Annotated in this window: 60 protein-coding genes (1 of these 60 only partly in view); 33 read left to right on the top strand and 27 right to left on the bottom strand. The window is 29.8% G+C overall.

Annotation, left to right across the window (positions count from 1 at the left end; translation table 11 throughout):
- Together GQS58_RS05645 and GQS58_RS05640 are read right to left on the bottom strand one after the other, a co-directional pair.
- Positions 1-740, bottom strand: partial view of a sugar kinase gene (locus GQS58_RS05645; RefSeq protein ID WP_166383736.1) — the 5' portion only. It extends 265 nt beyond the left edge of the window; 740 of the gene's 1,005 nt are visible here — the first part of the coding sequence; it begins with the start codon at positions 738-740; its stop codon lies off the left edge, out of view.
- A 79-nt stretch (positions 741-819) separates the two neighbouring features.
- Entirely contained in the window at positions 820-1,599 is a 780-nt protein-coding gene (locus tag GQS58_RS05640; protein ID WP_166383734.1) for an alpha/beta fold hydrolase, read from the bottom strand.
- A gap of 169 nt (positions 1,600-1,768) precedes the next feature.
- On the opposite strand from GQS58_RS05640, the gene ppk2 reads away from it, so the two are divergent.
- Positions 1,769-2,569, top strand: a complete 801-nt coding sequence (gene ppk2, locus GQS58_RS05635; RefSeq protein ID WP_166383732.1) for a polyphosphate kinase 2 — start codon at positions 1,769-1,771, stop codon at positions 2,567-2,569.
- Positions 2,570-2,632: 63 nt separating this feature from the next.
- Here ppk2 and GQS58_RS05630 read toward each other — a convergent pair whose 3' ends face one another.
- From GQS58_RS05630 to GQS58_RS05610, 5 genes are all read right to left on the bottom strand, one after another.
- Positions 2,633-3,007 (bottom strand): plastocyanin/azurin family copper-binding protein, encoded by a 375-nt coding sequence (locus GQS58_RS05630; RefSeq protein ID WP_166383730.1) that lies wholly within the window; start codon positions 3,005-3,007, stop codon positions 2,633-2,635.
- A 56-nt stretch (positions 3,008-3,063) separates the two neighbouring features.
- On the bottom strand, positions 3,064-3,597 hold the full coding sequence (locus GQS58_RS05625) for a carboxymuconolactone decarboxylase family protein (protein WP_166383728.1): 534 nt from the start codon (positions 3,595-3,597) through the stop codon (positions 3,064-3,066).
- Between the two features lie 329 nt (positions 3,598-3,926).
- Positions 3,927-4,241: a thioredoxin gene (gene trxA, locus GQS58_RS05620; protein WP_166383726.1), complete on the bottom strand. Its 315-nt coding sequence runs from the start codon at positions 4,239-4,241 to the stop codon at positions 3,927-3,929.
- A gap of 431 nt (positions 4,242-4,672) precedes the next feature.
- Positions 4,673-5,626, bottom strand: coding sequence for a Fic family protein (locus GQS58_RS05615; protein WP_166383724.1), 954 nt, complete (start codon positions 5,624-5,626; stop codon positions 4,673-4,675).
- A gap of 355 nt (positions 5,627-5,981) precedes the next feature.
- Positions 5,982-6,821 (bottom strand): helix-turn-helix domain-containing protein, encoded by an 840-nt coding sequence (locus GQS58_RS05610; protein WP_166383722.1) that lies wholly within the window; start codon positions 6,819-6,821, stop codon positions 5,982-5,984.
- A gap of 172 nt (positions 6,822-6,993) precedes the next feature.
- On the opposite strand from GQS58_RS05610, the gene ribB reads away from it, so the two are divergent.
- From ribB to GQS58_RS05595, 3 genes are read left to right on the top strand one after another with little or no spacing between them, the layout of a single operon-like run.
- Positions 6,994-7,656, top strand: coding sequence for a 3,4-dihydroxy-2-butanone-4-phosphate synthase (gene ribB, locus GQS58_RS05605; protein ID WP_166383720.1), 663 nt, complete (start codon positions 6,994-6,996; stop codon positions 7,654-7,656).
- Complete coding sequence (locus GQS58_RS05600) at positions 7,657-8,232, top strand: Crp/Fnr family transcriptional regulator (RefSeq protein WP_166383718.1); 576 nt, start codon at positions 7,657-7,659, stop codon at positions 8,230-8,232.
- A gap of 23 nt (positions 8,233-8,255) precedes the next feature.
- Positions 8,256-8,660: a hypothetical protein gene (locus GQS58_RS05595; RefSeq protein ID WP_166383717.1), complete on the top strand. Its 405-nt coding sequence runs from the start codon at positions 8,256-8,258 to the stop codon at positions 8,658-8,660.
- Positions 8,661-8,792: 132 nt separating this feature from the next.
- Here GQS58_RS05595 and brnQ read toward each other — a convergent pair whose 3' ends face one another.
- Both brnQ and GQS58_RS05585 read right to left on the bottom strand, forming a co-directional pair.
- Entirely contained in the window at positions 8,793-10,070 is a 1,278-nt protein-coding gene (gene brnQ, locus GQS58_RS05590; protein WP_166383715.1) for a branched-chain amino acid transport system II carrier protein, read from the bottom strand.
- Position 10,071: 1 nt separating this feature from the next.
- Positions 10,072-11,628, bottom strand: a complete 1,557-nt coding sequence (locus GQS58_RS05585) for a serine hydrolase (protein WP_166383714.1) — start codon at positions 11,626-11,628, stop codon at positions 10,072-10,074.
- A 292-nt stretch (positions 11,629-11,920) separates the two neighbouring features.
- Between GQS58_RS05585 and GQS58_RS05580 the strand changes: the two genes are divergently transcribed.
- The 4 genes from GQS58_RS05580 (at position 11,921) to GQS58_RS05565 (ending at position 14,025) form a co-directional block, all read left to right on the top strand.
- Complete coding sequence (locus GQS58_RS05580; protein WP_166383712.1) at positions 11,921-12,202, top strand: hypothetical protein; 282 nt, start codon at positions 11,921-11,923, stop codon at positions 12,200-12,202.
- Positions 12,203-12,268: 66 nt separating this feature from the next.
- On the top strand, positions 12,269-13,048 hold the full coding sequence (locus GQS58_RS05575) for an alpha/beta fold hydrolase (protein ID WP_166383710.1): 780 nt from the start codon (positions 12,269-12,271) through the stop codon (positions 13,046-13,048).
- Between the two features lie 71 nt (positions 13,049-13,119).
- The gene (locus GQS58_RS05570) at positions 13,120-13,575 is read left to right on the top strand and encodes a YHS domain-containing (seleno)protein (RefSeq protein WP_166383708.1); all 456 of its coding nucleotides are present in this window, start codon (positions 13,120-13,122) and stop codon (positions 13,573-13,575) included.
- A 3-nt stretch (positions 13,576-13,578) separates the two neighbouring features.
- Complete coding sequence (locus GQS58_RS05565) at positions 13,579-14,025, top strand: YHS domain-containing (seleno)protein (RefSeq protein WP_166383706.1); 447 nt, start codon at positions 13,579-13,581, stop codon at positions 14,023-14,025.
- 161 nt (positions 14,026-14,186) lie between these two features.
- Here GQS58_RS05565 and tyrS read toward each other — a convergent pair whose 3' ends face one another.
- Entirely contained in the window at positions 14,187-15,479 is a 1,293-nt protein-coding gene (gene tyrS / locus GQS58_RS05560; protein ID WP_166383704.1) for a tyrosine--tRNA ligase, read from the bottom strand.
- A gap of 185 nt (positions 15,480-15,664) precedes the next feature.
- Here tyrS and GQS58_RS05555 point away from each other — a divergent pair, with 185 nt between their 5' ends.
- Positions 15,665-16,687, top strand: coding sequence for an NAD-dependent epimerase/dehydratase family protein (locus GQS58_RS05555; RefSeq protein ID WP_166383702.1), 1,023 nt, complete (start codon positions 15,665-15,667; stop codon positions 16,685-16,687).
- Here GQS58_RS05555 and GQS58_RS05550 read toward each other — a convergent pair.
- The 4 genes from GQS58_RS05550 to GQS58_RS05535 form a co-directional block, all read right to left on the bottom strand.
- Positions 16,659-17,123: a DUF4296 domain-containing protein gene (locus tag GQS58_RS05550; protein WP_166383700.1), complete on the bottom strand. Its 465-nt coding sequence runs from the start codon at positions 17,121-17,123 to the stop codon at positions 16,659-16,661. The two genes, GQS58_RS05555 and GQS58_RS05550, sit on opposite strands and share 29 nt — an antisense overlap.
- A gap of 1 nt (position 17,124) precedes the next feature.
- Positions 17,125-18,465: a dihydroorotase gene (locus GQS58_RS05545; RefSeq protein WP_166383698.1), complete on the bottom strand. Its 1,341-nt coding sequence runs from the start codon at positions 18,463-18,465 to the stop codon at positions 17,125-17,127.
- A gap of 89 nt (positions 18,466-18,554) precedes the next feature.
- On the bottom strand, positions 18,555-19,016 hold the full coding sequence (locus tag GQS58_RS05540; RefSeq protein ID WP_166383696.1) for a GNAT family N-acetyltransferase: 462 nt from the start codon (positions 19,014-19,016) through the stop codon (positions 18,555-18,557).
- Positions 19,009-19,740, bottom strand: a complete 732-nt coding sequence (locus GQS58_RS05535; RefSeq protein WP_166383694.1) for a polyprenol monophosphomannose synthase — start codon at positions 19,738-19,740, stop codon at positions 19,009-19,011. The genes GQS58_RS05540 and GQS58_RS05535 overlap by 8 nt, the downstream gene beginning before the upstream one ends.
- 82 nt (positions 19,741-19,822) lie before the next feature.
- Between GQS58_RS05535 and GQS58_RS17375 the strand changes: the two genes are divergently transcribed.
- Entirely contained in the window at positions 19,823-20,464 is a 642-nt protein-coding gene (locus GQS58_RS17375) for a DUF4271 domain-containing protein (protein WP_166383692.1), read from the top strand.
- 17 nt (positions 20,465-20,481) lie between these two features.
- On the top strand, positions 20,482-21,228 hold the full coding sequence (locus tag GQS58_RS05525; RefSeq protein ID WP_166383690.1) for a uroporphyrinogen-III synthase: 747 nt from the start codon (positions 20,482-20,484) through the stop codon (positions 21,226-21,228).
- 86 nt (positions 21,229-21,314) lie between these two features.
- Here GQS58_RS05525 and GQS58_RS05520 read toward each other — a convergent pair whose 3' ends face one another.
- The 5 genes from GQS58_RS05520 to panC all read right to left on the bottom strand — a co-directional run bounded on the left by GQS58_RS05520 (position 21,315) and on the right by panC (position 26,536).
- Positions 21,315-22,103: a hypothetical protein gene (locus GQS58_RS05520; RefSeq protein ID WP_166383688.1), complete on the bottom strand. Its 789-nt coding sequence runs from the start codon at positions 22,101-22,103 to the stop codon at positions 21,315-21,317.
- A gap of 476 nt (positions 22,104-22,579) precedes the next feature.
- Positions 22,580-23,941 (bottom strand): DNA repair protein RadA, encoded by a 1,362-nt coding sequence (radA, locus tag GQS58_RS05515; protein WP_166383686.1) that lies wholly within the window; start codon positions 23,939-23,941, stop codon positions 22,580-22,582.
- Between the two features lie 421 nt (positions 23,942-24,362).
- On the bottom strand, positions 24,363-25,307 hold the full coding sequence (locus tag GQS58_RS05510; RefSeq protein ID WP_166383684.1) for a YbhN family protein: 945 nt from the start codon (positions 25,305-25,307) through the stop codon (positions 24,363-24,365).
- A 2-nt stretch (positions 25,308-25,309) separates the two neighbouring features.
- Entirely contained in the window at positions 25,310-25,660 is a 351-nt protein-coding gene (panD, locus tag GQS58_RS05505; protein ID WP_036825265.1) for an aspartate 1-decarboxylase, read from the bottom strand.
- A gap of 27 nt (positions 25,661-25,687) precedes the next feature.
- Positions 25,688-26,536, bottom strand: a complete 849-nt coding sequence (panC, locus tag GQS58_RS05500) for a pantoate--beta-alanine ligase (RefSeq protein ID WP_166383682.1) — start codon at positions 26,534-26,536, stop codon at positions 25,688-25,690.
- A 97-nt stretch (positions 26,537-26,633) separates the two neighbouring features.
- On the opposite strand from panC, the gene GQS58_RS05495 reads away from it, so the two are divergent.
- The 6 genes from GQS58_RS05495 to GQS58_RS05470 all read left to right on the top strand — a co-directional run bounded on the left by GQS58_RS05495 (position 26,634) and on the right by GQS58_RS05470 (position 38,815).
- A complete protein-coding gene (locus tag GQS58_RS05495; protein ID WP_166383680.1) occupies positions 26,634-27,443 on the top strand; it encodes a glycogen/starch synthase in 810 nt (269 codons plus the stop codon).
- 45 nt (positions 27,444-27,488) lie between these two features.
- Positions 27,489-29,129, top strand: a complete 1,641-nt coding sequence (locus tag GQS58_RS05490) for a DUF4270 family protein (protein WP_254712911.1) — start codon at positions 27,489-27,491, stop codon at positions 29,127-29,129.
- A gap of 29 nt (positions 29,130-29,158) precedes the next feature.
- The gene (gene glmS, locus GQS58_RS05485) at positions 29,159-31,015 is read left to right on the top strand and encodes a glutamine--fructose-6-phosphate transaminase (isomerizing) (RefSeq protein ID WP_166383676.1); all 1,857 of its coding nucleotides are present in this window, start codon (positions 29,159-29,161) and stop codon (positions 31,013-31,015) included.
- 223 nt (positions 31,016-31,238) lie between these two features.
- Positions 31,239-37,688, top strand: a complete 6,450-nt coding sequence (locus GQS58_RS05480; protein ID WP_166383674.1) for a PAS domain-containing protein — start codon at positions 31,239-31,241, stop codon at positions 37,686-37,688.
- Positions 37,685-38,338 (top strand): response regulator, encoded by a 654-nt coding sequence (locus GQS58_RS05475; RefSeq protein WP_205860392.1) that lies wholly within the window; start codon positions 37,685-37,687, stop codon positions 38,336-38,338. Before GQS58_RS05480 ends, GQS58_RS05475 begins: the two co-directional genes overlap by 4 nt.
- A gap of 114 nt (positions 38,339-38,452) precedes the next feature.
- Positions 38,453-38,815: a response regulator gene (locus GQS58_RS05470; RefSeq protein ID WP_166383673.1), complete on the top strand. Its 363-nt coding sequence runs from the start codon at positions 38,453-38,455 to the stop codon at positions 38,813-38,815.
- A gap of 434 nt (positions 38,816-39,249) precedes the next feature.
- Here the strand turns inward: GQS58_RS05470 and GQS58_RS05465 are convergent, their stop codons facing one another.
- The 3 genes from GQS58_RS05465 to GQS58_RS05455 all read right to left on the bottom strand — a co-directional run bounded on the left by GQS58_RS05465 (position 39,250) and on the right by GQS58_RS05455 (position 41,310).
- Positions 39,250-39,984 (bottom strand): energy transducer TonB, encoded by a 735-nt coding sequence (locus GQS58_RS05465; protein ID WP_166383671.1) that lies wholly within the window; start codon positions 39,982-39,984, stop codon positions 39,250-39,252.
- A gap of 132 nt (positions 39,985-40,116) precedes the next feature.
- On the bottom strand, positions 40,117-40,722 hold the full coding sequence (locus GQS58_RS05460; protein ID WP_166383669.1) for an NAD(P)/FAD-dependent oxidoreductase: 606 nt from the start codon (positions 40,720-40,722) through the stop codon (positions 40,117-40,119).
- Positions 40,723-41,310: a MarC family protein gene (locus GQS58_RS05455; protein WP_166383667.1), complete on the bottom strand. Its 588-nt coding sequence runs from the start codon at positions 41,308-41,310 to the stop codon at positions 40,723-40,725.
- 85 nt (positions 41,311-41,395) lie between these two features.
- Between GQS58_RS05455 and GQS58_RS05450 the strand changes: the two genes are divergently transcribed.
- The 15 genes from GQS58_RS05450 (at position 41,396) to tsaB (ending at position 54,104) form a co-directional block, all read left to right on the top strand.
- Entirely contained in the window at positions 41,396-41,971 is a 576-nt protein-coding gene (locus tag GQS58_RS05450) for a DUF3109 family protein (RefSeq protein ID WP_166383665.1), read from the top strand.
- A gap of 111 nt (positions 41,972-42,082) precedes the next feature.
- A complete protein-coding gene (locus GQS58_RS05445; RefSeq protein ID WP_166383663.1) occupies positions 42,083-42,820 on the top strand; it encodes an energy transducer TonB in 738 nt (245 codons plus the stop codon).
- Between the two features lie 176 nt (positions 42,821-42,996).
- A complete protein-coding gene (gene deoC / locus GQS58_RS05440) occupies positions 42,997-43,743 on the top strand; it encodes a deoxyribose-phosphate aldolase (protein WP_166383661.1) in 747 nt (248 codons plus the stop codon).
- Between the two features lie 2 nt (positions 43,744-43,745).
- Positions 43,746-44,318 carry an acyltransferase gene (locus tag GQS58_RS05435; protein ID WP_205860391.1) on the top strand — a complete coding sequence of 191 codons (573 nt, stop codon included), beginning with the start codon at positions 43,746-43,748 and terminating at the stop codon, positions 44,316-44,318.
- Position 44,319: 1 nt separating this feature from the next.
- Positions 44,320-46,386 carry a gliding motility protein RemB gene (locus tag GQS58_RS05430; RefSeq protein WP_166383659.1) on the top strand — a complete coding sequence of 689 codons (2,067 nt, stop codon included), beginning with the start codon at positions 44,320-44,322 and terminating at the stop codon, positions 46,384-46,386.
- 200 nt (positions 46,387-46,586) lie between these two features.
- On the top strand, positions 46,587-47,489 hold the full coding sequence (gene cyoE, locus GQS58_RS05425) for a heme o synthase (RefSeq protein ID WP_166383657.1): 903 nt from the start codon (positions 46,587-46,589) through the stop codon (positions 47,487-47,489).
- Between the two features lie 2 nt (positions 47,490-47,491).
- A complete protein-coding gene (locus GQS58_RS05420; RefSeq protein WP_205860390.1) occupies positions 47,492-48,079 on the top strand; it encodes a heme-copper oxidase subunit III in 588 nt (195 codons plus the stop codon).
- A 56-nt stretch (positions 48,080-48,135) separates the two neighbouring features.
- Positions 48,136-49,149, top strand: coding sequence for a cytochrome c oxidase subunit 3 (locus GQS58_RS05415; protein ID WP_166383655.1), 1,014 nt, complete (start codon positions 48,136-48,138; stop codon positions 49,147-49,149).
- Between the two features lie 86 nt (positions 49,150-49,235).
- Complete coding sequence (locus tag GQS58_RS05410) at positions 49,236-49,577, top strand: cytochrome C oxidase subunit IV family protein (RefSeq protein ID WP_166383653.1); 342 nt, start codon at positions 49,236-49,238, stop codon at positions 49,575-49,577.
- 191 nt (positions 49,578-49,768) lie between these two features.
- Positions 49,769-50,434: a hypothetical protein gene (locus tag GQS58_RS05405; protein ID WP_166383651.1), complete on the top strand. Its 666-nt coding sequence runs from the start codon at positions 49,769-49,771 to the stop codon at positions 50,432-50,434.
- A complete protein-coding gene (locus tag GQS58_RS05400) occupies positions 50,431-51,132 on the top strand; it encodes an SCO family protein (protein ID WP_166383649.1) in 702 nt (233 codons plus the stop codon). Before GQS58_RS05405 ends, GQS58_RS05400 begins: the two co-directional genes overlap by 4 nt.
- Complete coding sequence (locus GQS58_RS05395) at positions 51,125-51,664, top strand: DUF420 domain-containing protein (RefSeq protein ID WP_166383647.1); 540 nt, start codon at positions 51,125-51,127, stop codon at positions 51,662-51,664. The genes GQS58_RS05400 and GQS58_RS05395 overlap by 8 nt, the downstream gene beginning before the upstream one ends.
- Complete coding sequence (locus tag GQS58_RS05390; RefSeq protein WP_166383645.1) at positions 51,657-51,878, top strand: hypothetical protein; 222 nt, start codon at positions 51,657-51,659, stop codon at positions 51,876-51,878. Before GQS58_RS05395 ends, GQS58_RS05390 begins: the two co-directional genes overlap by 8 nt.
- A gap of 122 nt (positions 51,879-52,000) precedes the next feature.
- Entirely contained in the window at positions 52,001-53,332 is a 1,332-nt protein-coding gene (locus GQS58_RS05385; RefSeq protein WP_166383643.1) for a TolC family protein, read from the top strand.
- A gap of 85 nt (positions 53,333-53,417) precedes the next feature.
- The gene (gene tsaB / locus GQS58_RS05380; protein WP_166383641.1) at positions 53,418-54,104 is read left to right on the top strand and encodes a tRNA (adenosine(37)-N6)-threonylcarbamoyltransferase complex dimerization subunit type 1 TsaB; all 687 of its coding nucleotides are present in this window, start codon (positions 53,418-53,420) and stop codon (positions 54,102-54,104) included.
- 5 nt (positions 54,105-54,109) lie between these two features.
- Here tsaB and GQS58_RS05375 read toward each other — a convergent pair whose 3' ends face one another.
- The 3 genes from GQS58_RS05375 to GQS58_RS05365 all read right to left on the bottom strand — a co-directional run bounded on the left by GQS58_RS05375 (position 54,110) and on the right by GQS58_RS05365 (position 55,582).
- Positions 54,110-54,916: a mechanosensitive ion channel family protein gene (locus GQS58_RS05375; protein WP_166383639.1), complete on the bottom strand. Its 807-nt coding sequence runs from the start codon at positions 54,914-54,916 to the stop codon at positions 54,110-54,112.
- Between the two features lie 66 nt (positions 54,917-54,982).
- Positions 54,983-55,339 (bottom strand): DUF1304 domain-containing protein, encoded by a 357-nt coding sequence (locus tag GQS58_RS05370; protein WP_166383637.1) that lies wholly within the window; start codon positions 55,337-55,339, stop codon positions 54,983-54,985.
- A gap of 42 nt (positions 55,340-55,381) precedes the next feature.
- Complete coding sequence (locus GQS58_RS05365; protein ID WP_166383635.1) at positions 55,382-55,582, bottom strand: dodecin family protein; 201 nt, start codon at positions 55,580-55,582, stop codon at positions 55,382-55,384.
- Between the two features lie 140 nt (positions 55,583-55,722).
- Here GQS58_RS05365 and GQS58_RS05360 point away from each other — a divergent pair, with 140 nt between their 5' ends.
- The gene (locus tag GQS58_RS05360) at positions 55,723-56,073 is read left to right on the top strand and encodes a nicotinic acid mononucleotide adenyltransferase (RefSeq protein ID WP_166383633.1); all 351 of its coding nucleotides are present in this window, start codon (positions 55,723-55,725) and stop codon (positions 56,071-56,073) included.
- A gap of 195 nt (positions 56,074-56,268) precedes the next feature.
- Here GQS58_RS05360 and GQS58_RS05355 read toward each other — a convergent pair whose 3' ends face one another.
- Both GQS58_RS05355 and GQS58_RS17125 read right to left on the bottom strand, forming a co-directional pair.
- Entirely contained in the window at positions 56,269-57,144 is an 876-nt protein-coding gene (locus tag GQS58_RS05355; RefSeq protein WP_166383631.1) for an alpha/beta hydrolase family protein, read from the bottom strand.
- A 119-nt stretch (positions 57,145-57,263) separates the two neighbouring features.
- A partial coding sequence (locus GQS58_RS17125; RefSeq protein WP_240914560.1) for an energy transducer TonB occupies positions 57,264-57,671 on the bottom strand: 408 nt, incomplete at its 5' end.

The following is a 57,671-nucleotide window of genomic DNA, read 5'->3' as shown; positions in this document are numbered from 1 at the left end:
ATTTTATGCCAAGAAGAATTGATAGAAGTTCTAATTTTATCAAATACTTTTTCTATGGTAGGATATGTTTCCATTAACTGTTTACTAGCCTCAATAAAATCGTCGTTAGAGTAAGAGTAATTGGTTTCTAGAAGTTCATTTATTTCATTTACACCACCAATAAAAACGGTGGAATAATTTACTAATTCTGATAAAATTTCTTTTGGAGTACCTCCCCATTTCCATAAACCACTTCTGTATGTAGGATCTGCAGAAATTCCCATACCTTTTTTTTGGGCAAGAATTAATCCTTCTTTTAAAGTTTCATAACCACCTTTACAAAGCGCAGGTGTGATACCGGTCCAATGAAACCATTTTCCTTGCTTTAAAGATTTTTCCCAATTTACCATTTCTGGTTGAATTTCAGAAAAAGAAGAGTGAGATCTATTATAAGAAATAGAGCTCGGTCTCATAACAGCACCAACTTCTAAAAAATAAACACCTAAAGGTCTGTTAGAACGAACAATTGCTGAAGTGCTTACGTCAAATTTTCTTAGAAAAGAAATTGCAGTATCACCTATAAAATCATCAGAAACACATGAAATATGTTTTACATCTTGTCCAAAATTGGCTACAGAAATACCAACATTTAATTCGGTACCACCAAAATAAAACTCTACTTGGTTAGATTGAATAAATTTTTTGTTTCCTGAAGGTGAAATTCGCATTAAAACCTCTCCAAATGTAATTATTTGATTCATAATAAATGTGTTTAAAAGGTAAATATACCGTATAATAATCTATTAATGATCTATTTTATATTAAATTAAGTTTGTGGAATTATAAAGATGTAATAAAACGAATTGTCTGGTTGTTAAACATTTCTGGCTGTTCTACGTTTACCACATGACCACAATTTTCAATTACAAATAGTGATGCAGTAACATGTTTAGAAACAATGTTTTTTATGGAAGGTAAAAACAAATGATCTTCGGCACCCATAACGTACAATGTAGGAATTTGAATGTCTTTTGTTCTAAAAAAACGAAGTAAAGGATTGATTTCTGATGTTAATTTAAACCAGCGTAAAAATTCTTTTTGATATAATTTCTTCGCTTCGTTTACAAACAGCAATCTAGATTTTTTATGATTTTTCTTTGGCATAATAATAAATGCAAAGAGTTTGTATAGCATCATATATGGCACTACAGATTTAAAGATATTACCAACTTTCATTAAAACCTGAGAGCGGAAATTCATTTTTATAATGGCACCTCCCATAATCATGCTTTTTACCATTTCTGGTCTTTTTTCGGCAAGATTTCTTATTAAGATGGTACCTAAAGAAATACCAATAAAATGAGATTTTTCAATTTTTAAGTGATCAATTACTTCTACAATATCGGCCGTAATAGAATCAAAAGTATATTTTGCTTTAAAAGTATCTTTTAGTGTAGGTTTGCTATCTCCATGACCACGCAAGTCTAAAATTAAAACATTAAACTGTTTTCTAAAATCTCGTACTTGTTTAAACCAAATAGAACTACTGCCTCCTGCTCCATGAACAAAAGTAACCCATTCTTTAGAGGTTGTATGTGGATATGAATAGTAGTTTAGCAAATATTTATTTTTGATAGCTATTAAAATGGAAGTGCTAAAATAAGACTTTTAATTTTGATGAAGTTTTTAGTTGTTTTTTTAACCCTTTTATTATTTATAATAAATTTAAAATAGCCTTTCTTAAAAGAAATTTGTTTCCTGTTTTTTCTATTTTTTGTAATTTGCCTAAATGGAAAAAGAAACAACTTCAAACAGAAAAAAAAATAAACTTAATTATGACCAAGAATTAAAAATATTGCACACAGAATTGGTGCACATGCAAGAGTGGGTTAAAAACCAAGGATTAAAAGTAGTTATCCTTTTTGAAGGAAGAGATGCATCTGGAAAAGGTGGAACTATAAAACGTTTTACAGAGCCTTTAAACCCTAGAATTTGCAAAGTGGTAGCTTTAGGTGTTCCTACCGAAAAAGAAAAATCTCAATGGTATTTTCAACGTTACGTGCAATATTTACCTGCCGCAGGAGAAATTGTGTTGTTTGATAGAAGTTGGTACAACAGAGCAGGCGTAGAAAAAGTAATGGGCTTTTGTACAGAAGAAGAATATGATGAGTTTTTACGTTCTTGCCCAGAGTTTGAACGTATGTTGGTAAGATCTGGCATTATTGTTTTAAAATATTGGTTTTCTGTTAGTGATGAAGAGCAAGAAAGACGTTTTAAAAACCGTATTTCTAATCCTTTAAAACGTTGGAAATTTAGTCCGATGGATTTACAATCTCGCTCACGTTGGTTAGAATATTCTAAAGCAAAAGATCAAATGTTTGCACATACAGACACCAAACAAGTGCCGTGGTTTGTAGTAAATTCAGAAAATAAAAAGAAGGCGAGGTTAAATTGCATTAGCCACATGTTAAGTAAAATTCCTTATAAACAGATGGATATTAAACCAATTGAGCTTCCGCCATTACCAGATGGTAAAGCGTATGTAAGACCACCAATGGATTACCAAACCTTTGTGCCAGAAAAGTTTTAGTTTCTAAAAATAAAAAAAGGCGAACATTTCTGTTCGCCTTCTTAATTTCCCCAATTTTAAAAATTATTCTACTATTAAAGTATATTGTGGTGTTGGGTTTAAAGGACAGAAATAAACATATTCTCCTTTTTTAAGAACTACCTCTTTAGAATTCCCTTTAGTATTGTTTTCTACTTGTGCAGTAACATACGCGTTTTTAATGTGCGCTTTTACATCTGCTTTTGGTGCTAAAACAAAACCTACATTGTGCCCTACGTTGTTGTTTGCTATTTCAAAAATATAAGTTCCTTCAGATAAAGTAATTTGTTTCTGAGTAAACTCACCATTTGTTTGTTCTAAAGACACTGTTTTTACAGGTGTTTTTATCATTTTGTCTTGTGCATTTGTATTAAATGCGAAACCTAAAACTACTACTAAAATTGCAATTACTTTTTTCATGATTGTTGTGTATTACTAATTATTAAAAATTGATTATTATTCTTATTTACTTTTATTTATAATGCTTGTGCTACAGGAAAATCTACTGCAACATCTGTTGTTTTGTGAAAATAGTTGGTAATTGTAATTTCTCCTATTAAGATAATTGCATCTGCCAAGTTTCCTTTTGTATACCCTGCTGCATATAAGTTTTCTACAGATTCTGCTGTTGCAGCACCTCTGTTTTCTGCTACACTTTTAGAAAAATTAGCTAAAGCATTTAACTTTGCATCAAAAGAAGCTTTACCTGCTCTTAATTCTAAGATTTGCGCTTCTGTAAAACCATTCATTTTACCAATTGCAGTGTGTGCAGATAAACAATAAACACATTGGTTTACTTGACTTACAGCTAAGTTAATTACTTCTTTTTCTTTAGCAGAAAAACTTGTTTTTCCTTGTCCTATTGCTAAAAAGTTACCTAATGCTGTTTCACTGTGTGCAAATGCAGCGTATAAGTTAGGTACAAAACCTAATCCTTTTTCTAATTGACCAAAAATTGCTTTGTTATTTTCTGATACTTCGTTTTTTGTTGGTACGTTAAATGTGCTCATAATTTTATTTTTTATATTATTAATGTTTTGTTCTTCTTTTATATTATGCTTTGCATTTGCAAAGTTGTTGTGCTGTGTTTTGATCGTCGTATGTTTGGTAACCCCAACAGTTAGGACATTGTGCGTTTTCTATTGTTTTCATATTATTGTTGTTAGTTTCCCATTTTCATGGGAATGACACTTTTTTGTTTTTTTGAAATGCTTTTAAAAAGCGTTTCTAATAGTTGGCTCTGCAAAGATGCAACCGATAAGGACTTCAAAAATTGGACAAAAGTTCCTTTGATTAGGACTCCTTAAAAAGTTGCCTTTTTTTTAAATGATTGCAGCGTTTATTTTAGTTTGTCTATTTTAGCTCTTAAGTTACTCTCTGTAATTAAACCTGTATGTCTGTCTGCAGGTGCTCCGTTTTTAAAGAAAATTAAGGTTGGTATATTTCTTACATTAAATTGTGCTGCAAATTCTGGATATTCATCAACATTTACTTTTTTAATGGTTACATCGTCCTTTAATTCGTCTGCTAATTTGTTTATAGTTGGTAATAATGTCTGACAAGGTCCACACCAATCTGCATAAAAATCTAATAATACGTTACTGTTATTTTCTATAACATTCGTAAAGTTTGTTTGTTCTAATTGAATTTCCATTTTTTCTTATTTTTAGTTGCTGCTAACGCAGGATAAATTATTTGTTGTTGTGTTGTTATTGTTACACACTGCAAAGATGCAACCCAAATGAAGGTTTAAAAATGGACAGAAGTTCTTACTGTTAGGACAGCGTAAAATAGTTGGCAAAAATGCACGCGTGAAGGATAGAGCAATTTGTTTGAGCTCTTTTTAAGTTTGATAAAACTTTAAAAAGCGAGTTGCGAAAGCCTGACCTGATAAGGGCACTCCCAAAAAAATAAACCACAAACTTGTCTTTTCGACTTTTGGAGAAGTCTCATGGTTGTTGTGTATTGAAAGTTTCGTTTTAAGTGTACGGCTATTTTTCTAAGGAAAATTGTAGTTCACAAAAATGCAACTACTTTTTATTAAGGACTAATATAGCAATTTTTAATACACGGTGTTGTGCCCTGTTATTTTATTCTATAGATTGTTTTATTTTTTTCTCCTATTTTTTCAAATAAATTTAACTCTGTACCTTTTTTTAAATCTCGACTTGCGGTTGCAGAAGAAATGTCTTTAAATATATCCATATAATTTTTTCTAGTAAACTGAATTTTATTTAAAGAAACAAAATATTCTAATCTGTCTTTTTCGTTTAATGTTCGATTATTAAAATTTAATAATTCACTTATTGAAATATCAATTACTCCTAACATATATTCAATAAACTTTGTTGATTTTCCAGATTTATCACTTTCAGCTAAAGCTTTATAATATTTTTCTTGATCGTTACTAATTAAAGTTTCAAAAGGCAAAAACTCAAATATTGGATATTTTTCCATTAATATTAGCGTTTGCCATAATCTTCCCATTCTTCCATTACCATCTAAAAATGGATGTATGAATTCCATTTCATAATGAAAAACACAACTTTTAATTAATTCAATTTCGTCTGACTTTTTCAAATATTCAAAAAGGTCTTTCATTAAATAAGGAAGGTTTTTAAAAGGAGGAGCTACATGTTCTACTTTAGAACCTTTTACAATACCAACACTTTGTTTCCTATATTTCCCTGCATCTTCAATAAGGTCTTTCATTAAGTTTTTATGCGCTTTTAAAAAAGATTTTTCATTAGATGGTTTATAAATATCTAAATTTTCGTAGATTTCTATGGCATTTAAAACTTCAAGTACATCTTTTTTTGGACCAATAACTCTTTTGTTTTCAAGAAGCGCTGTTATTTGTTCTTCGGTAAGTGTATTACCTTCAATTCTTAAAGAAGAATGAATAGTTTTAATTCTATTTTGTTTCCTTAATTTTGGAGAAGGTTTATTTAACAAGTTGGCATTTACTTCACCTATTTTTTCTGAAATAGAAGTTATTAATTTTAAAATAGAAGAAGTTATTTCGTAAGGTGGTTTCATAGTGATACTATCATTTGATAGTATCAAATATACAATCATTTAACTATACTTATTGGATGAAACGGAATTTTTTAATTGAGCAAAACATAGTGATAACACAACACCAACAAAGCTTTATTGGATTTCTCCCAAAAGTTAGAAACGACAAAACTGAACGAAAAAAAACACAAACCACAAACTTGTCATTTCGACAATAGGAGAAATCTCATAACAGTGATAACATAACAACCAAAATTTATGCGATTTCTCTCAAAAGGTTCGAAATGACAAAACTGAATGAAAAAAAACTAAATGAACACTGTTAATTAGTCTTTAAAAAGAATTTTATAATACTGCTGAGGTAAAATATAAACAACTAATACTCTTTTTTAAATTGAAGCGGCGATTTTTCGATACCCTTGGTAAAGAAACGTGTAAAATATGCAGGATCGTTAAAACCAAGTTCGAAAGCAATTTCTTTTACCGTTTTGTCGGTATAGACTAACAACCGTTTTGCTTCTAACAAAATACGGTTTTTAATAAAGTCTGATGGCGTTTTTGCTCCCAATTTCTGAAAGTGTTTGGTTATCGATTTTGGCGAAAGTCCTAATCTGTTTGCGTACTCGGTTACCGAGTGCATGGTTTTAAAATTCTGCTCTACCAACAAGCTAAAATCTTTAAAAAGACGCGTTTCTACGTCTTCTTTAATAACATGGTTTTCTTTTTTTACACGAACTGCAGAAATAATAAATTGTTTTAAATAAGACTGCAGCATATCGTATTGTGCAGTTTCGTTTTGTTGAAATTCTTCTATTAAACTTTCTAAAATAAAGTTGAGTTTTGCCGTGTCTTTTTCGCAAGGTTTTACAAACGGTGTTTCATAGATATTGTTGAATAGAATTCCGTTACAGGCCACTTCTTGATCGTGGGTTTGTATGCAGTAAAAATCTCTAACAAAAGTAAGTTTGTAAGCGGTTTTTATTTGCTCGGAATCTACCGTAAAAACTTGCCCTGGAGACAAGAAGAACAGCACATTATCATCAAAAGTATATTGTTCAAAATCGATATTATAGGTTCCACTACCTTCTTGAATCCAATAAATAGAATACGCATTTACTTGCTCATTATGATCTATTGTACAGGCTTTTTCAAAAGCAACTGTACTTAAAGAAAAAGTATTCTGAAAAGAGTATTTTGTAATATCTTGAATTGCCAAATTTGAGTTTGTTTTGTTTGTTGGTCGTAAAAATAGTTATAAACTTTACGTTTTATTTCTAAATATAAACTTTATTCAATTTTTAAAAATAAATAAATTTATTGACTTACATCAAATAATTTCACTTGAGACAATAGTAGTTTTGCTATCGCAAAATTAAATAGAATATAAAATGGTACTTACGGAATTAGATGCATTAAAAATGTTTGGTAATGACAGTAAAGAACGATTAGAAAAAGCTTTTATACATCTTCAGCAAGGAAATGGAATTATCTTAATGGATGATGAGGATAGAGAAAATGAAGGAGATTTAATATTTTCTGCACATAATATGACCAATGATCAAATGGCACTTATGGTTAGAAAATGTAGTGGTATTGTTTGTCTTTGTTTGCCCAATAAAAAAGCAGATGCACTGGAATTACCGTATATGGTAAAAGAAAATACAAGTAGCTACCAAACACCTTTTACAATTACAATTGAAGCCAAAGAAGGTGTTACTACTGGAGTTTCTGCTAAAGACAGATTAACAACCATAAAAGCTGCTTGCAAAGAAAATGCGAGTAGTGCCAATTTAGCAAAACCAGGTCATGTTTTTCCTTTAAGAGCTAAAGATAATGGCGTTTTAGAAAGAAAAGGACATACAGAAGGTAGCGTAGATTTAATGAAATTAGCAGGTTTAAAACCAGAAGCTGTACTGTGTGAATTAATGAACGATGATGGAACAATGGCAAAAACTGACACCATTTTAGAGTTTGCAAATGAGCATAATTTGATCGTAGTATCTATACAAGATATTATTCATTATCGTACATTTGTAAGAGATTACAAATAGATGGCAGACAATATAGAACTCACTAATTTCATAAAAAAAAATATAAATATTGATGATGAAGATTTAAAAATCGTGTTGTCTTATTTTAAAACAATAAAAAAAAAGAAAAATGAAATTTTACTTTCCAATGGAAAAAATAGTCAGCTTAGTTATTTTGTAAAAAAAGGTAGCTTAAGACTATTTTATATCAATGAGGAAGGAAAAGACGTAACACGTTATATTGCATTTGAAAATCAGTTTGCTACAGAACTGGTTAGTTTTATTACCAATGAACCTGCGCAAGAAACGATTCAAGTTATTGAAAACAGTGAACTTCTATATATTACCCACGATGATTTTAGACATCTTATGACTATTGTGCCTAAATGGAAAGACTTTTATAGCATCTATTTAGAAAAAGCATATGTAAATAATTCTAAGAGATTAATATCATTTACTACACTAGATGCATCTGAAAGATACAAGCAACTATTTAAAATAAACCCAAACATTGTAAAACGCTTACCAAACAAAATTGTAGCTTCGTATATTAATATTTCACAAGAAACTTTGAGTAGAATAAAATCTAAAATTTAATACTAAACTAAAAATTATAAAACATGAAAAAAGCATTATTACTAGGATTATTCTTATTGCAATTTACTGGTTATTCACAGTCTACTGATGTAAAAACCAGTTCTGAAAAAACTAGTGACAAGTTGCTATTAACTATTTTTCTTAAACACGATCAAAGCATGACTTTACATGAGATTGAAAAGATAAGAACAGATCAAGGTTTTTATGAAAGCTTTCCTCCAGAAGGTACTTCTGTAGTTGATTGGTATGTGGTTATGGGACTTGGTCAAATGGTAGTACTAGAACTTCCTGCTTCAAAATTAGCTGCTGTAAATTTAGCAATTGAAAGAACTGCTTGGAAAGCTTTTAAGACGGAAATTTATCCAACTTATAATCTATTTCCTATTGTAAAGGACAAGTTAAAAAACAACGCAAAAGTAAATTACTAGACTCTTTATTGTAAATTGTCTAACAAAAAAGGAAACCCTATCTAAAATGTATTTTAGATAGGGTTTTATTTTTTGTTTAATTAAGAATCAGTATTTTAAGTTTTCAGTTTCTTCAAGAGAAACGATGTTTAATCAGTTTTTTTTTGTCGTATAAGTTTTTAGGTTTAACAATACAAAAACCAACAAAGCAGGCAACACCCAACCCAAACTATGTGCTGCTAAAGGAATAAAACTTTTAATACCCGTTAAGTTTTCTCTAGGAATGATAAACCCTAAGAAATCTGGAATACTAAAAATAAAAGTGACAATTACAACACCTCTAAAAACCAATTTAGAAGCGTATTTTTCTGGTACCACGTTTAGTAGAATTAAAACAATAGTAATTGGATAGACAAACATTAATGCAGGCACTGCAACATCAATAATAAACCCAACATTATAACTCCCAACAATAACACCAATAATTGAAGCTGTTGCTGCTGTAACAATATACGCAGTCTTAGAATTATTGCAAATACCTTTTATATAATCTGCGGTTCCGGTAACAATACCAACAGCAGTTGTAAAACAAGCCAAGGCAACCAAAATACTTAAAAATATGGTTCCGAAATGCCCTAAAGTTTGTGTACTTAAGCCAGATAAAATTTCAATTCTAGAAGCATTTTCTGCAAAGGTAGCACTGAATAATGATCCGCTTAAAATTAAACCTCCGTAAATAAGTAATAAACCAATCCCAGAGATATAACCCGCTTTTCTAATCAATGTTCTTTTCTCGTTAAAGGTGTTATGATTACTATAATCTAAAGAGATGATAATAACGGCACCTACAACTACACCAGCAATAGCGTCAAAAGTTTGGTAGCCTTCTAAAATTCCATCTACAAAAGGATTTTTAAAGGTTGATGGATTTACGGTTCCCGGAGAAGTGAAAAAGGCTATTCCTATAATTACTAATAAAATAAGCACAATAATTGGTGTTAAAAACTTACCAATTAAACTTATTATTTTAGAACGATTTACTGCAAAAATAAACACCAAAACAAAGTAGACAATACTTGTTAAAATGGGAGGTGTATTAAAAAATGGTTGAATTGCCATTTCATGTGTAACGGCAGCAGTTCTTGGAGACGGAATTGCCGCTGCTATAATGTATATTAAGAAACAAAAAATAGTACTAAAAACAGGTGATACTTTTTTACCAAAATCATACAAAGTACCTTGTAACCTTGCATGTGCAAAAATGGCAAAAATAGGAATAATGATAGCTGTTAAGATAAAACCTAAAACAACAATCCACCAATCTGCACCAGATTTAACGCCTAAAGATGGAGGTAAAATTAAATTTCCTGCGCCAAAAAAGAGTGAGAAAAGTGCAAAACCTGCAATCCAAATATCTTTTGTTTTGTTCAATTTAGTTTACTTTTTTAAAGTTTAAATGATTAAAGTCGAAACTAAAATCTGTAATTGGTGCAATAAATTTCATGGTGGCTCCTGTAGTATTTCCTTTTTCATCAAAAGAAAATTGTACAAAAACATCTGCATCATAACTTCTATTGTTCCATTTTGCAACGTAGGTTGTTTGGTTGTAAGGCAACAACTCGCCAAATAAAGTAGCAGAGCGCTCACATTTTATAAGGTAAGAATTTCCATCATTAGAAATGGTCATATTTCCAAACCAGGCATCATTATAAGTCCCTACAATTTGTGAAGGTTTCGGTAGGCTTTTATCAGCTTTAGCTAGCGCTACTTTACTATAAACACTTGCTTTTATACTGTCGTTGTATTTTAAATATTCGGTATTGTTAGTTCCTAAATTTTCTAACCAGTTTCTATCTTCATAACCTAAATACGTGTCTTTTACCGTATTTGTAATGGTGTTAAAAGCACTTCCGTTCATTTGGTTTGTTAATACAATAATGGCCAAATCTAAATCTGGAATCATAGTAAACTGAGTAACGGTACCCAATAAACCACCTGTATGGTACACCTGTTTATGTCCGCCTTTTACATCTGTTAAAAACCAGCCTAAACCGTAACCTCTAAAATTAGAGTTGTAAGAATCGTTTTTACTTACTTTTAAAGGAGTTTGTAGTTGCCATAGTTCATGAAATTGAGTTTCACTTAGCAAGCGTTCTCCGTTTTTGGTAACTGCATTATTCATTAAAAAATTTGCCCATGTAAGCATGTCTTTTACGTTACTTACAATTCCGCCAGCAGGGTTTGCAGTTTCGCTCCAATCATGCGGAATCTGAATTACTTTTCCGTCTGCTCTTGTGTGCGCATCAATAATATTTGTTCTGTTTGTAACTCGGTTGTAAGATGCTTTACTGCTAGTCATACCAACCGGATTCATTATTTTAGTCTCAATAAATTCATCCCAGTTAAGTCCGCTAACACGTTTTAATACTTCACCTGCAACAATAAACATATTGTTGTTGTATTTAAAATCGGTTCTAAATTTACTCGATGGTTTTAAATGTTTTACATTATTGATGATGTCTTTTGTGGTAAAATTATTGTTTTCAGGAAAAAACATTAAATCTCCAGATCCTAAATCTAAACCACTTCTGTGTGTAACTAGATCACGAACTGTTATGTTTTGTGTAATCCAAGCATCGTACATTTCAAATTCGGGAATGTATTTTCTTACTTTATCGTCCCAATTTAATTTCCCCGCATCTACCATCATAGCCAAAGCAAAGCATGTAAAACCCTTACTGTTAGAAGCAATACCAACCAAGGTGTTTTCATTCATGTCTTTTTTGTTGGTTAAAGAACGAACTCCATGTCCTTTAGCATACACAATTTTTCCGTCTTTTAAAATTCCGACAGAAATACCAGGAACATCAAAAGTTTTTAAGGTGTTTTCTATTAAATTATCGAGGTTTTTTTCTGAAATTTGAGCGTTACTATTTACTATTATAAATAGTAATAAAAAGCAAATAATTGCTTGTTTAAAGTTGAACATTGTTGAGGTGAGTTTTATCCTTGAAATATACATATTTTTCATATCTTTAAATGTGATATTTTATAAATATTCGATGAACTCTAAAAGGGGGTCAAGCACTTTTAGAGTTCTTATCAATAAAAATTAAAAATGCGAGCATTAGAAACCATTAAATGAGATCATTTCTATCATATTTATAATAGAGGAATTAATGGTGAAGACTTATTTTATTCTGATGAAAACTATCGTTATTTTTTTAAAATTATATAAAAAATATACAAGCAATTAATAAACAAAATAAACGCATGGGTCTTTGTTAGAAAAACCATTTAGAAGAATAGATCTGAAAGATGAAACGTATCTAAAAAATTTAATTTTATATATTCATAAAAACCCTATTCAACATGGTTTTGTTCAAAAATTAGCTGATTATCCTTGGAGTTCTTATTTTTCTATAATTTCTGATAAAAAATCATCTATAGAAAAAGATAAAGTACTTTATCAATTTGATACAAAAGAAAATTTTATAGATTCGCACCAACAAAAAACGGATATTATTGCTGTAGAAAAATGGTTAAATATTAAGGTAGTATAGTTTTGTTAAGTATCCCTGAAAGGGGTTAAAACCCTTTTAGGGTTGAATTGTTTTTAATTTTTCACTATGCTTTTAGTCTACAAAAACGCTAATATTTTTTATACAGATCAAGGAAAGGGATCCGTTGTTGTTCTTATACATGGTTTTTTAGAAAATTCCACTATGTGGGATAAAATTGTGCCAGAACTTACCAAAAGAAATAGAATAATTACCATTGATTTACTAGGTCACGGAAAATCTGATTGCTTAGGTTATGTACATTCTATGGAGCTATTTGCTAAAACGGTAGAAGCTGTTTTAAAACACTTAAAAATCAGAAAATTTATTTTGGTTGGGCATTCTCTAGGAGGCTATATTTCTTTAGCTCTTGCCAAAATGAATACTTCTAAAATAAAGGGATTATGCTTGTTAAATTCAACTTCAGAAAAAGATTCTGAAGAACGCATAAAAATAAGAATTAGAGCAAATAAAATGGTTCAAAATAATTTTGAAAACATGGTTAAAATGTCCATTTCAAATTTATTTAATCAAGAACATGTATCAACATATAAAGAAGAGATTGAGGCAATAAAAAAAGAAGCCTTAAAAACATCTTTACAAGGTTATGTTGCTGCGAATGAAGGGATGAAAAACCGTCTAAATACCAATGCTGTTTTAGCTGAAAATAATTTTAAAAAATTAATAATTGTTGGAGAAAAAGATCTTGTTTTAAATTTAGAAAGCTCTAAAGAGGAAGCTAAAAAAACAAATTCTGAATTGGTTGTTTTTCCTGATGGCCATATGAGTCATATTGAAAATACTCCAGAATTGATTCTTTCTTTAAAAAAATTCATAAAAAGCTGTTAATTTAACCTTTATCTTATAGTTTCTTGTAATTATTTTGAAGTTTGTTCGACTGTTTATAAAAAATCAATCGAATGAAACAATTTCTACTATTCCTTTTTTTAGGAATTTCCACTCTTTTATCAGCGCAACAAATAGATTATAATACTAAAAAAGGTTTTGTAGCAGAAGGATATGATGTGGTTTCTTATTTTGTAGACAAAAAACCAGTAGAAGGTAAAAAGAAATTTGTAGCGGCCTACGATGGTGCTAAATTTCAATTTTCTTCAGAGGAGCATTTAAAAATGTTTACAGAAAATCCCGAAAAATATGTTCCACAATATGGTGGGTATTGTGCTTATGCTGTTGCAGAGAAAAACACAAAAATGTATATAGATGCAGAGGCTTATGAAATTAGAGATGGTAAATTATATTTATTTTATAGTTCTTTTTTTGGTAATAAGTTAGAGGATTGGAAAGAAGGAAATACGAAGAAATTACAAATAAAAGCAGACAAAAATTGGCAAGGTTTAAAACATAAAAACAATTAAATAATGAGAAATTTAGGAATTCTTTTTCTGCTAATTTCATTTACAGCTGTAGGGCAGAAAAATGATTATAATACCAAAAAAGGTTTTGTAGCAGAAGGGTACGATGTTGTTGCTTATTTTAATAATAATGCAGAAAAAGGAGATAAAGAATTTACAACATCATACGATGGGGTAGATTTTAAATTTTCATCAAAAGAAAATTTAGAGATTTTTAATAAATCACCTAAAAAATACGTGCCTGCCTATGGAGGCTATTGCGCTTATGCAATTGGCGTAAAAGGAGAGAAAGTTTCTATAGATCCTAACACTTTTGAGATTAGAGATGGAAAATTATATTTATTCTACAATTCTTGGGGAACAAATACGTTAGAGTTATGGGAGAAAGAAGGAGCAGAGGTACTTAGAGATAAAGCAGATGAAAACTGGCTTAAAATAAAGAATGAAGATTGAAAGCAATATCGGGGGGTTTTGTGAATGTTGTAAAAAAAAAGAGCTGAATATATTCAGCTCTTTTTTTATTAAATAATTATCAATAGATTACTACTTGGTACAATAACTAGACTTCCCAATGACTAAAAAAAGTTCATTTAGAAACGATATTGTTATTTAAATTACTCAACTACTAATAAATAATATGTTTTTTTACCACGTTGTAATAAGACATATTTGTTCGCTATTAAATCTTCTTTTGTAATAGAATAATCCTCTTTTATTTTTTCTTTATTTACAGAAATTGCATTTTCTTTTAACGCTCTTCTTGCGTCTCCATTAGAGCTTAAAAAGTTTGTTTTTGCAGCCAAAGCCCCTATCATATCTAAACCTTCTTCTACATCAGAGATTGATACAGTTGCTTGTGGCACACCATCAAAAACATCTAAAAATGTTTGTTCGTCTAAAGATTTTAAGTCAGAAGCAGTAGATTTACCAAATAGAATATTAGAAGCTTTTAAAGCATTCTCATACGCTTCTTTACCATGTGTTAAAATAGTAACTTCTTCGCCTAATTTTTTCTGTAACAAACGTAAATGCGGGTTTTCTTTATGTTCTGCAATTAAGTTTTCTATAGTTTCTTTATCTAAAAATGTAAACTTTTTAATAAAGTTTTCTGCATCTTCATCTGAAGAATTTAACCAGTATTGATAATATTTATAAGGAGAGGTTCTGTCTGTATTTAACCAAACATTACCTCCTTCTGTTTTACCAAACTTTGTTCCGTCTGCTTTTGTTACTAAAGGAACTGTAATGGCATAGGCTTTTCCTTGTGCTTTTCTACGGATTAATTCTGTACCTGTGGTAATATTTCCCCACTGATCTGAACCCCCCATTTGCAGTCTACAATTTTTTTCTTGGTATAAATGATAAAAATCGTATCCTTGAAATAATTGATATGTAAATTCTGTAAAACTCATACCAACAGAAGATTCAGAACTCAAACGTTTCTTTACAGAATCTTTAGCCATCATGTAGTTTACAGTAATATGTTTCCCTGTATCTCTTACAAAATCGATTAATGAAATATCTTTCATCCAATCGTAATTGTTTACCAATTCTGCTTTGTTTTCTGCAGCAGCATCAAAGTCTAAAAAACGTTCTAGATTTTCTCTAACACCAGCAACATTTTTTGCCAAAGTAACTTCATCTAACAAATTACGTTCTGCAGATTTTCCAGAAGGATCACCAACCATACCAGTAGCTCCACCAATTAAAGCAATAGGGTTATGACCTGCATTTTGAAAATGTTTCAAAATAAATATTTGCACCAAACTACCAATATGTAGTGAGTCTGCAGTTGGATCAAAACCAATATAACCAGCAGTTTTATTTTTTAATAAATAGTCTTCCGTGTCTGGCATAATATCATGCAATAATCCACGCCAGCGTAATTCTTCAACAAAATTTGTCATTATAAGTCTAAATTAATTCAATTCAAAATACGAATGCCAAATTCAGCTTGTTTAAGTTTTGTGTATTGATCGTTTAAATTATCAATCTAGACAAGCTCAATTTGGCATCTTATAGCAATTATTTATTTGCTATTTTTCATTATGCAAAGATAAACTTATCAATGAAAATATCATAAATTCGCGGTATGATTTTAGTTACTGGAGGAACAGGTTTAGTTGGTGCACATTTGTTATATCATTTAGTTAAAAATGGTGAAAAAATACGTGCTATTTACCGTTCTGAAGAAAGAATTAAAAAAGTACAAGAAGTCTTTTCTTTTTATGCTGATGATGTTGCAGATTTAATTTCTAAAATAGAATGGTTTAAAGCAGATATTACAGACGTTCCTGCTATGATTCCTGCTTTTATTGGAGTTGAAAAAGTATATCATTGCGCAGCATTTATTTCCTTTAATCCTAAAGATTATAGAGAAATGCGCAAAGTAAATATACATGGAACAGCGATTATTGTAAACCTTTCCATTGATGCAAAAGTGCATAAAATTTGTTTTGTAGGTTCTATTGCTTCTGTAGGAGATTCTTTAAAAGGTGGTCTTATAACTGAAGAGAATGAGTGGAACCCAGAATCTGATAATAGTGGTTATTCGATAACAAAATTTGGTGCAGAAATGGAAATTTGGCGTGCAAGTCAAGAGGGAGTTGATGTAGTTATTGTAAACCCAGGTGTTATTTTAGGAAGCGGATTTTATACTGCTGGTTCCGGTAAAATATTTTCACAAGTTTATAACGGATTAAACTATTATACAAACGGAATTACAGGTTTTGTAGGTGTAAAAGATGTTGTTGCAGCAATGATTAAATTGATGAACTCTAGCATTAAAAATGAACGTTTTATTTTAGTAGCAGAGAATAAATCGTTTAAAGAAATTTTCTTTTCTATAGCTGATGCTTTCGGTAAAAAAAGACCAACAAAAAATAGTAAGCCTTGGCAAACCGCTATTTTTTGGAGAGTTTCTTGGGTGTTGTCTCTATTTTCAAGAAAGGAGCCATTGTTGAGTAAATATTCAGCAAGAAGTGCACATTCAATATCTAAATACTCGTCAGAAAAAGTTGAAAAAATGCTGCCTTTTCAGTTTGAAAAAGTTGATGAAGTGATAAAAGAAGTATCTGATAGCTATGTTAATTCTTTATCTCAAAATCTGCCTTAGCGACTTCTAAAATCGGTTCAGTTTCTTTAATAGAATCTAATTCTTTCAATTTTTCCCCCACTTTTTTAATAGAATCCCTTCTAATGGAGTCTTTACGTGAACTTATCTTTTTATAAAAATCTTTTTTTTCTTCTAAGTTTTTTTTAACATCGGTAATCATTTCCTGATATAAATCTATTTTAGACGTATAATATAAGTTGCTATTCTGAAAACGCAGACTATCTATTTTATATTTATCATATATAAAAGCCATGTAATTAACCTTATTTTGCTGGTTTTTGTTTGGTACAAATTTAGCAGAAGAGGCAATCATCATATCACCAAGTAATAAGGTCATTGTGTCTCTAGGAATGAGGTCTTTTGGTTCTTTAAAAATGGTGTTACTTGTGCAAGAAACCAAGAAAATAGAAACAAGAAAATAACTTAAGTTTTTCATATTAACGATTAAAAGTTAGGCGTTTTCCTTTAATATTATCATTAAAAATACCTTCATTATAGATTAAATTTCCATTTACAAAGGTATGTGTTATGGTTGATGAAAATGTAGTGCCTTCAAAAGGAGACCAACCACATTTGTATAAAATATTGTCTTTAGATACAGTTTGAGGTTTGTTGGTATCAATTAAAACGATATCTGCAAAATACCCTTCCTTTATAAAGCCTCGTTTTTCAATTTGAAATAATTTTGCCGGATTATGGCTCATTTTTTCAACTAGTTTTTCAATAGGAATCACTCCTTCTTTTACTTTTTCTAAAAGCGCAATAACGGCATGTTGTACTAAAGGTCCGCCACTTGGTGCTTTTGTGTATACATTTGTTTTTTCTTCTAAAGTATGCGGAGCGTGGTCTGTAGCTAAAACATCAATTCTATCATCTAACAAGGCTTCCCATAAACCAAGTCTATCTTTTTCTGTTTTTACTGCTGGATTCCATTTAATATGAGTCCCTTTTTCTTCGTAATCTTTGTCTGAAAACCATAAGTGATGCACACAAACTTCTGCAGTAATTTGTTTTTCTTCTAAAGGAATATCATTTCTAAAAAGTTCGGTTTCTTTAGCGGTTGAAACATGAAAAATGTGCAATCTTGCCCCTGTTTTCTTTGCCAACTCAATAGCTTTAGAAGAGGATAAATAACAAGCTTCTTCACTTCTAATAATTGGATGGTATTTTAGAGGAATATCATCGCCATATTTGTCAACAAATTCTTGTGTGTTTTTTCTAATAGTTGCTTCATCTTCACAATGTACAGAAATAATCATTTTTGTTGATGAGAAAATTTTCTCTAGAATTTCTTCATTATCAACCAACATATTTCCTGTAGAAGAACCTAAGAATAATTTAATTCCGGCTACTTTTTTAGGATCTGTTTTTAATAATTCTTCTAAATTATCGTTTGTTCCACCAAACATAAAAGAATAATTAGCGTAAGAATCGTTTGCTGCAATTATAAATTTATCTTCTAATAAATCTTGCGTTGTAGCTTGTGGTACGGTGTTTGGCATTTCTATAAAAGTAGTAATTCCGCCAGCAACGGCAGCTCTACTTTCTGTAGCAATATTTGCTTTATGTGTTAAACCAGGTTCTCTAAAATGTACTTGGTCATCTATAAAACCAGGAATTAAATATTTTCCTTCTGCATCAATTATTTCAACATTTTCAGTTGCTTTTATATCTGATGAAACTTCTTTTATAATTCCGTTTTCAATGAGAACATCGCCTAAAAAAGTTTTATTTTCATTTACAATTCTTGCGTTTTTTATTAAAGTTGATTTCACCATTTTTTATAATTATTTTTTCTGAAAATGCTTTGCTTATTTTTACAAAGTTAGTAAAGTATTTTAATTCTTTTTTTTATTATTTATGTCTGCTAAATACCCATTTTCATGTTCACTAAGATTTTTGTAAAACCAAAGCGTTCGTAAGATTTTATTGCAGCAGAGTTATTGCTATAAACATCCAATCTTAATTCTTTTATATCTTTTTTTACTGCCCAATTTTTTAAAGACTCTAAAATTAAATTACTAATCTTGTTTCCTCTAAAAGCTGGTTTTACAAATATAAAACCAATATAACCATGTTTTGGATTTTTATGATAATGTTTAGAGTTTTCTATTCTAAGGTACCCAGAAGCCACTATTTGATCGTTAGAAATAGCAACAATAAAATAAATGTCTTTATTAGAAATTAATTCGGGTATGTTGTAATAAGACAATTTACCATCACCTAAAAAAGGATCTAAAGGTTTTTCTGCAGCTACAACACCTTGTTCAAACTCTAGTAGGGTTTCTAAATCTTTTAAAGAAGCAGTTCTAATAGTAATTTTATTCATAAACCTTTTTTGGTAATCCTTTTAATCTCATTTTTATTACGCCAAACAAAGCTTCAGAAATAATGTTTCCACTCATTTTAGAAGTTCCTAATGTTCTATCTGTAAAAACTACAGAGACTTCTTTTATATTAAAGCCATGTTTCCATGCTTTAAACTTCATTTCTATCTGAAAAGCATAACCAATAAATTTTATTTTATCTAATGCTATGGTTTCGAGTACATTTCTTTTCCAACATACAAAACCTGCTGTAGTATCACAAACCGGAATTCTAGTAATAAAACGGACGTATTTAGAAGCAAAATAAGAAAGTAAAACTCGTTTCATAGGCCAATTCACAACATTTACTCCTTGTGAATATCTAGAACCTATAGAAACATCTGCTCCCTTTTTTTTACAAGCTTTATACAAGCGAATTAAATCTTTAGGATTGTGAGAAAAGTCGGCATCCATTTCTATAATATAATCATATTTTTTAGCAATGGCCCATTTAAAACCATGTATATAAGCAGTGCCTAAACCACTTTTACCGATTCTTCTTTCTAAAAATAGCTGATTTGGAAATTCTAAAATTAAGTTTTCTACAATATCTGAGGTTCCATCAGGAGAATTGTCATCTACAACTAAAATATGGAATTTTTCCTTTTGATTAAAAGTGGCTCTAATAATAGCTTCTATATTTTCTTTTTCGTTATAAGTAGGTATTATGACTAACGCATCTGACATAAATAAAATTTCATGTGGTAAGTAGACAAATATACATTTTTTAATTACTAATTTTGTGTTAATCTTACCAAAACAAAAATAGGTGCAAGCAATAGAAAGAGTAGTAATAGATAACAGTTGGATTACCATATTATTGGTATGCTTGTTTGCCTGTGTTTTCCTTTTAAGAGGGTTGAGTGCTGTTAGGTTAAAAGGCAGTGTGTCTTCTTTGTTTAATGAAAGTTTTATAGATTCTGAAATAGAGGAGAATAGTTCTTTTTTTAATCCCTTTAAAAACATTGTTTTTATTTTTTCTATTGTAGTTCTTTCTTTACTAGTATATAAAATCTATTTGTATTATAATTCTACTGCTGAAGAAGGTTTTTTTACTTTTTTAAAGGTTTTAGGTGTTGTTTTTTCTTATTTAACTTTTAAAAGGTTGTTAGAATTTTTGTTTTCTGTCGTTTTTAAGATCGATAAAAGGTTAGATTTCTTTTTAGTTTCTAAATCTGTTTATTTATATTCTGTTTCCTTTTTTCTACTTATAGCTATTGTTTTGGTAGAGTACTCAAAATTAAATACACTTTTCTTAGTCTATTTTTCGGTCTTATTATTTTCCATTCGCTTTATATTTCACGCAGTAATTAATAAAAAGCTGGTTTTTAGCGAGTTGTTTTATTTTATTTTGTACCTTTGCGCCTTCGAAATAGCGCCGCTATTTATACTGTTTAGATTGCTGTTTTAACTAGAAAAAAGAATCTTATGAAAGTGAAAACGATCTTAGTATCGCAACCAGAACCAAAGACAGAAACTTCCCCTTATTTTGACCTGTCGGATAAACAAAAAGTAAAGATAGATTTTAGACCTTTTATTCATGTAGAAGGTATCTCTGTCAAAGAAGTAAGAGGAGAAAAAGTTGATTTACATAACTTTACCGCTATTATTTTAACAAGTAGAAATGCTGTTGATCACTTTTTTAGAATAGCAGAAGAAATGCGTTTTAAGGTGCCAGATGCGATGAAGTATTTTTGCCAGTCTGAAGCAGTAGCTTTTTATTTACAAAAATATGTAGTTTACAGAAAGCGAAAAATTTATGTAGGTACAAGAACGTTTCCAGATTTAACAAAATTAATCAAGAAACATAAAACAGAAAAGTTTTTATTGCCAAGTTCAGATAAACTAAAGCCTTTAATTCCTGAAGAATTAGATAGTTTAGGGATCACTTGGAAACGATTAGATTTATATCGAACAGTTGTTAGCGATTTGTCTGATTTAGAAGATGTATTTTATGATGTTTTAGTGTTCTTTAGCCCATCAGGCATAGAATCTCTTTTAAAGAATTTTCCGAACTTTCAACAAAATAAAACTAGAATAGCAGCTTTTGGTAACTCTACTGTTAAGGCAGTTACAGATGCAGGTTTTAAATGCGATATTACTGCGCCGTCACCAGAAACACCTTCTATGACAATGGCTTTAGATAAATATATTAAAATAGTAAATAAGAAGTAATATTTCTTAAAATACTATAAATTACATAAAAAAAACCAAGCAATTTTGCTTGGTTTTTTTATGATTTTTTTTTGCTATAAATTTAATTATTCTTTTAAAGTAACTGTTCTATCAACACTATTAAAAGGCCCCGGAATTAATTTTCCTTCTGCATCTATTAATTCTAATTTTATAGAAACTTTTCCTTTTGGTAAACCTTTAATAACCATTGGTGCCCATTCTGTTATTATAAATTCGTTGTCATTAATAGTTGCACGAACTTTATTACCATTTTCTGAAAGTTGTGTATTTAATACAAAAAAATCTAGTAATAGGTTCTCTGTATCTTTTCCTGTATACTCTCCTTTTGGTCGACTATAAATAAGTGTTGGTGCGCTTATGTCTAAATTTTTATCATCTTTAGTATCTTCTCCAACAATTAATTTTTTAACAACTACAGAGTTTTTATTTTTAACAGATTCATGATAAGATCTGCTTAAAAATGCAACCAAATGATGCACGCCGTTAGGTATCTCTTTTTTAAAAGTTGGCTCATAATGCGCAGAATATGGCTCGTTATTCAGAATAAAATGAATATGTTGTCCTTTTTCTGAATTTGCTAAAAGCGCTGTGTTATTGCTTTTTGTTATTGCGCCTAACTCGTAATTATTTACTTCAAAATTAAAAAGAGTTTCTCCAACCGTTTTTATTACTGTATCACTTGGTGTTATCATTTTAAGCGAAGCAGTAGCGTATTCTGGTGAGTTTTCTAATTTTTCTAAGGTAATTTTTGTGCTTTTTTCTGGAGTATCGTTTGCCTTTTCCTTTTTAGTCTCTTTACAGCCTACAAGTGTAATTAAGGTTAAACAGATAATACTTAATATTTTAAATTTCATATGTATTGTTTTAAGTTAATAATATTTAGTTATAAAGTTCAAATATCAAACCTTTTTAAGATTAATAATATAACAATAGCATTAGATATGAACTCATTCCAAATAAAGAAATGATTTTTAATTTGAAATTATTATTTTCTTTTGATTCAATTTTTACCTAAATATTGATTAGTAATTCTTAGCAAGAAAGAGGTAAACAAAGTAGTGAAAACTTCCTTAATCTTACTTACCAAGAGCAATCCAATACCTTGATTCTTAAAAGGAATATTATTGTGTTTAGAAGCTATTTCTTGTTTTCACTACTCATTTTTTTTTGCCCTAAAAAGCTTAAACAAATAGCCGATTTTGAGCCTGACGAAAGTGCTTGCTAACTAATATAAATTATTTAAGTATGTTATTTTTAGAGGTAAAATACTTTCAGCCCTTCAGATTTTGGAAACCTGAAGGGGCTTTTTATGAATGATGAAATTTAATTGCTAAGCAAACAACGTAGCAAAAGCTTCCTCAATTTTCCCTACTAAAACCAAACGAATTCCGTGATTTTTAGAAGCTATTTTATTATATTTAGAAGCGACTAAAGTTTTGTAACCTAATTTTTCTGCTTCTGTAATTCGTTGATCTATTTTAGAAACCGGTCTTATTTCTCCTGCCAAACCAACTTCTGCAGCAAAACAAACATTTGGGTTAATAGCAACATCTTGGTTAGAGGATAAAATGGCAGCTACAACTGCTAAATCTATTGCAGGATCGTCTACATTTATTCCTCCTGTAATATTTAAAAATACATCTTTGGCACCTAATTTAAAACCAGCTCTTTTTTCTAGAACGGCTAAAATCATGTTTAAACGTTTTAAATTATACCCAGTTGTAGAACGTTGTGGTGTTCCGTAAACGGCAGTAGAAACTAAAGCTTGTATTTCTATCATTAAAGGTCTAATGCCTTCTAGAGTAGACGCAATTGCGGTTCCGCTTAAATCTGCATCTTTTTTAGAAATTAATATTTCTGATGGATTTGATATTTCTCTTAATCCCGTAGACAACATCTCGTAAATCCCTAATTCTGAAGTAGAACCAAATCTATTTTTTTGACTTCTTAAAATTCTATATGTGTGGTTTCTGTCTCCTTCAAATTGTAAAACAACATCTACCATGTGCTCTAATATTTTTGGTCCAGCGATGTTTCCATCTTTATTAATATGACCAATTAATAAAACCGGAGTTGCTGTTTCTTTTGCGTATTTTATTAGTTCTGCTGCAGTTTCTCTAATCTGAGAAATACTACCAGGAGATGCTTCTATAGAGCTTGTGTGTAATGTTTGTATAGAATCTATTACCAAAACATCTGGCATTGTTTCTTCTATATTTTTAAAGATGTTTTGGGTATTGGTTTCTGTTAAAATTAAACAGTTAGAGTTATTTGCTTCTAACCTTTCTGCTCTCATTTTTATTTGAGACTGACTTTCCTCTCCAGAAACATACAATACTTTTTGACTGATGTTTAAGGCAACTTGCAATAATAAAGTCGATTTTCCAATTCCGGGTTCACCACCTAAAAGGGTTACAGAACCTTTTACCAATCCGCCACCTAAAACGGTATCTAATTCGTTGTTATTGGTAACAATTCTTTCTTCTGGGTTTAACTGAATCTCTGAAACTCTTAAAGGTTTATTTACAGTTTGTTTTGCGGTTGCAGATTGTTTCCAAACTCGTTTTTCTTCTTTTTGTATTACTTCTTCTACAATGGTATTCCATTCTTTACAAGCACCACATTGTCCTACCCATTTTGCATGTTGGGTTCCACAGTTCTGACAGAAAAAAGTTGTTTTGGTTTTGGCCATTTTTTAAGAAGTTACAAAGTTTTAGAGTAACAAAGTTACAAAGTAATAGTTGTTATTTTATTAGGTAAGGATATTAAAATATTAAACTGTGTGTAAGATTTCTCAATCGCTTAAAAAAGCTCATTTCGAAATGAGAGCTTTAGGTTTTATTTTGTGTGTTAATTATTCTCTGATAATAAGAAAGTAATTCAGTTTGTGACTTCGAAGTATTGAGAAGTAGTATAATGGTGATAACATAAAATGGAGCAACTTTATGTGATTTCTCTCAAAAGGTTAAAAAGGCAAACTGGGTAAAAAAAGTTAGCATATACTCGCGTTAGCGATTGAACGGTATGTCTGAGCTCTTTTTATTTTGCTGATTTTTCAGCAAAATAAAAAAGCGAGTAGTGAAAGCGCGACCTTTTTAGGGAACGCCCAAAAATTATTTATTCTTATTATAGATTGGTAGTGCAAAAAAGGCTAAACCTCCAAAAATGATAATCATTGCGGTTTGTGCAGTCCACATAATCCAACCAAAAGCGGTTGCAGGTTCTTCTGCAATTCCAAATAAAGCCAATGCGCCAGCAACTGCAATTGGGTATAAACCAATACCTCCATTTGTTGCCGCGATAGAAAAACCACCGGCAATAAAGGCAATTAGAATTCCACCAAAAGGTACACTTAAACCTTCTATTGCGGGTATTGTTGCCCAAAACATGGCTACATACATTACCCAAATAAATACGGTGTGAAAAATAAACGCCCACTTTTTTTTCATTTTAAAGATACTTGTAACGCCTTCTAAAAGACCAGAAACAAAAGTTTTTATTTTTAAAAGAAAGCCTGATTTTGCTTTTTTTACAAAGGATGTAAAAATGAAAAAGCCAATAATTAAAATTGCTAAGCCAACGATTATTTTAGTGGGATCGAAATTTTTAGTTAAAAGTCCGTAGATAAAATCGAACTGTACAAAAAGTGTGATTAATACGATAGATAGCATCATAATTAAATCGGCAATTCTTTCTGCTACAATGGTTCCAAATCCTTTTTCGAAAGGAACTTCTTCGTAATTTGTAAGTACTAGTGCTCTAGATACTTCACCAGCTCTTGGTAATGCTAAGTTTACTAAATAACCTACTAAAACCGCTAAAACACTGTTGGTGAATTTGGGTTTAAAGCCTAAGGGTTCTAACATAAACTTCCATCTATAAGCCCGTGATAAATGACTTAAAACACCAAAGAATAACCCAAGGAAAATCCAACTATAATGTGCTTCTTTAAAGTAGCCGATTAAAACCTCTAAAGAAATTTTAGAGAGCGAATACCATACTAAAAAACCTCCCAAAACGAGAGGTAATACGGTTTTTAATATTTTTTTGATATTCAAATCTATGTAAGTGTATTGTCTTTTTCGTTAGGGAAAACTAAAGATGGTTTAAAGTTTTTTGCTTCTTCAAAATCCATGAATCCGTAAACGATTAAAATTAATACATCATTCACAGCAACTTTTCTTGCTGCGGCTCCGTTTAAGGTAATTTCTCCACTTCCACGAGGGCCAGGAATTGCATAGGTTTCTAAACGTTCGCCATTATTATTGTTTACAATTTGAACGCGTTCACCTTCAATAATGTTGGCAGCATCCATTAAATCTTCATCAATGGTAATGCTTCCTATATAATTTAAATCTGCACCTGTAACTTTTACACGGTGGATTTTTGATTTTACAACTTGTACTAACATGTGGCAAAAATACTGTTTTTTTTATTACTAATGTTTTAAACGAATGTTGTCTATTAATCTTATGTCTCCTGCAAATACAGCAATAAAAGCACGGTATTTTTTATGATATTCTTTGCTTTCTATGGTTTTTAGTGTTTTTTCTTCAGCAATTGTAAAATACTCTAATTTTAAATAAGGGTGTTCTTTAAATTGACTTTCTACCCATGCGTTAATTTTATTAGCTTCTTCTGAGTTAAATTTATAACGAACTTTTTTAAGTATTTTGTATATAAATGCTGCTTCAGTTCTATGTTCTTTAGATAATCTTGTGTTTCTAGAACTCATAGCTAAACCATTTTCTTCTCTAAAAATAGGACAACCTTTAATTTTTACTGGGATTCTATTTTTTTTAACCATTTTTTTGATGATCTGCAATTGCTGAAAATCTTTTTGACCAAAATAAGCTCTGTTGGGTGTTATAATTTCGAAAAGGGTTTTTATAATGGTACCAACACCGTTAAAATGACCGTTTCTAAATTTGCCTTCCATTTGATGTTCTAAGCCATCGAAATCAAAGTTTTCTGAGGCTATATTTTCTGCATAAATTTCTTCTACAGAAGGTAAAAATAATACATCGCAAGAAACACTTTCTAACAATTTAGTATCGTTTTCTATTGTTTTTGGATATTTAATTAAGTCATCTTGGTTGTCGAACTGGGTTGGATTTACAAAAATACTAACTACAACTAGATCGTTTTTTTCGATTGCTTTTTTTATTAAAGATAAATGACCTTCGTGTAATGCGCCCATTGTTGGCACATAACCAATGGTTTTATTATCCTCTTTTTTAGAGGTTAAATATGATTTTATTTCTTGTTTTGTGTTAAAAATTTTCATCTTCAAAAATTAAGTAGAGTCTGCAAACTTACCAATTTAACACGATATTAGCATAAAAAATTGTATTTTTGCGCTTCTTATAAAAGAGTTTGATTTAATGAAGGACAAGAGAATATTATTTGTTTCATCTGAAGTAGTGCCATACTTACCCGAAACAGAGTTATCATCTACAGCCTTTAATGTTGCAAAAAACGCACATTCTAAAGGAGTACAAACAAGAATTTTCATGCCAAGATATGGCGTAATTAACGAACGCAGACATCAGCTACACGAAGTAATTCGTTTATCTGGGATGAATCTAGTAGTTAATGATATGGATATGCCATTAATTATAAAAGTTGCTTCTATTCCTAAAGAAAGAATGCAGGTGTATTTTATAGATAATGAAGAATATTTTAAACGAAAAGCCGTTTTTACTGATGAAGATGATGATTTGTTTGAGGATAATGATGAACGTGCTATTTTCTTTGCAAAAGGAGTTATAGAAACTGTAAAAAAATTAAACTGGGCGCCAGATATTATTCATGTTCATGGATGGATGGCTTCTCTTTTACCTCTTTATTTAAAGGAGTTTTATAAAGAAGAGCCTTTGTTTACAGAAAGTAAAATTATTACCTCTTTGTATAACAACCCTTTTGAGGGAACGTTAGACGAGTCTTTAGCAGATAAAGTGAAGTTTGATAATATTTGTGACGAGAAAATTGCTACAATAAAAATACCAAACTTTACAAACATATTAAAAAGTGCCATAGAAAATTCTGACGCAATTATACATGGTAGTGAGGAGATCTCAGAAGAATTGACTTCTTTTATAGAAGGTAAAGATATTCCGGTTTTAGAATATCAATCTGAAGATTTAAAAGAAAGTTATTTAAATTTTTATGCTGATTTAATTTCGGCTAATTAATTATTTTATAAAGTGAGGAGATTTTTTGAGAAAAGCACATTTATTGTGGCTATAGTATTAGTATTTACAGCTGTTGTTTCTTGTGAAAAAGATTTTACAGATATTGGATCAAGTATTGTTAACAATACAAAATTTGATACAGAACAAGTTGTATTAGATCTAGAAATAAAATCTATAAATACAGAAAGTATTATTGCAGATAATATAGGTTTACCTAGATTACAAAATAATAGTTTTCCTTCCGTAGATTATTGGTTAGGAGTTTATAACAGTAATAATGCTAAAAAAATAGAAGCTGGCTTTGTATCTCAATTAGGTCTTGTTTCTAACTTAAAGAATCGTCAAGAGATGGTTGATGGAGATACTATATTTAATTTAGATAAAGTTGTTTTAAAGATACCCTATACGTCTGTTTCTTTAGGTGTAAACTCTAATGGAGTACCAATCTATAGGTTAGATTCTATTTTAGGAAATACCTCAATTAATACCACTTTAGAAGTATATAGGAATCCAACTTTTTTATATGGTTTAAAACCTTTGGAAATATCAAAACAAAACTCTTATTTATCTAATTTTGATTATGAAGAAACTGAATTGTTAACAGCAACTACAGGTTTCTCTTTTATACCACAAGCAACAGATACTATTTTTACTTTTGATAGAATTGATAGAAGGATAGATGTAAATAGTACGGCGGTAGTTAATGATACCCTAAGGGTAACTAATACTGCAGGTGCAGCAACTCCTTTTTTAGCAATTCCGTTAGATATAAATAAAATGAAAACATTATTTTGGGATAAATTTAATGATGTAGAGTTTTCTTCATCAAGAGAGTTTCAAAATTATTTTAAAGGAATTATTGTAAAAGCGAAAGGTACTGATGGGGCATTAGTTCCTTTCAATTTAATTCCTAATTCAAATTTTGCTGTAGATTTTTTATATTCTAAAACAGTAAAAAAAGAAGGTGAAGATAATGAAGTTATAAAAGAAGCATACTCTTTTTCTCTAGGTGGAATCCAAAACAGTATATACAAAACGGAAGATATAAATACTGTTCCAGTAAATAATTTTGTTATTCAAGGTACTGCTGGTTTTTCTGCAGAAGTTAAGATTTTAGGTGTTAATTTATTAAATTTAAGTCCAGAAGATCCTTTTCTAGCTTTTTCAGATAAAGATTTAGATAATAATAATTATTTAGATTTAAAGGAAATAGCTTCTATTAGAGATATTGAGAATAATGAGTTTGGATTTTTAATTAATGATGCAGATTTAACTTTTGCAGTAAACAGTGCGCTAAGTACAAATTCAGACCTATTGCCTCAAAGACTTTATATTTATAAAAATAAAGATAACGGAAATGGAGGAGTAACCCCAACACATTTATCTGATTCTTATGAAGAGGGAGCTTTCTTTAGTGGCGTTTTATCATCAACTGAAGAAGAAGTTCCAGAAAGTTATACTTTTAAAATTACAGATTACATTTCTGATTTAGTAGATGGTTCTTCTGATGATTTTTCGTCATTAATACTTAAAGTATATAATTCTACTGATAACCCTATAATAACAGGAGCCTTAAATGTGAATGTATTACAATACAATTGGAATCCAAGATCTGTGGTTTTATTTGATGAGAATGGAGAGAAGAAAGCTCAATTAAAAGTCTCATATATTAGAAAAAAGAATTAAAAAAAAAACGAACTAAAAGAAAGAATTTTATGTGTGGAATTACTGGCTATATTGGCTTTAGAGATGCTTATCCAATAGTTGTAAATGGACTTAAAAGACTAGAATACAGAGGGTATGATAGTTCTGGGATTATGATGTATGATGGAAAAGAAATACATCTTTCTAAAACTAAAGGAAAAGTTTCTGATTTAGAAGCCATAACTGATAATGACGAAAAAAGAAAAAAAGGAAATATAGGAATTGGGCATACACGTTGGGCTACTCATGGAGTACCAAATGATGTAAATTCTCATCCTCATGTTTCTCAGTCTGGTGAGTTAGTTATTGTACACAATGGTATTATTGAAAACTACGACACTTTAAAAAAAGAGCTAATATCTAGAGGCTATGTTTTTAAGAGTGATACAGATACTGAGGTTTTAGTAAATCTTATAGAAGAAGTAAAAAAGAACGAAGGTTGTAAACTTGGGCAAGCAGTTCAATTGGCATTAACAAGTGTTGTAGGTGCTTATGCAATTGCTGTTTTTGATAAAACAAAACCAAATGAGTTAGTTATTGCTCGTTTAGGAAGCCCTATTGCAATTGGAGTAGGAAAAGATAATAGTGAGTTTTTTGTTGCTTCTGATGCATCACCTTTTATAGAGTATACAAAGAATGCTATTTATTTAGAAGATGAAGAGTTAGCGGTTGTTAAAATTGGTAAAGACATAAAAGTTCGTAAAATTAAAGACGACTCTATGGTTGATACTAATATTCAGAAATTACAGCTAAGTTTAGATCAAATTGAAAAAGGTGGTTATGACCATTTCATGTTAAAAGAAATTCATGAACAACCTAAAGCCATTATAGATACTTATAGAGGTAGAATGTTGCCTAATGAAGGGATTATTAAAATGTCTGGAATAGATGACCATTTGAATAAGTTTTTGAATGCCGAAAGAATTATAATTATTGCTTGCGGTACTTCTTGGCATGCTGGTTTAGTTGGTGAGTATTTAATAGAAGATATGGCACGTATACCTGTTGAGGTTGAGTATGCATCTGAATTTAGATATAGAAACCCAATAATTACACCAAATGATGTTGTTATTGCAATTTCTCAATCTGGAGAAACGGCAGATACTTTGGCTGCTATTAAATTAGCAAAATCTAAAGGAGCTTTTGTATTTGGTATTTGTAATGTTGTGGGTTCTTCTATTGCTAGAGAAACACACGCAGGTGCTTATACGCATGCTGGTCCAGAAATTGGTGTAGCGTCTACAAAAGCATTTACAACTCAAATTACAGTGCTTACATTAATTTCTTTAAAATTGGCTAAGGCGAAAGGAACGATGTCAAACTCTGCATTTAGAATGTATTTGCAGAAAATGCAATTAATTCCTGCTAAAATAGAGGCACTTTTAAAGATTGATGAAAAAGTAAAAGAAATTGCAGCAGTATATAAAGATGCAAAAAATTGTTTGTATTTAGGTAGAGGGTTTAACTTTCCGGTAGCATTAGAAGGTGCTTTAAAGTTAAAAGAAATTTCATATATACATGCAGAGGGATATCCTGCAGCAGAAATGAAACATGGTCCAATTGCTTTAATTGATGAGAACATGCCAATTTTTGTTATTGCAACCAATAAAGGGCATTACGAAAAAGTAGTGAGTAATATTCAAGAAATTAAATCTAGATCTGGTAAAATTATTGCAATTGTTACAGAAGGAGATACTCAGGTTAAAGAAATAGCAGATCATGTTATAGAAATTCCTGAAACAGAAGAAGCATTAACACCGCTATTAACTACAATTCCTTTTCAATTATTATCATACCATATTGCGGTAATGTTAAATAAAAATGTAGATCAACCTAGAAATTTAGCAAAATCGGTTACGGTGGAGTAATTTTTCTTATACTTTATAAAAAAAACCCAGCTTTTAGCTGGGTTTTTTCATTTTAAAATATCAATGTTTTAGGTTTAAATATTGTGACGAACTAAATATCAGGAGTGTATATTTAGTTCGTCACAATAAAATATACTTATCTTAGTGTTTAAAAATATTTAATGAAGTATATAGGTTATTAGAGATATTAATTTTAATGTATATATTTAGTCAATCTTAAGCTATGAATTATACCCAGGTAGCTATCTTGTTTGTACAAGGTGCTTTAATTGCTTTTATAGTATTATTGTTATTTCGATTTCGAAAAAGGTTAGGAATTGGTTTATTATTAGCTTGTTTGGGGCTATTGCAATTCTTGCAGGTATTTATATCTAGCTCCATTTATGTTTCAATTACCAACAATTTTCTTGTATCTCCGGGTTCTTCTATTTTATTTACGATAACTGTTTTTGCTTTATTAATTATATATATAAAAGAAGATGCAGGCGAAACAAAAAAAGTAATTTATACTCTACTTATCATAAACTTGCTAGTAACATTGTTTTTGCAATTGTTTGGTTGGAATTTAAATGAAATATCAAACAACAAACCATTTAGTGTATTAACCAACCTTATTGATAGTCGTTTTTGGATTCTACTTACTGGCACAGTAGCACTATTTATAGATACTGTGTTGATTATAATAATTTTCGAATTTATAGGCAGACACATAAAATCTTTATTCCTACAGATTTTTATAACAATGCTATTTGTGGTAAGTTTTGATACTTTGTTTTTTTCAGTTATTACATTTTGGAATTTCGACAACCTAGGTCACATTATACTATCGGGTTTAATTTCTAAAGGTTTTTTTACTGTTTTTTACAGTATTCTTTTTTATTTATATTTAAAATATTTTGATCTAAGCAAACCAATAACTACTGTTTTTAAAATTAAAGATATCTTTCAGCCACTAACTTATAGACAAAAATTTGAATCTGCAGAAAAAGTAATTCAAGAAACTACAGAGATGTATCGTATTCTAACAGATCACTCTAGTGATTTAATTTTTTTACAAGAACCAGATGCCACTTTTAAATATATTAGTCCCTCTATAAAAAAAATATTGGGTTATGAACAATCAGAATTTTTAGGGAAGCAAGTCTTTAGTATTGTTCATAAAGATGATATTACAATCATAAAGGAATTACTAGCAAAAAAATTAATTAGTAAAGGCGTTATTTCTGATGCTATTCCCGTTAGAATCTTACATAAAGATGGTCATTACATTTGGTTAGAATTTTTGTCATCTCCGGTTTATGAAGGAGATGAAATTAGTTACTTTGTTACTTCTGCCAGAGATATTACGCAGAGAATTTTAGCAAGGGAGAAAATTCAAGATTCTTTTGAGGAATTAGAAAAAAAGGAACACTCTTTAGAAGAGGCTAGTAAAGTTGCTAAAATAGGATATTGGGAATATAATATTAAAACAGATACTTTTATCTGGTCTGATTATATGTATACCATTTACGGAATAGATCCAGAAAAGGGAGTTCCATCTCAAAAAGATCTCATCTCTTTATATGATAAAGAATCTCAAGAAAAGATAGCCCAGGTTGTAAAGGATATTGCAGAAAAAGGAGTTTCTTGTGATGTAGAATTAAGATTTATCAACAAAAAAAATAAAGTTGTTTGGGAGCGTACTGTTGCTAAATCTATTTATAATCAACAAAATGAGGTTGTAGGTAGAATAGGTGTTATGCAAGATATTACGGCCTTAAAAAATGCACAGTTTGAAGAGGTGCTTTCAAAAGAAAAAATTAAATCTTCTCTAGAACTTTTAGAGAAAAAGGGTTTTACTTTAGATGAAGTGAGTAGCATGGCTAAGATTGGTTATTGGGAGTTTAGTAACGACCAGGTTCATGTTATTTGGTCTGATTATCATTATGAGATTTTTGGATTAGATCCTAAAAAGGGAATTCCTCCACGAGAAAAAATTTTAGCTTTTTTTGATGATGAATCTCAAAGAAAAATAGAGCAAGTTAATTTAGAATTGAACTTAAAAGGAACGCCTTATGATATTGATTTAAAATTGATTAATGAAAACAAAGAAGAGGTTTGGGTACGCAGTATAGTACAGCCTGTATATGATAAGCAAAATAAAATTACAGGAAGAAGAGGTCTTTTACAAAATATTACAACCTCTAAAAAAGCTCAATTAGCTTTGGAGCTTTCTACAGAAAATATTCAAATCTCTTTAAAGTTATTAGAGAAAAAAGATTACTCTTTAAATGAGTCTAGTAAAATGGCTAAAATAGGGTATTGGGATTATATTATTGAAACAGATACATATACATGGTCTGATTATATTTACCATATTTATGGATTAAGCCCAAATGATGGAATTCCGCCACATAAGGAAGCAGTGAAGGTTTGTGACAAAGAGTCTCTAGAAAAATTATTAGCCGCCACATTAGAACTGAATACAAAAGGTACACCTTATAATGTTATTCTAAAATTAATTAATAGAAATAATGAAGAGGTTTGGGTAAGAAATGTAGCTAAGCCTATTTATAACAAAGAAAATGAGATTATTGGAAGAAGAGGGGTTTTACAAAATATAACCGAATGGAAAAAAGCTCAATTAGAATTAGAATTATCTAAAGAAAAGATTCAATCTTCATTAGATCTTTTAGAAAAAAGAGACCATTCTTTAACGGAATCTAGTAGGATTGCTAAAATTGGGCATTGGGAGTATGATATAGCAACGGATAGTTATGTTTGGTCTGATTATGTGTATGAAATTTATGGTTTCGATTTAAATGAAAGTATTCCTTCACGTAAAGAAATGGTGAGTTTTTATGATAAAGATTCTCAGTTTAAGTTAGCTAAAGCTACTGTAAATCTTACCCTAAAAGGAACTATTTACGATATTGAATTGAAATTAATTAATAAAAAAAATAAAGAGTTTTGGGTAAGGCAAGTGGTACAGCTTATTTACAACGAACAAGATGAAATTATTGGTAGAAGAGGTGTAGTGCATAATATTACAGCTTCTAAAAAAGCTCAATTAGAATTAGAACTCTCTAAAAATAAGATTCAGAAGTCTTTAGAGTTGTTGGAGAATAGTGAATTCTCTAAGAATGAAGCTAGTAAAATGGCTAAAATGGGGTATTTAGTGGATGATATTGCTACAGAAACTTATGTTTGGTCAGAATATATATATCATATTTTTGGATTTGACATAAAAAAGCCTGTACCCTCACGTAAAGAAATTGCAGAACTTTTTAACGAAGAGTCTAAAGAAAAGATGGGGAAAGCTACCTTTAAATTAGATACCGAGGGCATTCCTTTTGATCTTGAGTTAAAAATGATAAACTTAAGAAAGGAAGTAGTTTGGATTAGAATTGTAGTTGAACCTGTTTACGATCAACAAAATAAAATTATTAAAAGAAGAGGAGTATTACAAGATATTACCGCTTCTAAAAATACGCAACTAGAATTAGAGCTTTCTAAAGAAAAGATTCAGACCTCCTTAAAATTATCAAGAAAAAGAAAAAATTCGATGGATGAGGCTAGTAAAGTAGCCAAAATAGGTTATTGGGAGCACGATATGTTAACAGGCATTGTTGTATGGTCTGAGTATGTGCATCGTATTTTTGGATCAAATCCTAAAGATGGAATTCCACCAGAGGTGGTGTTTTTGAAAAACATGAAAAAAGAATCGCAAGAAAAGTTTGCAGAAGCAACTATAGCACTTACTTCTAAAGGTGTTTCTTATGATATAGAATTGCAATTTATTAACTTAAAAAAGGAAGTTGTTTGGGTTAGAAATGTAGCACAACCTATTTACAATGAACAAAATGAAATTGTTGGTAAGAGGGGTATTTTACAGAATATTACAGCTTCTAAAAAAGCACAGGAAGAATTAGAGCTTTCTAACCAAAAGATTGAAACCACTTTAAAACTTTTAGAGAAAAAGGAATACTCCTTGCGTAAAGCTAGTGAAATAGCTAAAATAGGGTATCAAGAATATGATAATGCAACAGGTATTTTTATATGGTCTGATTATGTTTATGATATTTTAAGGTTTGATATAAATGAAGGAATTCCATCACGTGAAGATATTGAACAAATTTTTGATGATGAATCTATAGTTAAATATGAAAAAGCAATTAAAGATCTGGTTAAAAATGGTACTCCTTTTGATTGTGAATTGAGGCTTGTTACCAAAGATAAAGAAGAAGTTTGGGTTAGAAATGTTGGTCAGCCTGTTTATAACAAGCAAAATGAAATTATAGGAAGAAGAGGTATTCTACAAGATATTACAGTTGCTAAAAAAGCACAATTTGAACTAGAGCATTCTAAAGAAGAAATTCAAACTTCTTTAGATTTATTAGAAATGAGTGAATATTCTAAAAATGAAGCTAGTAAAATGGCTAAAATAGGGCATTTAGAGTATGATATGGCTTCAGATACTTCTGTGTGGTCTGAATATCTTTATGTTATTTTTGGATTAGACCCAAAACTTCCGCTGCCCCCATTAAAAGAAATAATGTCTTTTTTGGATGAAGACTCTCAAAAAAAGTTAAAAAAATTAACTTTAGATCTTGAGTTAAATGGAACTCCTTATGATGTTGAATTTAAATTAATTAATACTAGAAATGAAAAGATTTGGGCAAGAATGATTGTTGAACCCTTGTATAATGAGCACGGAATTGTAGTTGGAAGAAGAGGTGTTCTACAAGATATTACCGAGAGAAAACAAATAGAACAAGAGCATTTAAGGGTAGAAGATAATTATAGAAGACTCTTTGATAATGCTACTGTTTCTATTTGGAATGAAGATTTTACGAGTATTTTTAAAGAAATTGAAGTGCTTAGAACGCTTCAAATTCTTAATATAAAAGTGTATTTAGAACAGCACCCATGGTTGTTAAATGCTTTATTAGAAAAATTGATGGTTAATAGTGTAAATGCTGCTACTTTAAAATTGTTTAAAGTTAAAAACCATGAAGAATTTCTAGTGAATTTTTCCAAGACACTTGGTACAGGGGCAGAGAAAATATTTGAAAACCTTATAGAAGCTATTTGGAATTATGAGAAGGTATTTTTATCAGAAGTAAATTTTAGAACACTAGAAGGAGATGAGTTTGCTGCCTTAGTTTCAATTCCTATACCTCAAACAGAGATAGAGCAGAAAACAGTACCTGTAAGTATTCAAAGTATTCAAAGTATCAAAGATGCTAAATTGTCTGAGCTAGAATCCTTAGAAAAATTAAAAGAAGCACAAGAATTAGCTCAGGTTGGTAGTTGGACGCATAATGTTTTAACTGAAAAATCTGAGTGGTCTGAAGAAACGTTGCGTATTTGGGGTTTCGATTTAAATAAACCAACATTAGGACAAGTAGAAATTTTAAATAGAATTCATAAAGATGATCTTAATTTTTTTAAACATACTGTAGATTTACTTTATGCTAAAGGAATTCCTTATGATATAGAATTTAGAATTTGTTTACCTAATAATGTAGAAAAAACCATAAGGGCTATATGTAAGCCTATATTTAACGAAAATAATGTTATAATCAGTTTAAAAGGAACTAATCAAGACATTACAGCTCAAAAAGAAGCAAGAAGAGAAATTGAAAAAGCAGAAGAGATGTACCGTATTATAACGGATAACTCTAATGATTTAATTTGCTTACATGAAATAAATAGTACTTTTAAATACATCAGTCCTTCTATTTATAACTTATTAGGGTATAAACAATCAGAACTTTTAGGTAAAAATGTCTTTGGTATTGTTCATAAAAGTGATATTAAAGCTTTAAAAAAAGTAATGGTTCAAAGAAAATTCAGTAATATGTATACAGATACATTTAGTTGTAGAGTTTTACATAAAAAAGGACATTACATTTGGTTAGAGTTTTTATCGTCTCCAGTTTATAAAGATAATGAGATTAGTTCTTATGTTTCATCTGCAAGAGATATTACGCAATGGGTGTTAGCTAAGCAAGAAATAGAAGAATACCAAACATCACTTCAGAAATTAACTACAGAGATGACGTTGATAGAGGAAAAACAGAAAAAAGAAATTGCAACCAATATACATGATCATTTAAGTCAGTCTTTAGTAATCTCAAAAATGAAAATTAATGAGTTGAAAAAAAGACCACAATTAAAATTGATTGATGAAGATTTAAGATTTATTGAAACGCATATTTCTGAAGCTTTAGAGAATAGCCGTAAAATTACGTATGAGCTTTCACCTCCGGTATTATATCAATTAGGTATTGTTGAGGCGTTAAATTGGTTATTTGACAATGTAGAAACTACACATAAGATTGCTTGCGTAGTTAATAGTAATGTAGATAATATTAATTTAGATGAAGTAAAATCTATTTTATTGTATAGAAGTATACAAGAAGTTTTAACCAATGCTATAAAATATGCAAGTGCATCTTTAATAACTTTAGACCTTGATAAGAATAACTTAGGACTTGATATTTTTATTACAGATAATGGAGTTGGTTTTAATACTTCTATATTAAATAATCTTCATAATCATTCTGGATCTGGTTTTGGTTTGTTTACGGTTCAGGAACGAATTAGAAACATTCAAGGAAAATTTACAATAAAATCAAAAATAAATATGGGTACAACAGTTAAAATTTTTATACCTTTATCTAAATGAGTTATTTAAAAGATATTAAAATTGTATTAGTCGATGATCATAAGTTATTAAGAGATGGTCTAAGAAACATTATAGAGCAGAGGTCTAATATGCACATAATTGGCGAAGCTTCCGATGGTAGAGAGGCTATAAAAATATGTCCAAAACTTTTGCCAAATGTTATTGTTATGGATGTTGCCATGCCTGGTTTAAATGGTATAGAGGCAACAAGGCAAATTCATAAAAACAATCCAGATATAAAAATTATTGGTCTTTCTATGCACTCTAGTAAGCAGTTTATACAAAGTATGTTTAAAGCTGGTGCCTTTGCTTACTTGTTAAAAGATGGAGATTCAGATGAGTTAATTACTGCAATTTGTACGGTAATGCAAAATAAAAAATATCTTTCAAAAGATATTAATCAAGAGTTTCTATCTGCATTAAAAGAGCCCAAAGCAATAGAAAAAACACAATTAAGTTCTAGAGAAAAAGAAGTATTACAGTTAATTTCAGAGGGGCGTTCTTCTAAAGAAATAGGAGAGATCTTATTTTTAAGTCCTAAAACGGTAGATGTACATCGAAATAATATTATGAAAAAAATAGATTTATTCACAATTCCTGAATTGACAAAATATGCCATTCAAGAAGGGTTAACTTCATTAGATATTTAAGAGTTCTATATTTTTTAAGATAAATGTTAAAAGCATAATGATAAGCACTTTGCTTATGAAAATATTTAGAAAAACCATTTATCTTGCCTTTTAATTAAGATACCCAACCTTATATTGAAAGCAGCACTTCGTAACTTATTGATAGTAGAAGATAATCCTTTTATAGGGAAGAATATTCTTGATGCCGCTAAAGAAATTGTTAGTATAAGAGATATTTGCTTAAAGAAATCTTTACATGAGGCAATTTCTACTTTTAATAAAACTAATTTTGAATTAATAATACTCGATTTGAAATTACCTGATGGTAATGGTATAGAGTTGCTAAGAATGCTTCAAGAAAATAAAAAGGATACTAAAGTCTTTGTATTTTCTATAAGTACAGAGCTAAGGAAGACATGTTTTAAATACGGTGCCTTTGCCTTTTTTGACAAGGCTAAAGATTTTGATGAATTAATTGAGGCAATTAAGATTGCATAACCATTAGGTTACTTATCTTTTAAAAGATTCAATTCTAAAAAAAAAATATTGATTTTTACAAAGTTTTTATAATAACAAAAAGCTAAACATTAAGGGGGTTGTTTAGCTTTTTTATTAATATAATTGGGGGAATTGTATATTAATGTATTATTAAAATAATAGGGGGAATAAAAAATTTATTAAAACAATTTTTTAGTATCATTCAATTTCATTGATTATCAACTATATACTTGTTTCTATACTACAAATATATATAACATTGTTAGGTTGTTCAATAGGTAATTTTCTTATTTTTTATAATCAGGACTAAAATGTAGATTTTTGTTAAAAGCAAAGTAGAATACATTGCTATTAGGCCCTGTAAGTTTTTAGCACTGTGTAGATTTTTAGTTAAAAAAGAAAAACCCAACATTACGTTGGGTTTTTCTTTTTTTTTAGGTTCTAACTTCAAATGTAATAGGTATACTGTAGCTTACACCTACAGGAGTACCTCTTTGCTTTCCGGGAGTCATAGTGGGTAAAGCATTAATAATTTCTACAACTTCTTTTTCTAACCGAGGGTGTGGCCCTCTTGCTCTAACATTTACTATATTACCTAGTTTATTAATGGTGAAAATTACAAATAATTTCTTTTTACCAGGCTCTAAGCCTAATTCACTAGCTAAATTAATATCAAATCTTTTACCAAAAAATTCTGTTACCTTTTTAGTAAAACAGTCTTTTAAATCTTTATTATTTCCTTTACAACCAGGATAAACAGGTACGTTTTCAATTAATATAAAAGGAATATCTTCTACCACTTCTTCCACTTCTTCTACTTCTACAATATCATCGGTATTTACTACTATACCTACTGTTTCATCGGTTTCTGTAGATTCAATGACTGTTTCTTCAATCTCCTTTTCATCTTCTACAACCATAATTTGCTCTACTATCGGTGGAGGTGTATTTTTTGGTGGTGGTTTTACCTCTTGCATTTCAATAATAGGAATATCTTCTTTCATCTCATCAACCATATTTGCTTGTCCTAAGCTTTTTAGGTCATTCCTTTCGTAAGTTTTGTGTTCTATTAAAGTGTAAGTAATAAATAAGGCTAATACTAACCCTATTTGTAAGAAAATTTTACTGTAGTTTTCTAACTGTTGTTTTGGGTTTTTTTTAATGTCCATTTTGAAATCCTTTAAAAATGTATAATTTTAACTTCGTTATTAAAAAATAGCGATATAGATTATCAGATTCTTGTAAATTTGATTTTCTATTGTAAAATTAATAGTTTAAAGGGCTTTAAAATATGATTTTCATCATACTTTGTCGTGTACCTTTGTAGGTGTATTATTGTTCCAAAGTGTAAGAATATCTGTAGCAACACTTGCGCCACTTCCTGCAGCAATTGCAAATTGACTTCTACAGCCAGAAATGGTACCGCAACAATATAAACCGTCTTGTATTAAGTGGTTGTTATTTTTAAGTTGAATTCTATCTTTTGCTGCATTGGCTCTTTTATGAGGTTCTATAAAAGTATCTAATCCTTCTATTGTAAAAGGTTTGGAGTAATTTAAAGCCAGAATTGCAACTTTACTAAAATACGTAGTATCGTTAGTTGTTATTTGATACCCGTTTTCTATCGTTAAAATAGAGGTAACTTTTTCATTTTCTATTTGTTCTACATGAGGGTATAAAGTAGAAAGCTGTTTTTTGCCTTCAATTAATATATTTTTCCCTAAAGTTTTGGCAGGTATGCCTAATACATTATTAAATAACGCATTTTGTAGGTGAGAAGCTCTCTGGTGACTAATAATTCCAATAGTTTTATTAGCTGCAAAGTCTTTATTTTTTGCAGAACCTAATACCAAAGCGCATTGCAATGCAGAAGTGCCACCACCTATAATAAGAACATCAAAAATCATTTAAATAAAAAGGACTTTAATATTTGCCGCAAATAATTTTACAGAAATAGCCAATAAAATTACACCAAATATCTTTCTAATTATTTGAATTCCTATTGGGCCAATCATGCGCTCTATTCTAGAAGAGGTTTTTAATACAATATAAATTAAAATAATATTTGCTAATACTGCAATAATAATATTTTCTATATAAAACTCAGATCTTAAAGAAAGTAGGGTTGTTAAACTTCCTGGACCTGCAATTAAAGGAAAAGCTAATGGAAATACAGACGCTGTAATTGCATTTACATCATCTTCATTGTCTTTGTAAAGTGTAATTCCTAAAATCATTTCTAAGGCAATAAAAAAAAGTATAAAAGCACCTGCAACAGCAAATGAATGTACATCAATACCAATTAATTTTAGTAAACTTTGCCCTAAAAATAAAAAAAAGATCATAATAACACCTGCAATAATAGCTGCTTTTTCTGATTGAATATGGCCTGCTTTTTTTCTTAGGTCAATAATAATAGGGATATTACCAATAACATCTATAACTGCAAACAAAACCATAAAGGCGGTAAAGGCTTCTTTAAAATTAAAATTCATATTTTTTTTATATATTTTGTAAAATTAGAGAACTTAGTTTAGGAAAACGCAAAGTTATAGAAAAAAATAACACTATTTTTGCGATATGTTTCAACTTGGAAAAACTATAGTTTCAGAAGATATTATCGATAAAGATTTTGTGTGCAATTTATCTGCTTGTAAAGGTGCCTGCTGTGTAGACGGTGACGCCGGAGCTCCCTTAGATAAGGAGGAAACAAAAATTTTAGAAAGAATATACCCTAAAGTAAAACCTTTTTTAAGAAAAGAAGGAATTGCTGTTATTGAAGAGCAAGGTACTTGGGTTACTAGTGAGTGGGGAGAATTAGAAACCCCTTTAATTAATGGTGCAGATTGTGCTTATGTTATTTTTGATGAAAAAAAGACAGCGCTTTGTGCAATAGAAGAAGCGTATAACCAAGGAGAAATAGATTGGAAAAAACCAGTTTCTTGTCATTTATACCCTATCAGAATAAAAGAGTATAGCGAGTTTTCTGCTGTAAATTATGATAAATGGGAAATCTGCGATGATGCTTGTTCTCTAGGAAAAGAATTACAAGTGCCAGTTTACAAGTTTGTAAAGCAAGCTTTGGTAAGAAAATTTGGACAAGAATGGTATGATGAATTAGAAGTAATTGCTGCAAAACATTTAGAAAGTAAGTAAATTATTTTATCAGAAATAAATAGACCTAAAAGCATCAAATAAATTTGATGCTTTTTTTTATGGTATACTAATTGTTTTAACAGAGTTTTAACATTTTAAAACTTTCGAATTATGAAAAACACCAAAAAACTACCAACAAAACAATTAGAAAAATTCTCTAATATTTTTACACAGCTAGGGTTGGTATTAGTCCTATTTATTGTCTTTATAACACTAGAGCATAAAACCGAAGAGAAAATAGTGGTAGATTTTAATTCTGCTAAAAGAGCAGTAGTCTATCTAGCGCCAGATACAGAGGTTCTTTTTACCAAAGAGCCTAAAGTTGTGCCTAAATTAAAAATAATTAAAGCAGCACCTTTTATTGTTGATGAAATTGTAAAAGGAAAAAATACGATTATAGAAACTGTTTTTGAAGACACAAGCAAAGAAGATCCTATTTTAATAGATATAGAGAATCTTGTAGAAGTTAAGTTAGAAGAGAAATTTATTGAAGATGTAGATTTTATCAATATACAAAATGCACCCATTTTTAAAGGATGTGATCATTTATCAAAAGAAGAGAATAAGGTTTGTTTTGAAAAAAAAATGAAACAATTTGTACAACGTAATTTTAATGTAACGTTGGCTAATGAAATAGGCTTACATGCCGGTAAACATAAAATTTATACGCAGTTTGTTATAGATGATAAAGGAGAAATAGTTGATGTTAAAATAAGAACGGCATATAAAACCTTAGAAAAAGAAGCATTAAGAGTTATTAAGAAATTGCCAAAATTTAAACCTGGTATACAAAATAGTAGAGCTGTTAAAGTAAGATATAATTTACCCATTGCTTTTAGTTTAGAGTAAAATAAAGTGGTTGTCTAAAAAGAATTAAACCTTGTTATCCTCAACTTGTTTCAGTATCTCAACTTATTGATATTCAATTTTTATAAGAATCTAAAATAAATCTAGATTAACAAAAAACACACTTTTTAAACAGCCTCTTTTTAGTGAGTATATTTATTATTTGTTATTTTTGTAAGATGAAAATCAGTCAATATTTAGACGCTACTTACTTAAAAACAGCAAGTCAGGCGAATCTTACCGAAGAAGAAAATAAACAAAACGTTATTGATTTAATACAAGAAGCTATTTTGTACGATTATAAGTTAATTATGATTCGTGCTAAATACATTCCTTTAGCTAAAGAAATGCTTCAAGAAGTAGGTGCAAATATTCTTATTGGAACAGTAATTGGCTTTCATGAGGGTACTTATACTACTCAAGAAAAATTAGACGAAGCACGAGAAGCTATTAATTTGGGTGCAGATGAGCTAGATTTTGTTGTAAACTATAAAGCCTTTAAAAGAGAAGAAATAGCCTTGGTTACTAATGAAATTACAAAAGGAATAGCGCTTGCTTTAGCAAATAACAAAGTAATAAAATGGATAATTGAAGTTGCTGCCTTAACAAACAAAGAAATAATTGTAATTTCGCGTTTAATTAAAAACATTGTTTTTACTGATTTTGGCGAAGAAAATGCAGATAAGGTTTTTGTAAAATCATCTACAGGTTTTTTTAAAACAGCAAACAATTTGCCAAACGGAGCAACGTTTGAAACCATGAAATTAATTGCAGAAAATGCAAAACCATTAAAAATAAAAGCAGCAGGTGGTGTAAGAGATTATGAAACGGCTGTAAAAATGGTTGCTTTAGGAGTAGATAGAATTGGTACATCTTCTTCTAAAGAGATTGTTAATAAAGAACAAAACAGTAATTCAGGATACTAATTTTGATAGAATATTTTGCACATGAAACGGCTGTAATAGATAACGATTGCAGTATTGGAAAGGATACCAAAATTTGGCATTTTAGTCATATTATGTCTAATTGTGTAATTGGTGAACAATGTAATATTGGTCAGAATGTAGTGGTTTCTCCAGAAGTAGTTTTGGGTAAAAATGTAAAAGTACAAAATAACGTATCTATTTACACAGGTGTAATTTGCGAAGACGATGTTTTTTTAGGACCTTCTATGGTTTTTACAAACGTAATCAATCCACGGAGTGCCATCAAAAGAAAAAATGAATACCAACAAACTTTAGTGAAAAAAGGCGCAAGTATTGGAGCAAATGCAACTATTATTTGTGGTAATACTATTGGAGAATATGCGCTTATTGGGGCCGGAGCAGTAGTAACAAAAGAAGTTTTACCATTTGCATTGGTAGTTGGCAATCCATCCAAACAAATTGGTTGGGTAAGTGAATACGGACATCGATTAGAATTTAATAAAAACGGAATTGCGATCTGTAAAGAGAGCAATGAAACATATCAATTAAAAAATAATACCATTATAAAGTTATAGGATGCTAAAAAAATACATATTTCTAGTTTTATTATTCCCCTCAATATATTTTGCTCAAGAAGAAAAATACCCCGTTTTTGATGCTTGTAAAGATGCAGAAGTTCAATCTTTAAGAGATTGTTTTTATGCCCAAACAAAAGAGCTATTTTTTGCGGAATTTAAAATACCAGCAATTGTAAACGAAGAGGGTTTTGTTGGTTCTGCCAATACTATTTTTGCGGTTACAGCAGAAGGAGAATTTAGGTTAATATATGTAGACACACCTTTTGATGAAGTTAGAGACGAGGTAAAGAGGGCTTTTAAAGTTTTTTCGAAAATTACACCTGCTTGGTATCATGACCATGCAATAGAAATGAAATTTGAGCTTCCTATAAAATTTCCTTTAACGGGTGATAGTGATGTTATTGTAGACACCACCACCTTAGAAATTAAAAAAGAAAGCTTAATAGATGTTGTAGCAAAAAAGAGAATTGCAGATTCTACTTTTTTAGAACATAGTAGCAAACTAAACATACCTTTTACACATAGAAGTTATGTAGATTATGAATTTGCTTTGCACAAAGCAAAAGGAACACATACAGCTTCTAAACCTTATACCTATGATGATATAAAGCCATATTATGACTTAACTAAGGAAAAAAAGAAGTTTTTGAAAGCTAACAAAGAAACTTGGTTAGGTAAAAAGGTATGGAACGAGCATTTGGTACAAGTTAAAAAAGACGATTATTGGCTTACCGTAGATGTTTTATTTGATGTTCAAATAGGTAAAGATAATTCGGATGTAGATTACACGTTTAATAATTCTAGAATTGTAAATGTAAATGGAGAAATTGGAAATAACTTTTCATTTTCTACAACGTATGCAGAGAGTCAGGGTAGGTTTGCAGAATATGTAAATAGTTTTGTAACAAATAGAGCTGCAAATGTGAGACCTAAAAATTCGGAAGGTTTAGTTCCTGGAAGAGGTAAAACCAAAGGATTTAAAGAAGATTCACACGATTACCCTGTAGCAGAAGGTTATTTGGCATATACACCAAATAAATACATGCAATTTCAGTTTGGAAACGGTAAAAATTTTATAGGAGATGGGTATAGGTCTTTTATTTTATCTGATGTTTCTTCTCCAACTACCTATTTAAAAATGAAATTAGATATTTGGAAAATACAATATACCAATATTTGGATGTGGAACACAGAACCATCTTTAAGTTCAGTATCCGATCCTAATGAACATGCAAGAAAGTATGTAGCAGCTCATTATTTGAGTGTGAATGTTACAGATAAACTAAACTTAGGCTTTTTTGAAACAGCAATTTCTGCAGGAGAAAACGGAATAGATGCTGGTTTCTTAAATCCACTTATATTTTATAGGTCTTTAGAGTTTAATAGAGGTGAAGATTCTGGAAACGCAATTGTTGGTTTAACAGGTAAGTATAAGCTTAATAATAATGTCTCTTTATATTCTCAATTAGTAATTGATGAATTTTCTGTAGGAAACTTTAGTGATATGAGTGATTGGAAACATAAATTCGCATATCAATTAGGTGTAAAATATTTTGATGCTTTTAAAGTGGAAAATTTATTTTTACAGTTAGAGTACAATCGTGCGCGTCCTTATACCTTTGCACATAAGTCACCAATATTAAATTACGGTAATTACAGTCAGCCTCTTGGGCATTTGTGGGGTGCTAACTTTTGGGAGGCAATTGCTATTGCCAGATATAAAAAAGATAGATGGAGTGGTAGTGCAAAAATTATAGTAGGTAAAAAAGGGTTCGATTTAGAAGATCAAGCAATAAGTTATGGTGGTGATATTTACCAATCTTATAACAAAAGATTATCAGATACGGGTATAGAGCTTGCACAGGGTAATGCTGCAAATGTTTTTATTGCAGACGTACAAGCCAATTATTTAATTAATCCTTCTACGAATACGAATCTATTTGCGGGTTTATCTTATAGAAATTTCTCTTCAGATTCAGATTTAACAAGTTATCCATCTGGTTCAAATGTTTGGTTTTCAGTAGGAGTAAGGGCAGATTTGTTTAATTGGTATTTCGACTTTTAAATTTTAATGTTTTTTTAAGAAAAACATAAGAGTTTTATACATACATTTGCATTGTGATTTTTAATTAAGTCACACTTTTTCTTTTTCATAGCAATTTTCCCACTCAATTTATTGAGTGGGTTTTTTATTTATAGTTAAAACCTAACTAAAAGGGTGGTAAAGTCATAATTAACAAATATCTTTGCAAACTATTTTATAAAATGGAATCAACAGTAATTACAGACAATAAAATATCTATGCAAGCTATAATTTCAGACTTTAAACAACTTACAAAAGTTGGTTTGTCATTAAGTGTTGTGTTTTCTTCCGTTGCCGGTTATTTATTGGCCATAGATGTTGTAAATTATTTTACGCTTCTTATGTTAGCTATTGGAGGTTTTTTTATGGTTGGTGCATCAAATGCATTTAATCAAATCATAGAAAAAGACACAGATCTTATAATGAAACGTACGCAAAACAGACCTTTGCCTACAGGTAGAATGTCTGTTAATGTTGCGCTTACAATTGCAATTCTATTTACAATTTCTGGGTTGTCAATCTTATACAGCATCAATGCTAAAACAGCATTGTTTGGTGCTATCTCTATATTTTTATATACTAGTGTTTATACTCCTTTAAAACCAGTAACACCTTTATCTGTTTTTGTAGGTGCCATTCCAGGTGCAATTCCTTTTATGTTAGGTTGGGTTGCAGCCACCAATGAATTTGGTCTAGAAGCAGGTTTTTTGTTTATGATTCAGTTTTTCTGGCAATTCCCACATTTTTGGGCTATTGGTTGGTTACAGCATGAAGAGTATCAAAAAGCAGGTTTTAATATGCTGCCAATGGGGCAAAAAAATAAGGGAGCCGTAAAACAGATTATTTTTTACACGGTAATTATGATATTAGTATCTATTTCGCCAGTTTTAAAATTATCTGGGGCATTTTATATTCATCCAATAACGGCTGTAATTGTTGCACTGTTAGGAATATATATGTTGTATTTTGGTGTTAAATTGCATAAAAGCGAAGATAATATTGATGCACGGAAACTAATGTTGTCTAGTGTTTTATATATTACAGTAGTGCAAATTGTTTACGTAGTTGATAAATTTTTACATTAATAATGATAAGAGAACAGAGAATAGAAGAAGAATTAGCTATTGCTAAGAAAAAATCTGCAAAACCTATGTTATGGATTTCCATGATTAGTATGGTGATGTTTTTTGCTGGCTTAACAAGTGCTTATGTAATAAGTATGGAAAGAGATGATTGGGTTACATTTAATTTACCACAATCATTTTATATCAGTACATTTTTAATTGTTACCAGTAGTATTACGCTTTTTTTATCTCAAAAATTCTTAAAAAATGATAAAAGACAACTCTCTTTAGTGATGGTTGTGGTTACTTTATTATTAGGGATAGGGTTTATTTGGCAACAATACGTAGGTTTTAATCAGTTAAAAAGTGTGGGGTTATTTTTTACAGGACCAGAGAGTACTGTCTCAACATCTTTTATAATAGGTATTACATTTATGCACATTTTACACGTGTTGGCAGGTGTTCTTGTGCTTTTGGTTGTTATTTATAATCATTTTAAATACAAATACAAATCAGACAATATGCTTGGGTTTGAACTAGGTGCAATCTTTTGGCATTTTGTAGATATACTATGGATTTATCTATTTTTCTTTTTCTATTTTATTAGGTGATGAAAAATAGTTATTTTTGACAAACTAACTAAGAATTAATTAACAGAGATTATTATATGGAAGCAAATATTGCTATACCTACAGATGGTAAAGATACTTGGAATGGTGGTGGACAGAAACCATTAGGAGCAAGTTATGGTAAAATGATGATGTGGTTTTTTATCGTTTCTGATGCTTTAACCTTTTCAGGGTTTTTAGCCGCTTACGGTTTAACTCGATTTAAATTTATAGATTCTTGGCCTATTGCCGATGAAGTCTTTACGCATTTTCCTGGTTTGCATGGAGTGCATGCACCAATGTATTATGTGGCATTAATGACATTTATTCTTATTATATCTTCTGTAACAATGGTTTTAGCCGTTGATGCAGGTCATCAAATGAAACAAAAAAGAGTAGCTTGGTATATGTTTGCTACTATTGTTTTTGGAATAATTTTTATCGGTTCTCAAGCTTGGGAATGGAAAAACTTTATTGCGGGTAGTTATGGAGCTGTAAAAACTACAGATGGTAGACTTTTACAATTTGCTACACAGAATGGTTTTGATGAAGATGGAGAACCTATATTTGATCAAATAGCATTGTCTGATTTTGTGGTAGGTGAAAGAACAGACGGAAGAATACTACACGAAAGAGAAAACGGATTATGGTTTGAGAAAGAAGAAGCGATTGCTACTTATTCTATTGCTCAAATTCAAGAATCATACAAATCAAATTCAGACGTTTTAATTCGTTCGGAATTGATTGACCCAGCAACAAAACAAAAAATAATTCTTTCTAGAGAAGAAGGAATGGCGCAATTGGCTAAAACAAAAATGGTTGTTGAAGGGGCTAACCTAGAAGTTAATGAATATGGAAACATTAGTTTTGCAGATTTCTTTTTCTTTATTACAGGTTTTCACGGATTTCACGTACTTTCTGGAATTATCATTAATATTATTATTTTCTTTAACGTAGTACTAGGTACTTATGAGCGTAGAGGACATTATGAAATGGTAGAGAAAGTAGGGTTGTATTGGCACTTTGTAGATTTAGTTTGGGTATTTGTATTTACCTTCTTCTACTTAGTATAAAAAAAATAATTACCTCTAGGTATTGTCTAGAAGTTCTAATTAAATTGTCTTTCCCACGAAAGTAGGAATCTAAAATAAGATTAAAAATGGCACACGCACACGAATCAAACACAAAAAGAATCTGGGTAGTTTTAGTACTATTAACAGTTATAACTACTGTAGAGGTTGTATTTGGTATTATTAAACCAGCATCTTTACACCTTACCAGTATTTTAGGTACAAGTCCTTTAAACTGGATGTTTATTATTTTAACATTAGTAAAGGCTTATTACATTGCATGGGCATTTATGCACTTAGAAGGAGAAAATAAATGGTTAAGACGTTCTATAGTTTGGACCTCTGTTTTCTTAATTTGTTATTTACTAACACTCTTATTAATAGAAGGTAGTTATTTACATAGCGTTTTAGCACCACTTGTAAAATGGTAATTTAAAAATTTAAAAAGGTGGTTTTAACCACCTTTTTTTATATACAAAATAGCGATTCTTATAATCAAATAACCAACAATAAAATAGTCAGTATTTCTTTATTACCTAATAAGATAAGACATAGAAAGAACTTAACTGGGTTTATATAAAAATACGTTACGCTCTTTGCTGTTAATTTATAATTCTTTACAATGATGAAACTTACTAAAAAAAGAGTTGTTTTATTTTTACTTTTTATTTTTCCCTTAATTTGTTTTTTAATTTTATCAACCGGTACAAATAATTTTAGCAAACTACCTGTTGTAACTAACAATGTTGTAGATGTTTCTACGTTAGATTCATTAAAAACATTTGAAGGTAATATTTCTATTGTTTGCTTTTTAGGCAACGATATGAATTCTAACAAAGGAGGTTTCTTTAATTTGAATGAGAAAATCTACAAAAAATTTATAGAGTATAATCAATTTCAAATCATTGCTGTTTATCCCGAAGGAAAAGAAAAGGAGGTAGCTATTCTTAAAAAAGAAATAAGTGCTTTTACAGATATGGTAAAATGGAAGTTTACAGCAGGCTCTAAAGAACAAATTACCGCATTACACGCTGGTTTTAATTCTAATGATACATTAGAGAATCTTTATACACCTAATGTTTTTTTAATTGATAAAAATGGAGACTTAAGAGGTAGAGTAAGTGATGCAGATAGCGTTGATGGAAAATTATTTTGCTATAATATGAATTCTGTTTCTGTACTAAACGCAAAATTAAAAGATGATGTATTAGTACTTTATTACGAGTATTATGCTGCTTTTAAAGAAAATAATAAGAACAAAGCAGATAGAAAAGAAGTAGGGTTATGAAAAAAAAATATTCTTATATAGGTGTTTCGTTTATTGTTCTTTTATTTGGAATTTATGTTGTTAGAAACATAGATAGTAGAATAAATGACAATGATCTTGTACAAGGTGATAGGTTGAATAAGGTAGATAAAAAAGGAACAAATAGAAATGACTTATACACGTTTAATAAAGTTCCAGATTTTGAGTTTATAGATCAAAACGGAGTTGTAATAAGTAATAAAGATTATAAAGGAAAAGTATATGTGGTAGAATTTTTCTTTTCTACATGTCCAACCATTTGTCCTTTAATGAATAAAAAAATGGTTACTATTCAAGATGAGTTTGCTTCAAATAATAATTTTGGGATTGCGTCTTTTTCTATAACGCCAGAAATTGATACTCCAGAGATTTTAAAGCAATATGCTATAGATAACCAAATATCACATAAGAATTGGCATTTGTTAACTGGGCAGAATGAAGAGATTGTTTACGACTTAGCTAATAAAGGATTTAAATTATTTGCTGGTAAAGGAGCAGAAGATCATGGTGGCTTTGAGCATTCTGGCTTATTTGCTTTGGTAGATAAAGAAGGAAATATTAGATCTAGAAAAGATGAGTATGGTAATCCTATTATGTATTACAGAGCTTTATCTGAACAAGGTTTTGCAGATCAGGTTAAAGAATTAAAAGAAGATATTAAAATTTTATTGGATGAATAATTTAGCCCAAGAAAAAAAGTATAAAAAAATAATTACTGCTTTATCTATTGTTATTCCTTTGGCAGTTGCAGCATTATTTGGTGTTAATTTAAGAAAACTGGGTTTTAATGTAGCACCTTTAACTTTTTTACCACCTATTTATGCAACTATAAATGGATTAACAGCAATAATTCTAATTGCAGCAGTTGTTGCAATTAAAAAGGGTAATAAAAAACTACACGAACAATTAAATACTTTTGCAATAGGTTGTTCTTTGGTTTTTTTGCTTTTATATATTGGGTATCACATGACATCAGATTCCACAAAATTTGGAGGTGAAGGAACTATAAAATATATTTATTATTTTATTTTAATTACCCATATTATTTTGTCAATTATTATAATACCATTTGTTCTTACAACTTTTATGAGAGCAAAACTGGGTAACTTTCCTCAGCACAAAAAAATAGCTAAAATTACATTTCCTTTATGGTTGTATGTTGCTATTACAGGTGTTGTTGTCTATTTAATGATATCTCCTTATTATGTATAAAAAAAGAATTTTAGTATTGTTTTTGTTGATGTTTTTTACATCGAAAATTTCATTTTCTCAATGTGCAATGTGTAAGGCAGTGGTAGAAAATGGAGATAGTTCTATGGCAGAAGGTGTTAATAATGGAATAACTTATTTAATGGTATTTCCTTATCTTTTAGTGGGGCTTTTATTATTTGTAATTTATAGATATAAACGGATAAATGAGAAATAGGATTATAAGTGTTTTATTTTGTAACAAATTTTACTTTTAGTCGTCTTATTTTTAACTTCAAAAGAAAAGTTATTCTTTTGTAATTGCAACTTATATTATATCAACTAAAAAAATAATACGTTTTGAAAACTAAACTGATCCTATTTGTAGCTTTTTTAACTACTATTACTACCTTTTCTCAGAAACAATGGACGCTTAAAGAATGTGTAGAACAAGCTTTAGAAAAAAATATTTCTATTCAACAAAATAAATTAAGCTTAGAAATCGCTAAAACAGATTTAAAGAGCTCTAAAGGTAATTTTTTACCTTCTGTTAATGCTAATTCTGGAGGTAATCTCTCTGCGGGTTCTAACTTTGATCCTGTAACAAACAACAGATCTGCAAGCACAACTTTTTTTGGAGGAAACGTAGGTTTAAGTGCTGGAGTTACTGTTTTTAATGGGTTTAGAAACTTAAACTTATATAAGCAGGCAGAATTAGGTATTGAAACTAGTAAATTAGACTTAGAGAAAATTGAGAATGATATTTCTTTGTTTGTTGTAAACGGTTATTTGAATGTGCTATTTGCCAAAGAAAATTTAGAAGTATCTAAAGTTCAGGCAGAAATAAGTAAAAAACAGATAAAAGCTGCAACAGATAGGTTTGAGGCTGGTACAATTGCAAAAGGTGAATTATTAAATTTTAAATCTACTGCAGCAAACGATTTACAAAGTGTAATTACTCAAGAAAATGCACTAGATCTTGCTTTATTAAATTTAGCACAATTATTACAAGTACCTGTTAATAATTTTGATGTTTCACCTGTAAATGTTCAATTACCTTCTTCAGATTTATTATACAAAAATTCATCATCTGTATATGATAAATCTCTAACAAAAATGCCAGAAATTCAAAGAGCTAAATTAGCTATAGATAATGCTGAATTAGACATAGCAATAAGTAGAAGTAGTTATTTACCTAGCGTTACAAGTTCTGTTTTTGCAAATACAAACTACAGATATATTATAAAACCAACTGGTATTCCTACAGGTAATTTTTTAGATCAATTAGATGGAAACCTAGGTTATGGTGTAGGTTTTAATGTTAATATCCCCATCTTTAATGGTTTTAAAACAGATGCTAATGTTACAAGATCAAAAATTAATAAAGAAATTTTTGAATCTAGATTAGAAAGTGAAAAGTTAAACTTAAAACAAACCATAGAACAGGCCTTTTTAGATGTAAAATCTTCTTTAAAAGCTTATGAAGCTGCAATGATTTCTTTGGATGCTCAACAAGAGGCATTTAAAAATGGACAAGAAAGATATAATTATGGAGTGATGACATTGTTCGATTTCGACTTAGTTAGAACACGTTTAGTTAATGCACAAGGAACTATGATACGCTCTAAATATGATTATGTTTTTAAAACGAAAGTTTTACAATTCTATTCTGGAGAATTAGTGCTAGAATAAATAAAATAAAGATTCCTTATGAAGCCTCGCACATTTGCGAGGTTTTCTTTTTTCTATAACTTATATTTGCATAAAAATACAACAATTGGCAATTATCCTTAACATAGAAACCGCAACCAAGAACTGCTCTGTAAGTCTTGCTAAAGACGGACAAGTTATAGCAATAAAAGAATTGAATAATGGTAATTATTCTCACGCAGAAGTGTTACACCCTTTTATTTTAGATGTATTAAAGGAAGCGCAAGTAACCACTAAAGAAATAGATGCTGTAGCGGTAAGTAAAGGTCCGGGTTCTTATACTGGTCTTAGAATTGGAGTTTCTGCTGCAAAAGGGCTTTGTTTTGCTTTTGATAAGCCATTAATATCTATTAAAACATTAGAATCTTTAGCACATGCTGTTGCCGTAAATGATGGACTTATAATACCCATGTTAGATGCTAGAAGAATGGAAGTATATGCGGCTGTTTTTAATGAAGATTACCAACAAATAAGAGACATTAAAGCAGAAATTATAGACGAAAATTCATTTGTAGAATATTTAGAGGCTGGTAAAGTTCTTTTTTTAGGTGATGGAGCACATAAATGTAAAGATATCATTACTCATAAAAATGCTGTTTTTATTGATGATAAGTTTCCTTCTGCTAAAGAAATGGCACAATTATCTTTTGATAAGTACAAAAAAAACGACATCGAAGATGTCGCTTATTTTGAACCTTTTTATTTAAAAGATTTTGTTGTAATTCCTGAAAAGAAAAAGAAACTTACCTTTTAAAAAAATTATTCGTTTTTGTTGATGTTTACTCTGTGTGGGTAAGGAATATCAATTCCTGCTTCATCTAGAGCCTCTTTTACTTGTTCCATAACTTCAAACTTAACAGTCCAATAGTCTTCTTTTTTAACCCAACCTCTTGTAAAGAAATTAAGAGAACTATCTCCTAATTCAGATAAATTAACTGCTGCTGCAGGAGTTTTTAAAATTAATGGATGCGTGTTTAAAATACCATAAAGAATATCTTTTGTTTTCTTAATATCAGAATCATAGCCTACACCAAATGTAAAATCTACACGACGAGTTGCTTCTGTACTATAGTTAACAATATTACCATTAGATAAGGTTCCGTTAGGAATTATTATTTCTTTATTATCTGTAGTGTTTAGTTTCGTTGTAAAAATTTCAATCTTTTTTACAGTTCCGCTTTCACCTTGTGCTTCAATAAAATCACCTAGTTTAAAAGGTTTAAAAATCATAATTAAAATTCCTCCTGCAAAGTTAGCAAGAGAACCTTGTAATGCTAAACCAACAGCTAAACCTGCTGCGGCTAAAATTGCTGCAAATGAAGTTGTTTCTACTCCTAGTTTAGAAATAACAACTATAATTAATAATATTTTTAGGGTCCAACTAATTAAGTTTCCTAAAAAAGTTTGAAGTGTAACATCTAGATCACTTTTGGTCATTGCTTTTTTAGCTCCTTTAACAATTAGTTTTATAACTAATAAACCAATAATTAAAATTGCTAATGCTACTAATACTTTGGGCGTATATTCAATAATTAATCCTTCTAAATACTCTAAATATTTTTTCATTTTTTATTTTCTGTTAAAAATTAACTGCAAAAATAAAGGTTTCTTATTGAACAAGAAAAAGATTAACTAGAATAATACAAGTGAAATAATAGCTAGTGCTGCAGGTAGCGTTTGTATGTAAAGTATGCGAATTATTTTGGTAGAATAAGAACCATAAAGTCCTGCAATTGCAACGCAACACAAAAAGAAGATTGCTACATCTGTTTTTATTGCAATTAAAGACCATATTAACCCTGCAGCTATAAAGCCGTTATATAAACCTTGGTTTGCAGCCATCGCTTTTGTTTCTTCTGCAAATTCTTTACTTTTTATACCAAAGGCATTCCTTGCTTTTTTCGATGTCCAAACAGCCATTTCTAAATAGACAATATAGATGTGAATGATAGCAACCAAGCTAATAAGTATTATTTGATTAATGTGCATTATTTAGTGTTAAATGACTTTAAAATTGGGTGTTTTTATATTTTAATTTACTTCAAATGTAATTTTTAAGTTTACTCTAAATTCAGTAACTTCATCATTGTTAACAACAGCACTTTGCGATTGTACAAAAACAGATTTTATATTTTTTACTGATTTAGACGCTTGTTTTACTGCTATTCTAGTTGCTTCTTCCCAACTTTTTTCAGAATTAGCTAATACTTCTATAACCTTCATAATTGCCATCCTCTTTTTTTTAAATCTATATATAGTAAAGATATTGTTTTTATTCTTTAAAGCCCAATGTTAATTTAATGTTACCAAAAGGTTGTTTAATTGTAAGTTTTTATATATATTTGTAACTATAACCATTAAAAATTATCGTCATGAAAAAAATAATAACACTTATAGTTCTTTGTTTAGCAACAATAGGATACGCACAAGATAAAGAAACTACTTATACTATAGAAGGAGATTTAGTGAAAGCTACTTATTACCATGAAGATGGTTCTATCAGTACTCAAGGGTATTTTAAGGATAAAAAATTAACAGGTCAATGGACTCGTTTTGATAAAAAAGGAAACAAAACTCAAATTGCTAAATACAATGATGGCAAAAAAGTAGGGAAGTGGTTTGTTTGGAATGATGAATCTTTAAAAGAAATTAATTATTACAACAATGCAATTGTTAGCGTAAATTTATGGAAACATGAAGCTAGATTAGCTGCTAATAAATAATTTTTATTTTTGTTTAGCCAATTAACGGGCTATTGAAACTCCAAAAAAGTAATTTTTTGGAGTTTTTTTATGAATTAACTGTACTTGGTTATCTATTAGAGGGTTTTCGTTTCTATGTAATTAGAGTTCTTTTTTTATTCTAGTTATTAACAATTAGCTTGTTAGAGTAAGTATCGTTTTTATTACTATAGCACTTTATTTTAAGTATTTTTTGAACCAGTTTATTACTTTTTCATTTCTAATTGTAGTGTGAGTACTTAATCCATGGTTACCATTTTCTACAATTTGATAATCAAACTCCTTATTCAGTCTTTTCATTTCTTCAATCATTAGTTCTGCATTTATGGGCTTTACTCTCCAGTCATCTGCTCCATGTAAAATAAGCGTTGGTTCATTTATTTCATTTACCCATTTTATAGGAGATCTATAGTCATACTCCTTTTTAAAATTGATAGTGTCACCAACTAATTCTTTTAATACTTTTTCATACATTTCTGGACGAGTATCAAAATCTAGTCTTGGATCCGTTGGAGCACCAACAACTGCAATGGCTTTTATTTCATCTGTTAATCTCGAAATTTGATAAGCATTTAGACCTCCTCTTGATATTCCGTATACTCCTATATTTTGATTAGAATATTTTAGGGATTTATTTATTTCAATAAGTTTAAGGATATCATTTAAATCTTTTCCTCCATATTCATCTTCTCCTTCACTGTGCATATTTCCTCTTAATTGAGAAGACAGTACTATAAAGCCATTTGAGGCTAAATATTGTTGATATATTAAACTTTTGGGCGTAAAAGTACCAAAATCTCTATTACCTCCTCTGTTGTAAATTATGGTAGGATATTTCTGTAAATCTTTTGGTTTTGTTAGATAACCCGTTATTTCAAGACCATCAGATTTGTAACGTATTTTATACGTTTCGGTAGGTATTTTAAAATCGTTATTTGTTTTAATCAGGTATTGGTAGTCTAATAAAGGTGAGAAATTTTCTGATTTTTTAATTTCCTGTTTGCAATTAGAAAAAAGTAGAATTGAAGATATTAAGATTAAGTAACTTTTCATGGTTAATTTTTTAATTTGCTATAACTTATGGCTAAATAAAAAGGTTATAAAACTTTAAGGCATAAAAAAAACGTTTAGAGTTTTATCTCTAAACGTTTTTATATATAATGTATTATAAATTACTCTACAATTAAAGTAAAAGGAATACTATATTTTACTCCTACTGGTTTACCTCTTTGTCTACCTGGTTTCATTTTAGGTAATTGTTTCATTACACTAATAACTTCACTTTTAATTTTTGGGTGTGGAGCTCTTGCGTTAACGTCAACAATGTTACCGTTTTTATCAATTTTAAAACCGATAAATACTCTTTTTCTACCAGAAGATAATCCTAATTCGTTAGGTAAGTTAGCGTCAAATTTTCTTGAGAAATGCTTTTGTACCATTTTACTGAAACAAGCTTTTAACTCATTTTTACTTCCTTTACATCCAGGAAATACAGGTACATCTTCAATAATCATAAAACTTACGTCCTCTACAACTTCTTCAACTTCTTGAATTTCTACAATTTCTTCAACTTCTACAGC

The sequence above is a fragment of the Polaribacter sp. 11A2H genome (genome assembly GCF_011379025.1).
In the GTDB taxonomy this organism is placed as follows: Bacteria; Bacteroidota; Bacteroidia; order Flavobacteriales; family Flavobacteriaceae; genus Polaribacter.
Note: the sequence above shows the minus strand (reverse complement) of the source record. Positions and strands in the feature narration are given on the sequence as shown.

Coding starts and splice junctions, on each gene's coding strand:
- GQS58_RS05545 (WP_166383698.1), bottom strand. CDS start 18,465: ATGGTGAAATCAACTTTAATAAAAAACGCAAGAATTGTAAATGAAAAT.
- ribB (WP_166383720.1), top strand. CDS start 6,994: ATGGTACTTACGGAATTAGATGCATTAAAAATGTTTGGTAATGACAGT.
- GQS58_RS05585 (WP_166383714.1), bottom strand. CDS start 11,628: ATGTTCAACTTTAAACAAGCAATTATTTGCTTTTTATTACTATTTATA.
- GQS58_RS05450 (WP_166383665.1), top strand. CDS start 41,396: ATGTTTCAACTTGGAAAAACTATAGTTTCAGAAGATATTATCGATAAA.
- GQS58_RS05600 (WP_166383718.1), top strand. CDS start 7,657: ATGGCAGACAATATAGAACTCACTAATTTCATAAAAAAAAATATAAAT.
- radA (WP_166383686.1), bottom strand. CDS start 23,941: ATGGCCAAAACCAAAACAACTTTTTTCTGTCAGAACTGTGGAACCCAA.
- panD (WP_036825265.1), bottom strand. CDS start 25,660: ATGTTAGTACAAGTTGTAAAATCAAAAATCCACCGTGTAAAAGTTACA.
- GQS58_RS05480 (WP_166383674.1), top strand. CDS start 31,239: ATGAATTATACCCAGGTAGCTATCTTGTTTGTACAAGGTGCTTTAATT.
- GQS58_RS05420 (WP_205860390.1), top strand. CDS start 47,492: ATGATAAGAGAACAGAGAATAGAAGAAGAATTAGCTATTGCTAAGAAA.
- tyrS (WP_166383704.1), bottom strand. CDS start 15,479: ATGACAAATTTTGTTGAAGAATTACGCTGGCGTGGATTATTGCATGAT.
- GQS58_RS05555 (WP_166383702.1), top strand. CDS start 15,665: ATGATTTTAGTTACTGGAGGAACAGGTTTAGTTGGTGCACATTTGTTA.
- trxA (WP_166383726.1), bottom strand. CDS start 4,241: ATGGAAATTCAATTAGAACAAACAAACTTTACGAATGTTATAGAAAAT.
- GQS58_RS05445 (WP_166383663.1), top strand. CDS start 42,083: ATGAAAAACACCAAAAAACTACCAACAAAACAATTAGAAAAATTCTCT.
- GQS58_RS05625 (WP_166383728.1), bottom strand. CDS start 3,597: ATGAGCACATTTAACGTACCAACAAAAAACGAAGTATCAGAAAATAAC.
- GQS58_RS05395 (WP_166383647.1), top strand. CDS start 51,125: ATGAATAATTTAGCCCAAGAAAAAAAGTATAAAAAAATAATTACTGCT.
- GQS58_RS05460 (WP_166383669.1), bottom strand. CDS start 40,722: ATGATTTTTGATGTTCTTATTATAGGTGGTGGCACTTCTGCATTGCAA.
- GQS58_RS05430 (WP_166383659.1), top strand. CDS start 44,320: ATGCTAAAAAAATACATATTTCTAGTTTTATTATTCCCCTCAATATAT.
- GQS58_RS05365 (WP_166383635.1), bottom strand. CDS start 55,582: ATGGCAATTATGAAGGTTATAGAAGTATTAGCTAATTCTGAAAAAAGT.
- GQS58_RS05615 (WP_166383724.1), bottom strand. CDS start 5,626: ATGAAACCACCTTACGAAATAACTTCTTCTATTTTAAAATTAATAACT.
- GQS58_RS05355 (WP_166383631.1), bottom strand. CDS start 57,144: ATGAAAAGTTACTTAATCTTAATATCTTCAATTCTACTTTTTTCTAAT.
- GQS58_RS05540 (WP_166383696.1), bottom strand. CDS start 19,016: ATGAATAAAATTACTATTAGAACTGCTTCTTTAAAAGATTTAGAAACC.
- panC (WP_166383682.1), bottom strand. CDS start 26,536: ATGAAAATTTTTAACACAAAACAAGAAATAAAATCATATTTAACCTCT.
- GQS58_RS05455 (WP_166383667.1), bottom strand. CDS start 41,310: ATGAATTTTAATTTTAAAGAAGCCTTTACCGCCTTTATGGTTTTGTTT.
- GQS58_RS05370 (WP_166383637.1), bottom strand. CDS start 55,339: ATGCACATTAATCAAATAATACTTATTAGCTTGGTTGCTATCATTCAC.
- GQS58_RS05465 (WP_166383671.1), bottom strand. CDS start 39,984: ATGGACATTAAAAAAAACCCAAAACAACAGTTAGAAAACTACAGTAAA.
- GQS58_RS05570 (WP_166383708.1), top strand. CDS start 13,120: ATGAAACAATTTCTACTATTCCTTTTTTTAGGAATTTCCACTCTTTTA.
- glmS (WP_166383676.1), top strand. CDS start 29,159: ATGTGTGGAATTACTGGCTATATTGGCTTTAGAGATGCTTATCCAATA.
- GQS58_RS05400 (WP_166383649.1), top strand. CDS start 50,431: ATGAAAAAAAAATATTCTTATATAGGTGTTTCGTTTATTGTTCTTTTA.
- GQS58_RS05525 (WP_166383690.1), top strand. CDS start 20,482: ATGAAAGTGAAAACGATCTTAGTATCGCAACCAGAACCAAAGACAGAA.
- GQS58_RS05520 (WP_166383688.1), bottom strand. CDS start 22,103: ATGAAATTTAAAATATTAAGTATTATCTGTTTAACCTTAATTACACTT.
- GQS58_RS05405 (WP_166383651.1), top strand. CDS start 49,769: ATGATGAAACTTACTAAAAAAAGAGTTGTTTTATTTTTACTTTTTATT.
- GQS58_RS05630 (WP_166383730.1), bottom strand. CDS start 3,007: ATGAAAAAAGTAATTGCAATTTTAGTAGTAGTTTTAGGTTTCGCATTT.
- GQS58_RS05595 (WP_166383717.1), top strand. CDS start 8,256: ATGAAAAAAGCATTATTACTAGGATTATTCTTATTGCAATTTACTGGT.
- cyoE (WP_166383657.1), top strand. CDS start 46,587: ATGGAATCAACAGTAATTACAGACAATAAAATATCTATGCAAGCTATA.
- GQS58_RS05360 (WP_166383633.1), top strand. CDS start 55,723: ATGAAAAAAATAATAACACTTATAGTTCTTTGTTTAGCAACAATAGGA.
- GQS58_RS05415 (WP_166383655.1), top strand. CDS start 48,136: ATGGAAGCAAATATTGCTATACCTACAGATGGTAAAGATACTTGGAAT.
- GQS58_RS05550 (WP_166383700.1), bottom strand. CDS start 17,123: ATGAAAAACTTAAGTTATTTTCTTGTTTCTATTTTCTTGGTTTCTTGC.
- GQS58_RS05390 (WP_166383645.1), top strand. CDS start 51,657: ATGTATAAAAAAAGAATTTTAGTATTGTTTTTGTTGATGTTTTTTACA.
- GQS58_RS05575 (WP_166383710.1), top strand. CDS start 12,269: ATGCTTTTAGTCTACAAAAACGCTAATATTTTTTATACAGATCAAGGA.
- GQS58_RS05565 (WP_166383706.1), top strand. CDS start 13,579: ATGAGAAATTTAGGAATTCTTTTTCTGCTAATTTCATTTACAGCTGTA.
- GQS58_RS05495 (WP_166383680.1), top strand. CDS start 26,634: ATGAAGGACAAGAGAATATTATTTGTTTCATCTGAAGTAGTGCCATAC.
- GQS58_RS05410 (WP_166383653.1), top strand. CDS start 49,236: ATGGCACACGCACACGAATCAAACACAAAAAGAATCTGGGTAGTTTTA.
- deoC (WP_166383661.1), top strand. CDS start 42,997: ATGAAAATCAGTCAATATTTAGACGCTACTTACTTAAAAACAGCAAGT.
- GQS58_RS05535 (WP_166383694.1), bottom strand. CDS start 19,740: ATGTCAGATGCGTTAGTCATAATACCTACTTATAACGAAAAAGAAAAT.
- GQS58_RS05375 (WP_166383639.1), bottom strand. CDS start 54,916: ATGAAAAAATATTTAGAGTATTTAGAAGGATTAATTATTGAATATACG.
- ppk2 (WP_166383732.1), top strand. CDS start 1,769: ATGGAAAAAGAAACAACTTCAAACAGAAAAAAAAATAAACTTAATTAT.
- GQS58_RS05475 (WP_205860392.1), top strand. CDS start 37,685: ATGAGTTATTTAAAAGATATTAAAATTGTATTAGTCGATGATCATAAG.